We start from the raw sequence: 55,261 nt of genomic DNA, 5'->3' as shown, positions 1-55,261 counted from the left end.
AGGGCAGGACCTTGGCGCCCGGGTCCTCGGAGTGCAGGGCGTCGATCATCGAGTCGACCAGGTTGCCGGCGAACGGTACTTCCAGGGAGACATCGTTATGCACGTAGCTGACGTCAACGCCGCTGCCGGCCAACTCCCGGACGATCTCCAGGACATGATCCTGCTGGCCCGGGAGGGTCCGGCAGTCCACCAGCGCCTCGGCCGACTCGGGGATGACGTTGTGCTTGTAGCCGCCCCCCAGGAGCGTCGGATTGGACGTGTTCTGCAGGGTCGCACCGACGAAGCGTGCCACGGTGCCCAGTTCCTTCAGGAGCAGTTCCGGGTTGTCGGGGTCGAATTCGACGCCGGTCAGTTCCGTCACGCCGTCCAGGAACTGGCGCGTGGTGTCCGTTAGCTCGATGGGCCACCGGTACTCACCGATGCGCGTCACGGCGCCGGCGAGCCGGGTGATGGCGTTGTCGGTGTTGATCTGCGAGCCGTGGCCGGCCCGGCCGTGGGCCACGAGCCGCAGCCACGAGATGCCCTTTTCCGCCGTCTGGAGCAGGTAGGTCCGCTGACCGCCGATGGTGGTTGAAAAGCCGCCCACTTCCGAGATGGCCTCCGTGGCTCCCTCGAACAGCTCGGGCCGGTTCTTGACCGCGTACTGGGCGCCGTGCACGCCCCCGGCTTCCTCATCCGCAAAGAAGGCAAAGACAATGTCCCGCTTCGGCTTGCGTCCGGTGCGGGCGAAGTCCCTCAGTACGGAAAGGATCATGGCGTCCATGTCCTTCATGTCCACCGCGCCACGGCCCCAGATCAGTCCATCCTTGAGCTCGCCGCTGAACGGGTCCACGGACCACTGCTCGCGCAGGGCCGGCACCACATCCAGGTGGCCGTGGACCACGAGGGCGCTTGCCGAGGGGTCTTCGCCCGCCAGGCGCGTGACAACGCTGGCCCGGCCCGGCTCGGACTCGAAGATTTCGGCCTCCAGGCCCACTTCACTGATCAGGCCGGCGGTGTATTCCGCCGCCGCCCGTTCGCCGGGCCCCGAGCCATCCCCGTAGTTGGATGAATCGATGCGGATGAGCTCCTGGCAGATGGTGACGACTTCATCCTCTGGCCGAACGTGTGTCATTGATCACTCCTTGAAGCGGGAAAAACGCGGAATCATGCGGGTTCTGGCGGGTTTTGCCTGCCGGAACGCCCAGGTTCAGCCTACCCAGTCGACTCGATTCCATCTTTCCGGAAAGTTCGTGTTAGAGTTTTTCTCGCTGCTTCGGAGAGCAACGAACCGCTGAAAGGCGGGGAGAGTCCTTCGAAATACCACCTGCGCGGGTGGCGGAATGGCAGACGCGCTAGCTTGAGGTGCTAGTCCTCGAAAGGGGGTGGGGGTTCAAGTCCCCCTCCGCGCACAAGGGAAAACCCCGGGAATCCACTCGATTCCCGGGGTTTTTTGTTTCCCGATTAACTTCGCGGCCTCCCCTGCCCTTCCCTTTCCTTTGGGTCCCGCGATCTTCGGCCGGCGAAGTGGATCCCGGCGACGCGCTGATGCGGTCTGCGGACAACCGGACCGGGACGCCCGGCAAAGATGACCCGGAAAGACAGGTCCGTTACTGATTGTGACGGCACTGTCCGTGCTCTTTCCGAGCGGGCCGGACGGGCGTACAAAGGAACTGGAGGGCAACATTTGTAACCTCCGCCTCACCGCTCTCCGCGACGCCGGAGTGCGGGAGACGGGCTGACAAGGAGGTCCTGGGGTGTCCCATCGAGATCGTCCTGAACCGGAACAGCGCCCCGTCCCAGGGGCTCCCCCGGATGCCGGACAGCCAACACGCAACACGGCAACCCGCGGCCCGGCGCGGCGCGGGAAGTACGTCATGGCGGGGATCCTGCTTTCCGCGGCGATTCTTCTTCCGCTCTTGCCGCAGACATACTCCTTCAATGCCCCGGCACTGGGCGGCATGCCGTTCTTCTACTGGTACCAGCTGCTCTGGGTTCCCATTTCCGCGGCCTTGAGCGGTGTGGCGTACTGGCTCGTGAACACTGAAGACCTGCGCCGGCGCGCGGTGGCCCGCGAAGCCGGCACGGCAGGCTCGGGCGATGGCGTGGATGGAGGCGAACGGCCATGAACGGTCGCGAGATCAACTGGGTCGCCCTCATCATCGTGGTGCTGTTGTTCGTCGTTGTCGCCGTCATGGGCTTCATGGCGGCCCGGTGGCGCCGGACCGCCGAGACTGAGGGGCTGCACAGCCTCGACGAGTGGGGGCTGGGCGGACGCGGCTTCGGAACGTGGATCACCTGGTTCCTGCTGGGCGGCGACCTCTACACCGCCTACACCTTTGTTGCCGTGCCCGCCGCGATGTGGGCCACGGGTGCCGTCAGCGGCTTCTTCGCGGTGCCGTACACGATCGTGCTTTATCCGATCATTTTCATCATCATGAGCCGGCTCTGGTCCGTGTCGCACCGCCACGGCTATGTCACCTCCGCAGATTTTGTCGGTGGCCGCTACGGGAGCCGGTGGCTGTCCCTGGCCGTCGCCGTCACGGGCATTGTGGCAACCATGCCGTACATCGCCCTGCAGCTCGTGGGCATCAAGGCCGTCCTGACCGTGCTCGGGCTGGGCAGTTCGGAGAATGTCCTGCTGACGGACCTGCCGCTCATTCTGGCGTTCGTGGTGCTGGCCGCGTACACCTACACCTCAGGGTTGAGGGCGCCGGCGATGATCGCCGTCGTCAAGGATCTGCTCATCTATCTCGCGGTGATCGTCGCTGTCATTTACCTGCCGATCAAGTTCGGCGGGTGGGACGCGATCTTCGGAGCGGCCAAGACCAAGCTCGACACCGTGAACGAGGCGACGGGAAAGCCCACGGGCGTGTTCATCCCGGCCGCAGCGAACTACTCGGCCTACTGGACCCTCGCGCTGGGCTCGGCCATGGCGCTGTTCATGTATCCGCACTCCATCACCGGCGTGCTCGCGTCAAAGGCCCGCAACACGATCCGGCGCAACGCAGCGATTTTGCCGCTGTATTCCCTCATGCTTGGGTTCCTGGCGCTGCTGGGTTTCGTGGCCATCAAGGCGGGCACCAAGCCGATCGACCTGAACGGGTCCGTCAACCCGCAGCTCGTGGTCCCGCAGCTGTTCCTGGACCACTTTCCTGCGTGGTTCGCCGGTGTGGCACTGGCGGCCATCGCCATCGGGGCGCTGGTTCCGGCCGCGATCATGTCCATTGCCGCGGCGAACATGTTTACGCGAAACGTCTACCGGGACTTCTTCCGGCCGGACGTGGACCCCAAAACCGAGGCGAAGGTGTCCAAGATCGTCTCCCTGGTGGTGAAGGTCGGCGCGCTGATCTTCGTCATCGCCATGGACCAGTCCGCGGCCATCAACATGCAGCTGCTGGGCGGGATCTGGATTCTGCAGACCTTCCCGGCGGTGGTCGCAGGGCTCTACACCCGGTGGTTTGACCGGTGGGCGCTGCTGGCCGGATGGGCCGTGGGCATAGCCTTTGGCACTGCATCGGCGTACAACGTCATCAATCCCGTCACGCATGCCCACTTCGGCGGCTCCATTGCCCCGGTCCCGGGGACCGGCTTCACGGTGTACATTGCAGTGTCGGCGTTCGTGCTCAACATGATTGTCGCCGTCGTACTGACCCTGGTGCTGCGGGCACTGAAGGTGCCAGAGGGAGAGGACACGACTCGCCCGTCGGACTACGGCGCTGACGAAACCGACCCGAAGGTTGTGGAGATCGAGCGGACCCAGCGCTTCGTGGAACCCGGAGGGCAGTCGCCGGTCGCGTAAGCTCAACACCGCCACCGCCTGCGCCGAATGGCCGCCGCTGAAGAAGGTTACCCGAGGCATTGACGCGGTCCTTTGTGAGGACCATCATTCTGCTAGACGTTTGGGGGGCGCTATGGCAAACGCAATGGAGCCGCGCCGTGAGCACTTATACAGCTGATGCAACGTTTTTCCCGGTTTACCTCAGCACGGACCTGAACGTGAACCCGCATGCAGTGCCTCGTGAAACGCCAAAACCCGCTGAAGTGCCCGGCGGACACCGACATCGCCGCCGGCGCGGCCGTGTCCTTTCGGTGCCTATGAAGACAGCGCGGCCGACGTTGGCGGTGAACCAGTCATGATGGGCGCGGTTTTGGGCTGGGTCCTGCAGTTCCGGATCCTTGTCCTGGTAGTGGCTGCCGGCGTCCTCGGGTACGGCTTCACCGCGCTGCCCACCATGCCGGTTGACGCCTTCCCCGAATTCGCGCCGCCGCAGGTCGAAATCCAGACCGAAGCCCTGGGGCTCTCCGCCGCCGAAGTCGAACAGCTCGTCACGTCCCCCATGGAGGCAGACCTGCTGAACGGCGTGGCATGGGTGGACGCGATCCGTTCCAAGTCGCTTCCAGGCCTGTCCTCGATCCAGCTGGTCTTCCAGCCGGGTACGGACATGTTCCGGGCACGCCAGCTCGTCGCTGAGCGCCTGACCCAGGCGAGGGCGCTGCCCAACGTGTCGGCCGCACCTGTTCTCATGCAGCCGCTGTCATCCACCAGCCGGGTGATGATGGTCAGGCTGACCTCCAAGGACATGTCCCCCATCGACATGTCCGTGCTCGCGCGGTGGACGATGAAGCCCGCACTCCTCGCGGTTCCCGGTGTGGCCAACATTTCCATCTGGGGCCAGCGCGACCAGCAGCTGCAGGTGCTCGTGGACCCCAAGCAGCTCGAAGCCAAGGGCGTGACGCTGGACCAGGTCATCAGGACCACGGGAAACTCCGTGTGGGTATCCCCGTTGAGTTACCTCGAGGCCTCAACACCGGGCACGGGCGGCTTCCTGGAAACGGGACACCAGCGGCTTGGCGTCCAGCATGTCCTTCCCATCACCACTCCCGAGGATCTGGGCAAGGTCAGCCTTCAGGGCACGTCCAGCAAACTGCTCTTGGGGGACGTGGCCAAGGTCCAGACCGACCACCAGCCGCTGATCGGTGATGCGCAGCCGGGCCAGGACGCCGAGCTCCTGCTGGTCATTGAGAAGTTCCCGGAGACCAACACCGCTGACGTGACACGCGGGCTCGACGAAACCATGCGCGAGCTTCAGGCAGGGTTGCCCGGCGTAACAGTCGACACCACCGTGTACCGGCAGGAGTCGTTCGTGGAGCAGGAAACGGGTACGCTCGCCGTGGCCTTGCTCGTCACGCTGCTGCTGGTCGCAGCGGCGGTCGGCGTGGTCTTCCGGTCCTGGCGCAGTGCCCTCATCAGCCTGGTCAGCATTTCGCTGTCGCTCATTGCGGCCGCCCTGTTGCTGACCCTCCGCGGTGCAGGACTGAACACCATGGTCTTCACCGGCATGGTCCTTGCCCTCGCCGTCATCATCGGCGACGTCGTGGAAGACCTGAATTGCACCGCCCGGGCCTACCGTAGTGCACGGGAGACAGGCGCCGGGGATGCCAGGAGCGCCCTTGTTGCCGGGGCCCTGCGGCCAGTCCGCACGTCCCTGTTCTCCTCCCTGCTGATCATGGCGCTGAGCGTGCTGCCCTTGCTCTTTGTTCCGGGTGAGAACGGTGCAATGTTCGGCCCCCTGGTACTCAGCTACCTGCTCGCCCTCGCGGTTGCCATGGTCGTGGCGCTGACAGTGACCGCAGCCCTGGTGTTCTTCCTGCCTCCGGCTTCCACATCCCGCGGGCGTGAGGGGCAGGCCATGCAGCGACTCAGGATCCGGTACGGGCGGGCCCTGTCCGGCCGGCGGGGCAGACCGGTCGTGGTCTTCGCCGCGACGGCGGTCCTGGCGCTCGCAGCACTGGCGCTGGCCCCGCAGCTGGTGCCAGGCAGCCCTGTGGTGCCGGTCCTGGCGGACAACACGCTGGTGGTCCAGTGGAGTGCGGCGCCAGGCACCTCCGACCAGGAAATGGTCAGGATCACCAATACAGCTGCCGATGAACTGCGCGCGGTGTCCGGCGTTTCCAGCGTCGCCTCCGAGGTTGGCCGTGCCGTCACATCTGACCAGGTGGGAGACGTAAGTTCCGGCGAACTGTGGATGAGCGTGGCCAAGGATGCCTCGTACGCCAGCACCGTGGATGATGTGCAGAGAGTCGTGGCCGGGTTCCCGGGGCTGCGGGCAACAGTTTCGACCTACCCGCAACAGAAGATCGACCAGATCCGGGCTGCTGCCGATGCCGGCTTTGGCGTGCGGGTCTACGGCGTTGACATGGCCACCCTCCGCGCGAAGGCCGAGGAAGTGCGGCAGGTCCTTGCCCGCACGGCCGGGATAGTGAATCCCCGTGTCGAGGCCGCCGTCGAACAGCCAACCGTCCAGGTCAAGGTAGACCTGGAGAAAGCCCAGAAAGCAGGAGTCATCCCGGGCGAAGTCCGCCGTGCTGCGGCCGCCCTGCTGCAGGGCATCGAAGTGGGCAACGTCTACGAACAGCAGAAGGTCTTCTCCGTGGTCGTCAAGGGAGAGCCGTCCACCAGGAACAGCCTCACCAGTGTCCGCGAACTCCTCATCGACAGTCCCAAAGGCGGCCATGTGCGCCTTGGCGACGTGGCCGACGTCAGCATCGTTCCGAATGACGCCGTCATTCTGCATGACGACACGTCGCGGCGCGTGGATGTGAAGGCTGATATCCAGGGACGTGGGCTGGCCGAGGTGCAGCAGGACATCCAAAAAGGCCTGCAGCAGATCCAGTTCCCGGTGGCTTACCACGCTGAGGTCCTCACCCGGTACGCACAGCAGCAGTCGGCCTTCCAATGGCTGTGGCTGCTGACCGGCGTAGCTGCCTTCGGCATCCTGGTGCTGCTGCAAACAGCATTGGGCGGTTGGCGGATCGCGGCCGCCGTTTTCCTCGGGTTGCTCGCTTCTTTGTCGGGCGGCGTCCTCACCGCACTGGCGGACGGAGGAGCCAATTATCTGGCAGCGTTTGTCGCCTTCGCGGCAGTCCTCGGCATGGCAGTCCGGAACTGCCTGCTGCTCGCGGGCGAGGTCAGGAACCTCCGCGCGGCGGATCACGAAGCCGCGGGGCCCGCCCTCGTGATCCGGGCCGCACGCGACAGGCTGAAGCCCGCCCTCGGGTCCGCCGTGATCACTGCCATCGCCCTTCTGCCGCTGGTTCTCCTGGGCGGTGTGACAGGCACGGAGGTCATCCAGCCGGTTGCCATCATCATCTGGGGCGGCTTGCTGACAACCACTCTCTTCATCCTGTTCGTGCTCCCGGCAATCCTGATCCGCTTCGAACGCGGCCAGGCGGGATCACCAACAGCAACGACACAAGCCGAAGCTATTGAAGCCCCGATGGGCGTCTGAAAGCCGGGATGCATCATGACAACGACCTCGCCGCGGGTGCGCGGCCTGATGGTTCTTACCGTCCTGGGTCTTCTGACGCAGGCATTGCCGGCTTGCAGCCAGCTCGCAGCGGAGCCGGTAGCAGCAGGCGACGTCGCAGCGAGCCTTGAGGAGGTTCCAGGGAGCGACCTGAAGCGCATCACGCTGAATGAACACGCCGCCGAGAATATCGGTCTCCAGACCTCGACGACGTCCAGGGATCCCAAGAGCGGAAAACTCGTGGTCCCCTACCTGGCGGTCCTCTACGACAGCGAAGGAAGGACCTGGGTCTATACGATTGCCGCCCCGCGCGTCTACGTCCGCCAGCCCATCACGGTAGAGCGGATCGACGACACCACGGCGACACTGAGCGACGGTCCGGCGGCGGGCACGACCGTGGTCACCACAGGAGCCGAAGAGCTGTTCGGCGCTGAACTGGATGTAGCGAGCTGACATGCGCTGGATTGTCGGGATCAGCCTCAGGTTCAGGACGATAGTCGTCGCCCTGGCCTGCGTGGTCATGCTGCTGGGGTCCGTCCAGCTCAGCAAGGCATCCCTGGATGTCTTTCCGGAATTCGCGCCCCCGCAGGTCGAGATCCAGACTGCCTGCCTGGGCCTTACGGCCCAGGAAGTGGAGGAACTCGTCTCCGTGCCCATCGAGGCGTCCCTGTCCGGAATGCCCGGACTGGACGAGCTGAGGTCAAAGTCAGTGCCCCAGCTGTCCTCGATCATCCTGATCTTCAAACAGGGCACGGACCTGCTCAACGCGCGTCAGCAGGTATCCGAGCGCATGGCCGCCGTGACTGCGGCATTGCCCACCTGGGCTGCGCCCCCGGTGATGCTGCAGCCGCTGTCCTCCACCAGCCGCGTCATGAAGATCGGCATGACGTCCGCGAACCGGTCCATGATCGAGATGTCCATGCTGTCCTACTGGACCATCCGGGCCCGGCTGCTCCGGGTTCCCGGCGTGGCCAACGTCGCGATCTGGGGCGAGCGGCTCCAGATGCTGCAGGTCCAGGTCCAGCCTGAGAAGCTCAAAGCCAGGAACGTCTCCCTGAACCAGGTGATGGAGGTGACGGCCGGGGCTGTTGACGCGGGCCTGCTCCAGTACTCCCCCGGGAAATTCATTGGCACGGGCGGCTTTATCGACAGCCCGAACCAGCGGATGAGCATCCGGCACGTCCAGCCGATCACCAGCCCCGCAGATCTGGCCAAGGTGACGATCCGTGAAGACCACGGCACCGCCCTCCACCTGGGCGATGTGGCGCGCGTGGTCGAGGACCATCAGCCGCTGATCGGCGATGCAGTCATTAACAACGGCCACGGACTGATGCTCATTGTCGAGAAGCTCCCGTGGGGCAATACGCTCGAGGTGACCCGGGGCGTCGAGGAAGCCCTTCACGAACTTCAGCCGGGCCTGAGCGGCGTCACCTTCGACACCACCATCTTCCGCCCGGCGAGCTTTATCGAGGAGGCCATTTCCAACCTCAGCCTGGCCCTCCTCCTGGGCTGCCTGCTGGTGGTCATGATCCTGAGTGCGTTCCTCTTCCAATGGCGGACAGCACTCATCAGCCTGATCGCCATTCCGATGTCGCTCCTGACCGCCATCATGGTGCTGTACCTCACCGGCAGTTCGGTCAACACGATGATTCTGGCGGGGCTGGTCATCGCGGTGGGGGTCGTCGTTGACGACGCGATCATCGACGTCGAAAACATCATGCGCAGGTTGCGGCAGCACCGCAGCCGCGGCGGCGGTGAATCGACGGCGTCCGTCGTCCTGAAGGCCTCGCTGGAAATGCGAAGCCCCATCGTCTACGCCACGATCATCATCGTGGTGGCCGCCCTTCCCGTATTTTTCGTGAACGGGCTCACGGGAGTGTTCTTCAGGCCGCTTGCCGTCGCGTACACGCTCGCGGTGCTGGCCTCGATGCTCGTGGCGCTGACAGTGACGCCTGCCCTTGCCCTGGTCCTGTTGGCCCGGGCGAAGCTGGAGCAACTGGACCCGCCGTTGGTGCGGGTACTTAAGCGCTGGTACCACGCCATGCTGTCCAGCATCATGAACCGGCCGCGCTACGGCTACGCCGGCTTCGGGGCGCTCGCCGTCGTGGGTGCGTTGATTGCACCGCTGATGGGGCAGTCCCTGTTTCCCACGTTCAAGGAACGCGACTTCCTGATGCACTGGGTATCGGAACCCGGCACCTCGGCAGCCGAGGAATACCGCATAGCCCAACGGGGCTGCGCCGCGTTCCTCAAGGTGCCCGGCGTCCTGAACTGTGGAACGCACATTGGCCAGGCCTTCCAGGCGGACGAAATCGTCGGAGTCAATGCGGGTGAGCACTGGATCAGCATTGACCGCCATGCCAACTATGAGCAGACGGTGGCGGCAGTCCAGGAGGTCGTCGACGGGTACCCGGGCCTGCACCGCGACGTGCAGACGTACCTGAAGGAGAGGATCGAAGAGGTCCTGACGGGTGCCAGCGAACCTATCCTCGTGCGGATATACGGCGACGATCTGAACGTGCTGCGCGAACAGGCCCAGCGGGTCAAGCAACTCCTCACCGATGTTAATGGAACCGACGAGCCACACATTTCCCTGGAGGTCGACGTTCCCCAGATCACCGTCAAAGTGGATCTTGCGGCAGCGGAGAAGTACGGCCTTAAGCCCGGGGACGTACGGCGCGCCGCTGCGACCCTGATGGCGGGCGAAGAGGTGGGCGACGTCTTCCGCGACGGGCGGGCCTACGACGTCCAGGTGTGGAGCACGCCGGAGACGCGGACCAGCGTCACCACCGTCCAGAACCTGCCCATTGACACGCCCAGCGGGCAGCGGGTGCGCCTTGCCGACGTCGCCGCAGTCAGTGTCCAGCCCACCCCGAACCTCATCGACCGGACGAACGGGTCCCGCAGGGTCGAGGTCGGGTCCTTCATCGATCACGGGGCCGACCTTGGCCGCGTGGTTTCACAGGTGCAGGAACGGCTGGAGTCCCTGAAGCTGCCCGCCGGCTACAGCGTCCAGCTCCTCGGCGAATACACCGAGCGGCAGGCAGCCACGGAGCGCCTCACCATCTTCGCTGTCGCGGCGCTGATCCTGATCCTCGTGCTCCTGCAGGCGTCCTTCCGCAGTTGGCGGCTTGCCATCCTGGCCCTCCTGACCCTGCCCATCGCACTCGTGGGCGGAGTCCTGGCGGCGTATTTCACCGGCGGCGTCCTGTCGCTGGGTTCGCTCGTGGGGTTCCTGACGGTCATGGGCATCGCGGCCCGGAACGGCATCCTGCTCATCAGCCACTGCCAGCATCTGGAACGGGCGGAAGGGGTTCCGTTCAGCGGCTCACTCGTGCTGCGGGGCGCCGGCGAACGGCTCTCCCCGATCCTCATGACAACCCTTGCCACCGGGCTTGCCCTGGTGCCGTTGGTCGTCATGGGGGACGTGCCCGGCCATGAAATCGAATACCCGATGGCCGTGGTCATCCTTGGCGGCCTGCTGACCTCCACGCTGCTCAACCTGTTCATTGTGCCGTCCCTCTATCTGAGGTTCGGCCAGTCGAGGAAAGCCAGGAAGGCGGCGCAACCGGAGCCCGCAATCGCGTAGCAGACCTGCTGACGCCCGACCGCCGGGAGCATCATCCAAGCCGTGCACCGGCGGTCAGGTGCCGGTTGCGCGCTTCAATGAGTCCCCGGAGGTAGCGCGCCAGGAAGAGTTTCTCTGCCAGGCGTCCCAGGAGACCGAACGGCGCCGTGAACTCGATCCGGTCCACCATGACGGTTCCGGCCGGACCTGTGCTGAACTCGTGGACGTGGCGGAAGCGGCGGAACGGCCCCCGGACCTGTTCATCCACGAAGCAGTGCGGTGCCCGCATTTCGGTAATCCGGCTGGTCATCCGAACCGGCAGCCCGAAATGCCAGGCGCGCCATGTCACCTCCTCCCCGAGGGAGATGAGTCCGGAGGTGACACCTCCGACTGCTTCCTCCCGGGAGCGGGCCATCGAGTCCTTGTGCGCGTCGATGCTCCGGGACAGGTCGAACAGCTCGGTCATGCCCATGGTTGTCCGTGAGGTGCATTCGAAGGTGACGGCCATGCTCAGAGTATGCCAGCAGATCAGGCCGCGCCGGTGATAGGCGTAGGCTATCAGTGCCCCGGACAGCCCAACGCGCAGCGGCCGTGCAGGGCCTCGCCCGCGGTCGGGGTGGGGGAAAGCAGCGGAACGGGTGAAGGAGCCGGCGTGGACACGCGGAAGCTGAAGTATTTTCTGGCCGTCGTGGACCACGACGGATTCAACCGTGCCGCGGAGCACCTGCTCATCGCGCAGCCCTCCCTGTCCCAGACCATAGCGGGCCTGGAGAAGGACCTGGGCGTGCCGCTGTTCCACCGCATCGGCCGGCGCGCAGTCCTCAGCGAAGCCGGAAAGGAACTCGTAGGCCCGGCCCGCCTGGTGATGCGGGACCTGGATGCCGCACAGTCCGCCGTGCAGGCACTGCGCGGCCTCCGCAGCGGCCGGTTGGACATCATCACCATGCCCTCCCCCGGCATCGAGCCACTCACCTCGATGATCGCCGTGTATACCCGGCGGCATCCGGAGGTCCGCCTCAATGTCGGAGCCGCCTTCACGCCGGAGGAGGTCATCGAGTCGGTCCGCACGGGCAGCACCGAGATTGGCCTGGCCGGCTCGTCCACGCCCATCCGGGTGCCGGGGGTCAACGTCCTGGACCTCGAACGCCAGCCGCTGATCCTCATCGTCAATCCGCAGGCGGACACCTTCCCTGCGGGGAACACATTGCAGCGGGACGACCTGGACGGCCACCGGCTCATCGCCAGCCAGCGCGGATCACTGATGCGCTGGCTCGTGGACGACGCCCTGGCCCACGGCGTCAAAGTGGAGATCGTCGTCGAAGTCGCCCACCGGACCTCGATCCTGCCCCTGGTGCTGGCCGGCGTCGGGCACGCCGTCATGCCGTCCTCCTGGGCCCCCACCGCGCACAAGGCAGGACTCCGCACGGTTCAGATCGAGCCGGTTTCCCATCTGGACGTGGCCATCCTGAGCAGGAAGGAAGGCCTGACGCCGGCTGCGAGCGCATTCCTGAAGGTTGCAGAAAGCCACGCTGCCCGGGGGACGGGGCCCGCCGAAGGGCACTCATAGGCTGTGCCTATTTAGCGGATTGAATCTTGGTCTTGGACGCGATATATCCCTGTGGCCTCTACTTGAAGAGGAAGAAAACAGTGTGACCCCGATAACAGGAACGCACTGCCAACACACTCGACGAGGAGCCACCAAACATGAGCGCCACCCAGAAATTCAGCATCGCCGCCATCCCCGCAGACGGCGTCGGCAAAGAGGTCGTAGCTGCCGGCCGCCGCGTCCTGGACGCGCTGGCGCAGAACTCCAACGGCAAATTCGCCTTCGAATGGACCGAATTCCCGTGGGGCTGCGGATACTACGAGAAGACCGGCCAGATGATGGACCCCAAGGGCCTGGACGCCCTCAAGGACTTTGACGCCATCTACTTCGGCGCCGTCGGCTGGGAAAACGTGCCGGACCACGTGAGCCTGTGGGGCCTGCGCCTGAACATCACCCAGAACTTCGACCAGTGGGCCAACATCCGCCCGGTCAAGTTCCTCCCCGGCATCGAGTCCCCGCTCCGCAAGGCGGACAACACCGATCTCGATTGGATCGTGGTCCGGGAGAACAGCGAAGGCGAGTACGCCGGCCTCGGCGGCCGCAACCTCAGCGGCCGCGGCCCGGGTAACGAGGTGGCCCTGCAGACGGCGCTGTTCACCGAAAAGGGCTGCGAGCGCATCATGCGCTTTGCCTTCGACCTCGCCCGGACCCGCACCGTCAAGAAGGTCTCCTCGGTCACCAAGTCCAACGCCCAGCAGTACGGCATGGTCCTCTGGGACGAAGTCTTCAACCGTGTGGCCCTGGACTACCCGGACGTCCAGACCGAAAGCGTCCTGGTGGATGCCATGAGCGCTAAGTTCATCCTCAAGCCCGAGGACCTGTCCGTCGTCGTCGCGTCCAACCTCAACGCCGACATCCTTTCCGACCTCGGCTCCGCGCTGGCCGGCAGCCTTGGCCTGGCGGCGAGCGCAAACCTGAACCCGGAGCGCCGCTTCCCCTCGATGTTCGAGCCGGTGCACGGCTCGGCCCCGGACATCGCCGGCAAGGGCATCAGCAACCCGATCGGCGCGATTGCGAGCGCCGCGCTCATGCTGGACCACTTCGGCCTGCACGAGGAAGCCCGCCGCGTCGAGGCCGCCATCGAGGCAGCCACCGGCGCCGGCCACCTGACCCGCGACGTCGGCGGCGAATCCAACACCGACGACGTCACCGAGGCGATCATCAAGGCACTCACCCACTCGCTCGCCGCCGTCTGACCGGACGCCGCTTAAGCGGCACGCACTAAAACGGACGACGGCGGCCAGCCCGCCGCCCGCGGGGGTCCCGTCCCAGCGCTCGCAAGCTCGGGTCGGGGCCCCGCGGGACGCCGCTTACGCCGCTTAGCCCCCCCTTTCCCTATTAGCAACACTCCAGTCGCGTTCCACAACGAGGTAGGAATCATGGACCACACCACCACCGCCGGCCAGGCAGCCCCGGCCCGCAAAACACGTTGGTACAAGCAGCTGTATTTCTGGGTGCTGACAGCCATTGTCTTCGGCATCCTGCTCGGCTGGCTGGCGCCGGCCGCCGGCATCGCGATGGAGCCGATCGGCACCACGTTCGTCAATGCGATGAAGATGCTCATCGGCCCCATTGTGTTCCTCACCATCGTCGGGGGCATCGCCAGCGTGGCGGACCTGAAGAAGGTGGGGATGACCGGACTGAAGGCCCTCACGTACTTCCAGGTCGGCACCATCTGTGCCATGGCCTTCGGACTGGTGGCCATCAACATCTTCCGCCTGGGCGAGGGCGTGAACGCCGACGCCAGCAGCATCAAGACTTCCGAATCGGCGGCCAAGCTCATCGACGCCGGCCAGCACCAGGAGTGGTGGCAGTTCCTGACCCACATCATCCCCAACAGCGTGGTGGCACCCTTCGTCGAAGGGGACATCCTGCAGATCATCTTCATCGCCGTGGTGTTCGGCATCGCCCTGAACGCCATGGGCAAGGTGGGCGCCCCCGTGCTTGACGGCGTGCAGCGCCTGACAGGGGTCATGTTCAAGATCCTGAGCTTCATCATGAAGGCTGCCCCGGTGGGCGCGTTCGGTGCCATGGCCTATGCGGTGGGCAAGTTCGGTGTCTCGTCCCTCACCAGCATGGGCGGGCTGATCGCGCTGTTCTACGCCACCTCCATCCTCTTCGTTGTGGTTGTGCTCGGATCCGTCATGGCGTTCCTGAAGCTGAACATCTTCACGATGATCCGCCACCTCAAGGAGGAGTACATGCTCATCCTGGGCACCTCCACCGCGGAACCCGCGTTGCCGGGCCTGATGCGCAAGCTTGAGCATGCAGGCGTGAAGAAGGAGACCGTGGGTCTCGTAGTCCCCACCGGTTACAGCTTCAACCTGGACGGCGCCGCCATCTATCTCTCGCTCGCGGCCCTGTATATCGCCCAGGCCACCAACACGAACCTGACCATCGGGCAGCAGTTGGGCCTGCTCGCGGTCATGCTGCTGACATCCAAGGGTGCGGCGGGAGTTGCTGGCGGCGGCTTCATCGCGCTGACAGCCACCCTGACCACCATCGGCACCATCCCGGCCGCAGGCATCATGCTCATCTTCGGCATCGACAAGTTCATGTCCGAATGCCGCGCCCTGGTGAACTTCACGGGCAACGCCGTGGCCACCCTCTTCATCGCCTGGTGGGACCGCACCCTCGACGCCGACCGCGTCCGGCGCGTCTTCGCCGGGGAAACAGTGGAACCCCTGGCCGGCGAGGATCCCGCCCACGTGGAGGACGTGACCGATATCGACGACGACCTGTCCTCATACGGCCACCACGCCCCGAAGCACCACGCCGACCCTGCGAACGCCACCGACCGACGCCCCGCCTATTCGGAATCCGTCTGACATGAACAACACCACCGTCCCGAAGACCGTCCGGACCCTGATCGCGCCCGACAAATTCAAAGGCAGCCTCACCGCCGGTGAGGTCGCCGACGCCCTGGCAGCCGGCCTCCGCTCCGCAGATGTGTCCGGCGGAGCCGGGACGGTGCACTGCGAGCTCCTGCCACTGGCGGACGGAGGCGACGGCAGCGTCGACGCCGCCGTCGCCTCCGGCTTCAGCCGCCGCAGGGTCACCGTCTCCGGCCCCACCGGCCGGCCCGTCCAGGCGGACATAGCGTTCGACGGCGTCACGGCAGTTGTCGAGGTAGCCAACAGCTGTGGCCTGGCGCTACTTCCTCAGGGCCGGCTGGAACCGCTGGACGCCTCGAGCCGCGGGTTTGGCGAAGCTGTTCTATTCGCGCTCAGCCTGAACCCGGACCGGGTGGTCCTGGCCCTTGGCGGCAGTTCCAGCACCGACGGCGGCATGGGCATGCTCGCCGCCCTGGGCTACCGTTTCCTCGACGCTGCCGGGAAGGAGCTCCCCGGCAGCGGGCGGGACCTTGCGAAGATCGACACTGTCCGGCCAGCACGCTTCCCGGCATTTGCCGGAGTGGAACTGGTGGTCGCCAGCGATGTCCATAATCCCCTGACCGGCCCGGACGGCGCTCCCGCGGTGTTCGGGCCCCAGAAAGGGGCCGGTCCCCGGGAGATCGCGGACCTGGACAGCGGCCTGGAGAACCTCATCGCCGCGATGGAGGACGCCGGAGTGGCCAATGCGCGGGCGCTCGCAGGGCACGAGGGCGCGGGAAGCGCAGGCGGCCTCGGCTACGCCTGCCTGCTGCTGGGTGCAACACAGGTTTCCGGTGCCGACTACTTCCTGGACCTGCTGGACTTCGACACCCGCAAGGACGGCTGCGACGTGGTCATCACCGGAGAGGGCAGCATCGATGAACAGACCCTGGCCGGCAAACTTCCGGCCGCCGTCGCCCGGCGGTCGGGGTCCCGGCCCATCATCGCAGTGGCCGGGAGGTCCCTGCTCCCCAGGGAGCGCTGGTCCGAAATGGCGCTGACCGGGGTCTACGCACTGGCTGACTACACGGACCGGGACTCGTCCAGGGATCCCGTGCTGTCCGCCGCCCTGCTCCGCAAAATCGGGCGGGACATTGCAGCCGGCCTCCGGTAGCCAAAGCCGCAAAGAAAGGCCCCGAACCCGCGGGGCCTTTCTTTATGTGCTTACGCGTTCTCGCGGATACGATCCTTCTCAGCGGTTTCCTGCAGCCGGGCGAGGTAGGCCCACATCCTGCTTTCCTCTGCCTGGACCGTGGGTTCAGGGGTCTCGGCAGGCCTTGCTTCCGGGTGTCCCTCGGCTTCCCTGGCCGCTTCCTTCCTGTAATTCCGCCATCCTTCACACGATGAATAGCACATCACCGACCTCCTAACAGTAGGTGTACGTTAATCGTCCTCCCATAGCCGGTAGGTGTCGATTGCCGGCTCAGGCGAGCCGCTGACGGACGATGTCGCTCACGGCCTTGCCGTCGAAGCGGCCGGCCACCCGGGCGGTCACCGGCTTCATCACGGCACCCATGTGGCGCACCGACAGCTCCGTACCGTCCGCCCGCAAACCCCCGATGACCTCATCGACGATGCCCTCAACCTCGGCGGCCGAAAGGGCCTTAGGCAGATACTCCTCAATAACCTCCGCCTCGGCGATCTCTGTGGCTGCCCGCTCCGGCTCCCCCGCTTCCGTATAGATGCGGGCGGTGTCGCGCCGCTTTGCCGCCTCCTTCTGCAGCAGTGCTGTCACCTGCGCGTCGTCCAGCTCGACCGGTGTTTTGCCGGACTTTTCCCGGGTCTCGATCTCGCCCAGGACGCTGCGCACGGTACCCAGGGCCACCTTGTTGTGCTCCTTCAAATGTGCAACGACGTCGCCATGCAGGCGTTCCTTCAGCGTGGCCATGGTGCCCCTCTCTCGTGAACTGTGTACCTCCATCGTGGACCCGCGGGCCTTCTACCACCTAGGCCCGGCGTCAGCCCGGGATCGGTGTGCTGCCGCGTGTCCTTCTGCCCTAGAGCGGTGTTCGCACATATGTTCTATGTATGGATGAGGAACACCCCGGTGAACTTGAGGGGCAGATGTCAATCAATGAGCTCCTTGTCGCGATGGGCGAAGCCCCCGTGGTGGGCATGCTGGATCTGGTGGTTCCGGACGACGCTTCATCCCTGATGGAGGATCCGCCGCCGCTGCCGGGTCTCTGAACCGCGCCCCCAGGGCCATGCCCCTGTAGCCTTGATTCCTATGGTTTACCTGCAACTCCCCGGCCCGTCGCTGCCCGAACAATGGTGGGACCGGGTGGCTGCCGGATTCACCCAGACCGTTGTTCCCACGGTTTCCGTCACCGAACTCCTGGCCGTCGTGCTCATTGCGGCCGCACTGTCCGTTCCCCGCGCCACGTGGCGCTATTTCGGCCTGCTCGCCACGGTCACCCATGAACTGGGACACGCCTTTGCCGCCCTGACCAGCGGCCAGCGGCTGGGCGGCATCCGGCTCCAGCTGAACCACGGCGGCACCACCACGTCCTACACCCGGGGCCGTGCCGCCGCCGTGTGGTCGGGCTTCTGGGGCTACCCCGTTCCCGGCGTGACCGGCGCCGCGCTGGTTTGGGCTGGTTTCAGCGGCTGGGGTCCGGCCGCCATGTCTGCAGGACTGCTGGTCCTGCTGGCTTCGCTGATCTTCATCCGCAACGCCGCCGGTGTGCTCATCCTCCTGGGGGCGGTAGTGGCGGTGGCCGCACTGATCATCAACGTGCCCGCCGCGTTCACCGGCCACGTGGCCATCGTCCTGGGCGTGGCCCTCCTTGTCGCCGCAGTCCGGGACCTGCTCAAGCTCACTAACGTCCACCTCCGCCGCCGCGACCAACTGCGGTCCTCCGACGCCTACATCCTCTACCGCGCCACCGCCGTGCCGTCGGGCGTCTGGATCGCGCTGTTCTCGCTGGTGGTGGTGGCCTGCTGGGTGGTTGCCTGGCAGCCAATGTCGCGGGTCTTTGGGACGGCAACATAGTCTGGTGCCATGAGTGAGAAGACGGGCACAGTCGAAGCACACAGCAGGGGACGCCACGCCGGGGAACCGCGCAACACAGAACTCCACGCCGCGGAACCGCGCAGCAGGGAAACCGGCACCGAGCAACCGGGCGCTGATCAGCACGGCACTGAAACCAACAGCACCAAGGGCGCCTACGTCACCGGAGGCGAATTCAACCGCGACACCAACTACATCGAGGACCGCATCACCCGGGACGGCACGCCCGGGCCGAACGGTGAACCTGGCTGGCCGGTGGAACCCGGTCGCTACCGCCTGATAGCCGCGCGGGCATGCCCGTGGGCCAACCGCACGGTTATCGTCCGCCGGCTCCTGGGACTCGAGGACGTCATCAGCCTCGGCCAGCCCGGCCCCACCCACGATGCCCGGTCCTGGACCTTTGACCTGGATCCGGAAGGCAAGGACCCTGTGCTGGGCATCGAGCGGCTGCAGGACGCCTACTTCAGCCGGTTCCCCGATTACCCCCGAGGCATCACGGTTCCCGCCCTGGTGGACGCTGCCAGCGGTGCCGTGGTCACCAACAACTATCCCCAGATCACGCTCGACTTCTCCACGGAATGGACTGAGTTCCATCGGCCGGGCGCGCCGCAGCTGTACCCGGAGCACCTGCGCGGGGAAATCGACATCGTTAACAAGCGCGTCTTCACCGAGGTCAACAACGGCGTCTACAGGTGCGGCTTCGCCGGGTCGCAGGAGGCCTACGACTCCGCCCACACCCGGCTGTGGACCGCTATGGACTGGCTCGAGGAACGCCTCGCCGGCCAACGGTACCTGGTGGGCGACTCCATCACCGAAGCGGACGTCCGGCTCTTCACCACGCTCGCGCGCTTCGATGCCGTCTACCACGGCCACTTCAAGTGCAACCGGAACAAGCTCAGCGAAATGCCGGCGCTGTGGGCCTATGCCCGGGACCTGTTCCAGACGCCCGGCTTCGGCGACACCATTGACTTCGTCCAGATCAAGCAGCACTACTACATCGTTCACGAGGACATCAACCCCACGCAGATCGTCCCAGCCGGCCCGGAGCTGTCCGGCTGGCTCACCGCCCACGGGCGCGAGTCCCTGGGTGGCAGCCCCTTCGGCGAGGGCACTCCGCCAGGTCCGGTGAGGTCCGGCGAGGAAGTGGTCGCCGGGCACGGGGCCGCCTGACAGCACGGCGTCCACTGCGATGAACACCCGAAAACAACAGCCACAGAAAGACCGGGATCCACTGCTTCACAGGATCTGGCGGTCATGGTCCGCGATGATGGCCCGCGGCCTCGCCGCCCCGCGCCTCCAGCTCGCCGCCAAGGCGGGACTGGCGGCGGGCATCGCATTCTGGGTTGCGCCGTTGATGCCCGGTGCTGCCGCCCATTACGCGTACTACGCTCCACTCGGCGCGCTGGTGGCCATGTACGAGAACGTGTCGGGTTCGATGCGCCAGGGGTTTCAGACACTGGTGGGCCTGGGGGCCGGCATAGGCCTGGCTTTCCTGCTCTTCAGCTTTGGTGCCACACCGCTCTCAGTGGCGCTGGTCATGGCCCTCGGCGTGCTGCTGGCAGGGATGCCGCGCCTGGGCGCCGGCCGGGACTGGATTCCGACGGCGGCCCTGCTGGTGCTGCTGGTGGGCCGGCAGAACCCGGACGATTTCTCGTTCGGCTACCTGCTGCAGATGGGCGTGGGGGTCGTCGTAGGGGTCGCTGTCAACCTGCTGGTGTTTCCGCCGCTGCACTTCAACGCGGCCGCTCTAAGCCTGGCGGAGCTGCGGCTCTCGCTCGCCCGCCAACTGCAGGACATGGGAGCGGCCCTGCACGAAAAATGGCCGCCGGAACACGAGGACTGGTCGCGGCGGTCCGAGGAGCTGGCCCGGTCGGCCCGGTCGGTCCGGGCGGCCGTGCAGAAGGCCGACGCGAGCCGGGCAGCCAACCCGCGGCGCCGCCTCCATCCGCGGGACGTGGACAAGGACTACCGCACAGTGCGCGAACTGGAGCAGATCACCTTCCACATCCAGGACATGACCGAGGTCCTGGCCGACGTGATCTGGAACGAGGACATGCCGTTCACCATCCCCCTCCCTTACAGCGAACCCCTGGCGGAGGCGCTGGCCGCCGTGGGCGAGGTACTCCGCTCGGCGGAGGAGGACGACGCCGACCGGCAGGCCGGGCTCTACCATGCGGCCCGCTCCGCGGTCGCCTCCCTCGAGGACCGCACCGCCTCGGAAGGCAACGGCCAGGGCACGCCGAGCGCGGCAGGATCAATCCTGCTCAGCCTGCACCGCATCCTCCGCGTCGCCGACCCCACGGATAAGTAACAGGAAGGGCCGCGTTACAGCGCCGCCGTGTATTTATAGAGCCGACACTGTGCCGCTGAAGTGCTTCCGGCCGGACCGCGGACTCCAGGCCACATAGTCGGACCGCAGCCAGCCGCCCTCCCTGGACTCCGCCGTCGAAATGTCCAGCGCCACGCGTGCGGGAAGGAACACCGGAGCCTCGAACACCGTCTCCCAGTGGAAGGCGTCGCCCTTGACGGAGCCCACGTCTGCCAGCGCCCTCGACGCGAGGTACATGCCGTGGGCGATGGACCGGCGCAGGCCCAGGGCTTTGGCGGACAGCACGCTCAGGTGGATCGGGTTGAAGTCCCCGGAGACGGCGGCGTAAGCGCGGCCGGTGTCCACCCCAAGGTGCCAGAGCGCCGTGGGATCCGGTGCCGAGAAGCCCTGGGGCGTGGCCGCCGCCGACGCCTTGTCGATGCCCGGCAGGAACGCCCCCTTGGCAAGATACGTGGACACACCGCACCAGGACACTGTGTCTTCACCTGATGCCCGGACCTCCACCGCGATATCCACCTGGGTTCCGGACCGGTGTGCCCGGAGGGTCTCGGCCCGTGCCACGATGTCCAGCGGTTCAGTGAAGCTGACCGGTCTCCGGTACTCAATCACGTTGCGCAGATGGATCATGCCCAGCAGAGGCAGCGGAAAGTCGTCGCGGTTCATGACGCTCATTGCCACCGGGAACGCCAGCGCATGGATGAACCCGGCCGGCAGCACGTCACTGGCGGTTTCTCCCAGCAGGTGCTGGTACGCCGTAAGGGTTTCGACGTCGGGACGGACGTCCCGGACTTCGTGGCTGACGGCGGGAAGCACGGCGGTGGTGTGCGAGCCCAGGATCCGGCGCCGGGCCGCAATGGCTGCCGCGTTCACATAGAGCTTGGAGAGCGACGGCATCTCCCCCAGGATGAGGGGCTGGCCGCCCGTCATGCCCCCACCAGGTTTTGTCCGCATACCCTCAGCACCTCTCCGGAAATGCCGCCGGCGGAATCGCCCGCGAGGAAGGAAATGGCCTCGGCAACGTCACCGGGCTGCCCGCCCTGCTGCAGGGAATTCAGGCGCCGGGCAATCTCCCGGGTGGCGAAGGGAATCCGCGCCGTCATCTCTGTCTCAATGAACCCGGGCGCCACGGCATTGATTGAACCGCCGTACTCCGCCAGCAGGGGCGCGGTGGCCCGGACCATGCCCATGACGCCGCCCTTTGAGGCCGCGTAGTTGGTCTGGCCCCTGTTGCCGGCTATGCCGCTCGTGGAGGCCACCGAGACGATGCGGGGTGAGGAGCGGAAGTGCTCGGAGGCGAGAAGCGCCTCATTGATGCGCAGCTGGGCCGCGATGTTTACGTCAATCACCGACCCCCACTTCGACTGGTCCATGTTGACCAGCAACTTGTCCCGGGTGATACCGGCATTGTGCACCACGATGTCGAGCCGCCCGTGGCGGTGCACGGCGTGGTCGATGATGCGTTGGCCGGCTTCGTCCCGCGTGATGTCCAGCTGCAGCGCGGTGCCGCGGATGCCGTTGGCCACCTCCGCCAGGTGTTCCCCCGCAGCGGGAACGTCCACCGCCACGACGGTGGCGCCGTCACGGTGCAGGGTCCGGGCAATGGCCGCGCCGATGCCCCGGGCCGCGCCGGTCACAACGGCGACTTTTCCTGCAAGCGGTGCGTCGGCGTCGTCGGGCAGGCGGCCTTCCCCGGAACTGACACGGACGAACTGGCCGTCCACGAATGCTGACCGGCCGGAGAGGAAGAAGCGCAGGGCTCCCAGCGCCGAGGGGGCGGTGGGGCTGACGTCCTCTGCCAGGACGATGCCGTTGCCGGTGGCGCCGGCGCGCAGTTCCTTGGCCAGGGACCGCAGCAGCCCGTCCACGCCCTGCCGTGCGGCGGCCGTGGCGGGTGTTCCGCCGGGCACGCGAGAGACAGTCACCACCCGTCCGCCGGGGGCGAGGTCGCGGATTGACGGCGCCGCCGCCAGGACCGGCCGCTCCAGGTCGCCGGGGGCTTCGATCGCGTCGAGGACCAGCACGATGCCGCCCAGCTTTTCCTTGGGGACAGCGTGGCGGCGGACGTCCAGGCCCCACGAAAGCAGCGCAGCCGCGATCCCGTCGGCACCGGATCCGGCGCCTCCAACCAGGACCGGGCCTTCGACCAGAGGCTGGCCCTGCCGGTAGCGCCGCAGCTCGGTCGGCTGCGGCAGGCCGAGCTTCCGGGCCACATCCCGTCCGAGGCCATGGCTGACCAGCCTTGCATAGGTGTCAGTCATGGAGGTCCCCCGTGGTGGTTCCTTCCGTGTACGCCTGGAGCAGCGCCACGACGCCCTGGCCGCCGGCGGCGCAGACGGACACGAGTCCCAGGGCTGGGCGCCCTCCCGCGCTGCCCTTTTCGTGGAGCATCTTGGCGAGCGTTGCCACAATGCGTCCGCCCGTGGCAGCGAACGGGTGCCCGGCAGCCAGGGAAGATCCGTTGACGTTCAGCCTGGACCGGTCGACCTTGCCAAAGGCGCCGTCCAGGCCGAGGCGCTCGCGGCCGAACTTTTCGTCCTCCCAGGCGGCGAGCGTGCTCAGCACCGTTCCGGCGAAGGCTTCATGGATCTCGAAGAAGTCGATGTCATCCAGGGTCAGCCCGTTGCGTGCCAGCAGGCGCGGGACGGCAAACACCGGCGCCATGAGCAGCCCGTCCTTGCCGTGGACGAAATCCACGGCGGCGGCCTCGCCGTCCAGGACTGTGGCGAGCTTGGGCAGGTCGTGCGCGTCGGCCCACTCCTCCGAGGCCAGCAGCACCGTGGAGGCGCCGTCCGTCAGGGGTGTGGAGTTGCCCGCCGTCATGGTGGCTTCCGAGCCGAGGCTCCTGCCGAACACGGGCTTCAGGGACGCCAGCTTCTCCAGGCTCGTGTCCGGCCTGAGGTTGGAGTCCCGGGTGAGCCCGCGGTACGGCGTGAGGAGATCGTCGAAGAAGCCGGCGTCGTAGGCCGCCGCGAGGTTCCGGTGGCTGCCGAGGGCGAGCTCGTCCTGGGCCTCGCGGGAGATGTTCCACTGTGCCGTGGTCAGGGCCTGGTGTTCCCCCATCGACAGGCCGGTCCTGGGCTCGCCGGTGTTGGGCGCGTCCGGGGCGAGGTCCTTGGGGCGCAGCCGGGCGAGGATCTGCAACCGCTGCGGGAGCGTCTTGGCGCGGCTGAGGTCCAGCAGCACCTCGCGGAGGCCTTCACTGACGGCAATCGGTGCATCCGAGGCGGAGTCCACGCCGCCGGCGATGGCGGATTCCAGCTGGCCGAGTTTGATCTTGTTGGCCAGGCCGAGCACTGTTTCCAGGCCCGTGGCGCAGGCCTGCTGCAGGTCATACGCAGGCGTTTCCGGTGACAGCGCCGAGCCAAGGACCGCCTCGCGCGTCAGGTTGAAGTCCCGGGAATGCTTCAGGACGGCGCCCGCGGCCACCTCGCCGATGCGCTCCTCCTGCAGCCCGAAGCGGGCGATCAGCCCATCCAGCGCTGCGGTGAGCATGTCCTGGTTGGACGACTTGGTGTAGGCGCCGCCGGTCCGGGCGAACGGGATCCTGTTGCCGCCGACCACCACGGCTTTCCGCACGGCTTGGGGCTGTCCATCCACGGGCATGAGCTATCTCCTTCGATCCGGCTGGTTATCGATACCCAGCGTACCTGATACGCTGGGTATCGTGAACTCGATTCCCCCTGCCGTGTCCCCGGACTCCTCCCCGGAACCCGTGGACGGCCGTGCCTCGCGCTGGCAGGAGCACCGGGAAGAGCGCCGGCGCGAACTCATCAAAGCGGCCCGGCGGGCAGTGCACTCCCTCGGCAGCGACGCGTCCATGGAGGACATCGCCGCGGCGGCCGGAACGTCGAAGTCGGTGTTCTACCGCTACTTCGGCGACAAGGCCGGCCTGCAGCAGGCCGTGGGGGAAGTGGTGCTGCGACAGATGCAGCAGCGCATCAAAGAGGCGGCGCAGAGTGCGCAGACGCCCCGGGAGGGCCTGTTCGCCATGGTCTCGGCGTATCTCCAGATGGCTGAAACCAGCCCCAACGTCTACACGTTCGTGACCCGGTACTCCGCTGCGGAGTCCGACGGCGGTCCCACCTCGATCACGACGGCAGGAGCGCTTGGCCACTTCTTTGACGCCATCGCGGACATGATTGCCACCCCCATGCGGAGCCATCTCGGCGAGGGCAAGGAGTCGGTCATCGGCTACTGGCCCAACGCCGCCATCGGCCTGGTGCGCAACGCCGGTGAGCAGTGGCTGGCCAGTCCGGACTCGCCCGCCAAGCCGGACCAGGAAATCATGGCGCGGCAAATCACCGACTGGCTGTGCGTCGGCATTGCACCGGAACTGACGGACGTTCAATAGCGCCGGGACCGGCCGGAACCAACGAGGGATCAGAACCAACAACGGAACAGAACCAACAACGGAACAGAATCAACGAAGGGAACGACATGACTGACGTAGCGGACCGCCCGGCGGGCACCACCACACCTTCAGCAGCCCCGCCGGCAGCCCCGTTGCCCGCCGTCGACGTCGCGGCCCTGGGTGAGCTGCTCCTGGGAAAGTGGGCCGGCGTCCGCCGGCAAGCGCGTGACCTGGCAGGGCGCGGAGAGCTCCACAAAACGGAGGGGCTGACGCACACGGAACACCGGGCGCGCACCTTCGGGCAGCTGAAGCACCTGGTGGACAGCGGCGCCGTCCACCGCGCCTTCCCTGCCAGATTCGGCGGGTCGGACGACCACGGCGGCAACATCGCCGGCTTCGAGGAACTGGTCACCGCAGACCCGTCCCTGCAGATCAAGGCCGGTGTGCAGTGGGGCCTGTTCGGCTCTGCCGTGATGCACCTCGGCACGGAAGAACACCACGAGAAGTGGCTGCCGGGCATCATGAACCTCGACATCCCGGGCTGCTTCGCGATGACCGAAACCGGACACGGCTCCGACGTCGCCAGCATCGCCACCACGGCAACCTACGATCCTGGCGCGCAGGAGTTCGTAATCCACACCCCGTTCCGCGCCGCGTGGAAGGACTACATCGGCAATGCCGCCATCGACGGCCTCGGCGCCGTGGTGTTCGCCCAGCTGGTGACACGCGGGGTCAACCACGGAGTGCATGCGTTCTACGTGGACCTGCGCGACCCTGCCACCAAGGCGTTCCTGCCGGGGATAGGCGGCGAGGACGACGGCGTGAAGGGCGGCCTCAACGGCATCGACAACGGCAGGCTGCACTTCGACCACGTCCGCATCCCCCGCACCAACCTGCTCAACCGCTACGGCAATGTCGATACCGACGGAACTTACACCTCGCCCATCGCCAGTCCCGGTCGCCGCTTCTTCACCATGCTGGGCACGCTGGTGCAGGGCCGTGTGAGCCTGGACGGCGCCGCCGTCGCCGCCTCGAAGCTCGCCTTGAAGACGGCCATCACCTACTCGACCGAACGCCGGCAGTTCAACGCCTCGTCCCCCATCGAGGAGGAGGTGCTGCTGGACTATCAGCGGCACCAGCGCCGGCTCTTCACCCGGCTGGCAACCACGTACGCGGCGGGCTTTGCCCACGAGCAGCTGCTGGAAAAGCTGGACGACGTCTTCTCCGGCGCCCACGATTCCGACGAGGACCGCCAGGACCTGGAAACCCTGGCTGCGGCGCTGAAACCGCTGAGCACCTGGCATGCACTGGATACCCTGCAGGAATGCCGCGAGGCCTGCGGCGGTGCGGGGTTCCTGATCGAAAACCGCTTCGCCTCGCTGCGCGCCGACCTCGATGTCTATGTCACCTTCGAAGGTGACAACACCGTGCTGCTGCAGCTGGTGGCCAAGCGGCTGCTGGCCGATTACGCCAAGGAATTCCGCAGCGCCACGTTCGGCGTGCTGGCACGGTATGTGGTCAACCAGGCCGCAGGGACCGCCGTCCACCGCACCGGCCTGCGCCAGGTGGCGCAGTTCATGGCCGACAACGGCTCAGTCCAGAAGGCCGCGATTGCCCTTCGCGACGAGGAAAGCCAGCGCGCACTGCTCACCGACCGCGTTCAGACGATGGTTGCCGACGCCGCCTCCGCCCTCAGGGGCGCCAGCCGGCTGCCGCAGCGCGAAGCGTCCGCCCTGTTCAACCAGCACCAGGACGAGCTCATCGACGCCGCCCGGGCGCACGCCGAACTCCTGCAGTGGGAGGCCTTCACCGAGGCGCTGGGCAAGGTCACCGACCCGGGCACCAAGGCCGTGCTGACCTGGCTCCGGGACCTGTTCGGGCTGTCCCTGATCGAGAACAGCCTCTCGTGGTACCTGATGAACGGACGGCTCTCGATGCAGCGGGCACGGACTGTGGGAGGCTACATCAACCGGCTCCTGGTCAAGCTGCGTCCGCATGCGGTGGACCTTGTGGACGCCTTCGGCTACGGTCCGGCCCACCTGCGCGCCGCCATCGCCACCGGCGCCGAAAAGATCCGGCAGGACGAGGCTCGCGCGCACTACCGGGTGCAGCGGGCCAGCGGAACGGCTCCCGTACCCGAGAAGTCGCTCGCGCCGCAGCGCTAGAAAACACAAAGACCGACGGCGGGGCCCTCCCAAGGAGGGTCCCGCCGTCGGGCGTTTTGTTACGTGACGCTAGCTGAGGACGGAACGGTAGACGTCGAGTGTGGTCTGGGTGATCGACTCCCAGGAGAAGTGTTCCTCGGCGCGCTTGCGGCCGGCCTGGCCCATCGCGCGGGCACGCTCGGGGTCCGACACAACCTCGGTGAGGGCCGCGGCAAACTCGCTGACGAACTTCTCCGGATCCAGCGGAGTGCCGGTTCCGTCCGTCACCTGTTCGAGTTCCACGAGCAGGCCGGTCTCGCCATGGCTGACCACCTCGGGGATGCCGCCGGTTGCGCTGGCCACGACGGCGGCGCCGCATGCCATCGCTTCGAGGTTCACGATGCCGAGCGGCTCGTAGATGGAGGGGCAGGCGAAAGCGGTGGCGTGGCTCAGGACCTGGATCAGCTCATTGCGGGGAAGCATGCGCTCGATCAGCACAACGCCGCTGCGCTGGCTCTGCAGCTCCTCGATCAGCCGGGCGGTCTCGGCTGCGAGTTCCGGCGTGTCCGCCGCACCCAGGCAGAGGACCAGCTGCACGTCCGCCGGGAGCTTGGCGGCGGCCCGGAGCAGGTACGGGACGCCCTTCTGCCGGGTGTTGCGCCCAACAAACACCACGCTCGGGCGGGAGGGGTCGATCCCCAGGGTGCGGATGACGTCGTCGTTCTCGTCGCGGTTCCACAGGCTCACGTCGATCCCGTTGTGCACCACCTTGACCTTGGCGGGGTCGACCTCCGGATAGCTGCGAAGGATGTCCTGGCGCATGCCCTCGGACACAGCGATGATGGCCGCGGCTGCTTCATAGGCGGTCTTCTCCACCCACGAGGACAGGGCGTAGCCGCCACCCAGCTGCTCCGCCTTCCAGGGGCGCAGCGGCTCCAGGCTGTGGGCGCTGAGGACGTGCGGGATGCCGTGCAGCAAGGACGCCAGGTGGCCCGCCATGTTGGCGTACCACGTGTGCGAATGCACCAGGTCCGCGCCCGCAACGTCGGGGACGATGCGCAGGTCCACGCCGAGGGTCTGTACGGCGGCGTTGGCGGCCCCGAGGTCCTCCGGCACCGAGTAGGAGGTCACTGACGCGCCATGGTAGTCGGCATCCCGGGGCGCACCAAAGGCACGCACCTGGAGGTCGACATGCTTGGCCAGGACCCGGCTCAGCTCGGCAACGTGGACACCCGCGCCGCCATAGATTTCCGGCGGGAATTCTTTAGTCACAATGTCTATTCGCACGTTACCCAAGGTAGTCGTTACGGTGGAACTGTTCTAGTGTGAAGAAAGTCCGGACAAACCGGATTTTTTGGGGAGATACGAAGGCGTACAGGAGCGATCATGCCGTCAACAAAGAAAGTCCTCGCCATTGTCCTCGCAGGAGGCGAGGGCAACCGACTGATGCCGCTGACGGCAGACAGGGCCAAACCTGCCGTGCCCTTTGCCGGCAGTTACCGGCTTATCGATTTCGCGCTGTCCAACCTCGTCAACTCCCGCTACCTGCAGATCGTGGTGCTGACGCAGTACAAGTCCCACAGCCTTGACCGCCACATTTCCGAGACCTGGCGCATGTCAACCCAGCTCGGCAACTACGTCGCTTCCGTTCCGGCCCAGCAGCGCGTGGGCAAGAGCTGGTTCCTGGGCAGCGCCAACGCGATCTACCAGTCCTTGAACCTGATCCACGATGCCAACCCCGACATCGTCGTCGTGGTGGGCGCCGACCACGTGTACCGCATGGACTTCTCCCAGATGGTCGAACAGCACGTCAAGAGCGGCGCCAAGGCCACCGTCGCCGCCGTCCGCCAGCCGCTGAACATGGCCAACCAGTTCGGCGTCATCGAGGTGGATTCCGAAGACCCCCAGAAGATCGCGGCGTTCGTGGAGAAGCCCGCCTCCACCCCGGGTCTCGCAGCGGACCCGACCCAGTTCCTGGCCTCCATGGGCAACTACGTCTTCGACGCCGACGCCCTGGTGGACGCGCTCCACGTGGACGCCGAACGCCTCGATACCAAGCACGACATGGGCGGGGACATCATCCCCTACTTCGTCAACCAGGGGCAGGCAGGCGTCTATGACTTCACCCTCAACGACATCCCCGGCTCCACCGAGCGGGACCGGACGTACTGGCGCGACGTAGGTACCATCGACTCCTTCTACGAGGCGCACACGGACCTGATCTCGCCGCTGCCGGTGTTCAACCTGTACAACTCCGAATGGCCCATTTACACCCGCCAGAGCATCTCCCCGCCTGCCAAGTTCGTCCGCGGTGACAACAACACGGTGGGAACCGCACTGGATTCCATCGTGGCCAGCGGCGTGGTCATCTCCGGCGGCATCGTGGAGGGCTCGGTGCTCTCCAACGACGTCTACGTCGGTTCGGGCAGCCGGGTCATCGACTCGGTGCTCATGGACAAGGTCCACATCGGCAAAGGCGCCGTGGTGCGCCGGGCCATCATTGACAAGAACGTCAAGGTTCCCGCAGGTGCCGCCATCGGCCTGGACCCGGAGCTGGACCGCGCCCGAGGTTTCAAGGTGACGGACTCCGGCATCACAGTGCTTTCCAAGTTCCAGCCCGTTCCCGAGCCGGACGAGGCAGAACGCGCGCTGTCCGCCGCCAACCTGCACCTCGTGCCGGACGCCATCAAGGCCGCCACCGAGCACCTGCCCGAGGTCCGCAGCTCTGTGGAGCAGGTGGGCAAGGTCCAGGCGGCTGCCGTCGGCGCTGACTCCCCGTCGCAGCAGTCCGTCCGTTCCTGACCCCACAGTTCCTGGAGGGTTCCGGTAATTTCCGGAGGCAGGCCTGACGCTCCACAGGCTGTAAAATCAGACCAATGAGCTCCGCCGATCTGACGCCTGAAGAGATTCAGGCCTGCCTCAAGGTTTTGAACACCATCCACGTCTACGACGAGGAACACCCCGACTACGTCTCGGTGCGCCGCGCCACCGGCAAAATGTTCAAGGCCGTCAAGCGGCACCGCCGCGTCACCAAGCGCGACCTGATCGCCGAAGCGGACCGCGCCGTGCTGGCCCAGACTGCCACTGCCGCGCCCGACCGGATCGACGACGAGACGCGCGGCAACAAACTCGCACCATCCGCCACGGGCAAGATTGCCGGCCACCTCATCAGGTCCCGGCCCTGCTACATCTGCAAGCAGCACTACACACAGGTGGACGCCTTCTACCACCAGCTGTGCCCCGAGTGCGCGGCCTTCAGCCACTCCAAGCGCGATGCCCGCACCGACCTCACCGGCCGGCGCGCCCTCCTCACCGGCGGCCGGGCCAAGATCGGCATGTACATCGCCCTGCGGCTGCTGCGCGACGGCGCGCACACCACCATCACCACGCGTTTCCCCAAGGACGCCGCGCGCCGCTTCGCCGCCATGGAGGACAGCGGGGAATGGCTGCACCGCCTGAAGATCGTTGGCATTGACCTCCGCGACCCGTCGCAGGTCATGGCCCTCACCGATGACCTCAACGCCGCCGGGCCGCTGGACATCATCATCAACAACGCCGCCCAGACGGTCCGCCGTTCCGGCAACGCCTACAAGCCGTTGGTGGACGCCGAGGATGAGCCGCTCCCTGCAGCCCTGGAGGCCGCCAACGGAGGCCCGGAGCTGGTCACTTTTGGCCACGCCCACGACAAGCACCCGCTCGCCATTGCCAGCAGTGTCACCGAACACCCGGTCCTGGCCGGCGATGCCGTGACGTCCCTGGCCCTGTCCACCGGCTCGGCGTCGCTGGAGCGGATCGCGGCCGGCACAGCCATCGACGCCGGCGGCCTGGTCCCGGACCTCGCCACCATCAACAGCTGGACCCAGGTGGTGGACGAGGTGGACCCGCTGGAGATGCTCGAGGTGCAGCTGTGCAACGTCACTGCGCCCTTCCTGCTGGTCAGCCGGCTACGCGACGCCATGAAGCGCTCCACCGCACGGCGCAAGTACATCGTCAACGTCACCGCCATGGAGGGCCAGTTCTCGCGGGCCTACAAGGGTCCCGGGCACCCGCACACCAACATGGCCAAGGCGGCGCTGAACATGATGACCCGGACCAGCGCCCAGGAAATGCTGGAGACCGACGGGATCCTCATGACCGCCGTCGACACCGGCTGGATTACCGACGAACGGCCGCACTACACCAAGGTCCGGCTGATGGAGGAAGGCTTCCACGCGCCCCTGGACCTGGTGGACGGCGCGGCCCGGGTCTACGACCCCATCGTCAGGGGCGAAGAGGGTGAAGACCGGTACGGGGTGTTCCTGAAGGACTACAAGCCCAGCCCCTGGTGACCCCTGCCTGGGCCGCGCCGGTCCTCGCGTGGTGCCTCGCGGCTGCCGTTGCGGTTTCGTAGCATGGGTTCATGAACAGTGCACCCGAGGACAGCAGGCTCACCTTCGACCAGTGCTGGGACCTGCTCGCCGCTGCAGTGGTTGGCCGGCTCGCAATTGTGGTGGACGGGCATCCGGAGATATTTCCCGTCAATTTCGTCACCGAACGCCGCAGCATCGTGTTCCGTACGGCCAGTGGGACCAAGTACTGGGAAACGGCCAGGGAATCCGCCGCCGCTTTCGAGATCGACGGCTACGATGCGGACAGCCAGGAAGCCTGGAGCGTCATGGCACGCGGCACCACCGCAGTCGTGGACAGCGATACGGAGCAGGCTGCGGCGGACGCGCTGGGGCTGGAGCCCTGGGAACCCGGCGAGAAGTCCCACTACGTCCGCCTGTCACCCCAGGTGCTGACCGGCCGCCGCTTCCGGGTTGCTGCTCCGCACATCTGGAGCACCCGGCTCGAGGACCAGCGCAGGGCATCGTTCGAGTAGCGGGCCGTCCTGACCGCGGGCTCCCCTGACCTGGCCCGGCAGACCGGCTCATCGTGCGCTCTGGCAGCCCGGAACCTGCCGGCGTAGGCTCTGGTCCATGACCAACGTGCAGCCCACCGACGCTTCCCAACACTCCGTCGAGCACCTCGATTCCGGCCAGTGTTGGGGCCTGCTCCGGCAGGTCTCCGTGGGCCGGCTGGCCGTCTGGGTCGATGACCATCCGGACATGTTTCCGCTGAACTACACGGTTGACCACGGCACCCTGGTGTTCCGCACCGCCGAAGGCACCAAACTGGGCGGCGCCCTCGGGGAGGCGCCCGTGGCACTGGAAGCCGACGGCGTGGATGCCGATACCGGAATGGCCTGGAGCGTGGTGGTCAAGGGCAGGGCGGCAGCCCTCAAGGGCACCGAGGAGATCCTGGATTCCGCGTCCCTGTTCCTGTTCCCGTGGCAGGCAGGGCAGAAGGACCACTTCGTCCGGATCACGCCGGACACGGTCACCGGCAGGCGGTTCAAGGTCACCCCGCCGGTGACGTGGTGGACCCAGCTCAGCGGCGCAGTGAAGTCCTCGCCGGAGTGACGGCCGGTGGCGGCTGTAGCCCGGGAGTACAGCTGGAGCCGCGCGGTACAGCTACGCCAGGCGGGTAATCTCCACGCTGACGCTCAGGTTGGATCCCCCGCCGCCGGACAGGATACCCTTCAGTGGCGGCACGTCGCGGTAGTCGCGGCCGCGGGCCACCGTCACATGGAAGTCGCCGGCCGGCTTGTGGTTGGTCGGATCCCAGCTGCGCCATTCCCCATCCCACCATTCCAGCCACGCGTGGGACTGGCCGGCCACCGTCTCGCCGATGTCCGCCGTCGACCTTGGGTGCAGGTAACCGGACACGTACCGGGCCGGGATGCCGCAGCTGCGCAGGGAACCAATGGCGAGGTGGGCCAGGTCCTGGCACACGCCCTGGCGCTGGGTCCAGGCCTCCTCCGCGTTGGTGGTCACGCCGGTGGTGCCCTTCATGTAGGTCATTTCGCCGCGCAGCCAAGCGAAGATGGCCATCGCCGCCTCGTGCGGGTTCTTGCCCTCGACCACGCCGGGGAGAAGGCCAAGGACTTCCTCCCCCGGGCCGGTCAGCTGGGACTGCGGCACCCAGTCGCTGAACTGGTTGAGTGTCTCCGGCGAGGCGAGGTCGTCCCAGCCCACAATGTCGGTCTCGGAGGGAACGCGTACGGCACGGTGGACCTCCACCGTGGTGGTGGAGAGCACTTCCAGGCTCTCGTGCGGCATTTGCATGTCGAACGCGGTGACCCTGGTGCCCCAGTAGTCGCGGTAGCTGCTGACGGCCGCCTGCGACGGCGTGACCTTCATGGAGGACTCCAGCACCACCTGCTGGGGGTCCGTCAGCGGCGTCATGCGGGCCTCGTTGTAGGAGAGCGTCACGCGCCGCTTGTACTTGTAGCCGGTCCTGTGGACGATGCTCAGCCGGGTCATGAAACTTCTCCCACCCAGGCCAGTTCATCCGCCTGATTGAAGTACTTACGGGAAATGGCGTCCGACGCCTGGGCAACGGCCTTCTGGACGCGCTCCATGTGCTCCGGAAGCTCGGACATGAGGTCGTCCGTGCGGTGGAACTCCAGGAAGGTGCGCGCCTGGCCCACGATCCGGCGGGCATCGTTGATGAAGCCCACGCGCTGCGCCGTCGGATCCAGCTTGGCAAGGCAATCGTCGGCGTCGCGCAGCGCGTAGACGATGGAGCGCGGAAACAGCCGGTCCAGCAGGAGGAACTCTGCCGCGTGCTGGTCGCCGAACGCCGCCCGGCGGGTGCGCAGGAAGGACTCATAGGCGCCCGCGCAGCGGAGCATGTTCACCCAGGACATGCCTGCGGAGAGGACATCCCGGGTGGAAAGCATCCGGGCGGTCATGTCGGCCCGCTCCAGCGAACGCCCCAGTGCCAGGAAGAGCCAGCTGTCGTCGTGGCTGACGGTGGTGTCGGCCAGGCCGCTGACCATGGCTGTGCGCTCGAGCACCCAGTGACAGAAGCGGTAGGTGCCCACCACGTCCTTGCGGTGCTGGTTCAGCCCGTAATAGGTGGTGTTCAGGCTTTCCCAGAGGCCGGAGGAGACCGTCTCGCGGGCGCGCCGGGCGTTTTCGCGGGCAGCACCGAGCGACCCCGCAATGGACGTGGCGCTGTGCTTGTCATAGGCGAGGGCGTGGAGCAGTTCCTCCAGCCCGAAGTCCTCGCTCTGCGGGCGCGCACCCATGACGCCCAGCAGTTCACGGGCAACGCTGCGCCGCTCCTCCGTGGGCAGATGGTTCAGGCGCTCCAGGTGGACGTCAAGGATGCGGGCCGTGCCGTCGGCCCGCTCAACGTAGCGGCCGATCCAAAACAGGGACTCGGCAATTCGGCTAAGCATTCTCGGTTACCTCCTGCGGATCAGAAATCTGCTGCTGCTGCTGCTGTTCCGACTGCCGGTCGCGCCAGTTGCTCTCGACCGGCCACACGGAGACCCGCTCGCGGACGGTGACGGACTGCCGTGGCACCCGCTCCACCGGCACCTGCGGCGAACCGGCCAGCACCCAGGTGTCCTTCGACCCGCCGCCCTGGCTCGAATTCACGATCAGCGACCCTTCCTTCAGGGCAACGCGGGTGAGCCCGCCGGGCAGCACCCAGACGTCGTCGCCGTCGTTGACCGCGAACGGCCGGAGGTCAACGTGCCGGGGACCGAACTTGTCCCCGCTGAGCGTGGGCACGGTGGAGAGCTGCAGCACCGGCTGCGCGATCCAGCCGCGCGGATCGGCAATGATGCGCTTGCGCAGCGCGTCGAGCTCCTCCTTGGACGCGTCCGGGCCGATCACCAGGCCCTTGCCGCCGGAGCCGTCCACAGGCTTGACCACGAGTTCGTCCAGCCGGTCCAGGACGTGCTCACGGGCGTCCTTCTCCTCCAGCCGGAAGGTGTCCACGTTGGCGATCACCGGTTCCTCGCCAAGGTAGTAACGGATCAGGTCCGGAACGTAGCTGTAGACGAGCTTGTCGTCCGCCACACCGTTGCCCACCGCGTTCGCGATGGTGACGCCGCCGGCGCGGGCGGCATTGACCAGCCCAGGGCAGCCGAGCATGGAGTCGGAACGGAACTGCAGGGGGTCGAGGAAGTCGTCGTCGATGCGCTTGTAGATGACGTCCACGCGCTGCTCGCCCGCGGTGGTGCGCATATACACGCGGTTCCCGCGGCAGATGAGGTCGCGGCCTTCCACGAGCTCCACGCCCATCAGGCCTGCCAGCAGGGTGTGCTCGAAGTAGGCGCTGTTGAAGACGCCGGGGGTCAGCACCACCACGGTGGGGTCGTCCACGCCCGACGGCGCCGTCTTGCGCAGGGCGGACAGCAGCCGCCGCGGGTATTCCTCCACCGGCCGGATGGGCTGCTGGCCGAACGCCTCGGGCAGGCCCTTTGCCATGGCCCGGCGGTTCTCCAGCACGTAGCTCACGCCGGACGGCACACGGACGTTGTCCTCCAGGACCCGGAACGTTCCCGCGGCGTCCCGGACCACGTCGATGCCGGAGATGTGCACCCGCACGCCGCCGGCAGGTTCGAAGCCGTGCACGGCGCGGTGGAAATGCGCGCTGGTGGTGATCAGCTGGCGCGGGATCACGCCGTCGGACACCACGGTCATCTTGTCGTAGACGTCGTTCAGGAACGCCTCCAGGGCGCGCACCCGCTGCGCGACGCCGCGCTCCAGCACGTCCCACTCGCTGGCGGGAATGACGCGCGGGACGATGTCCAGCGGAAACGGCCGCTCCTCCCCCGCGAAGTCGAAGGTCACGCCGCGGTCCAGGAACGTCCTCGCCATCGAGTCCGCCCGCGCGCTGACATCTGCCAGGGACAGCTGCCGCAGGGCGCCCGCAACCTGGCCATACGACTGGCGCGCCTTTTGCCCGGCGGCAAACATCTCGTCGTAGGCGCCGGTGCGGCCGGCAGCCTCGGAGTAATCCTGGAATAGGTCAGACATGGTCATTAGCCAACCACCTTTTTGTTGCGAATTCATTTCCCGTCCCGCCCTGGCGTGTTGGCGGGACTTCCGGTTGGTCTTTGGCGTCACGGTCCGGCAAGGTTGGGAGGTGCCAGACTTCCGACTCCCGCCGCCGCTGCTGCAGTTACGCGGGATGACGCATCAGAACCTTACCCGGATTCTGCCCGGCCTGCTGACCGCGGTGGTGGCGCTGGCCTTCGCGTTCGCAATCCATGGCACTGTTCCGGCGCTTCCGGCCATGACGCTGGCCGTGGTGCTGGGCCTGCTGGCGGCCAATTTGCCCGTTACGGCGGTGTGGACGGCCGGCCGGGCGCGGCCGGGGCTGGACTTTGCCGGCAAGCACCTGATGCGCGGCGGCATCGTGCTGTTGGGGCTGAAGGTGAGCCTCTCGGACGTGCTGGGACTGGGCTGGCTGGCCCTCCTGCTCATCGCGGGCGTGGTGGTGGCCAGCTTCGCAGGAACCTATGGAATTTCCCGTCTGTTCCGGCTCCCCGCCGACACTGCGCTGCTGATCGCCACCGGGTTCTCCATTTGCGGCGCCTCGGCGATCGGCGCGATGGCCGCCGTGCGGCGGATCAGCCACCGGAACACCGTGCTGCCCGTAGCGCTGGTGACGCTGTGCGGAACGCTGGCCATCGGCGTGCTCCCGCTGCTGGTTCACCCCCTGCACTTAAGCGCCGAGGCCTTCGGCGCGTGGACCGGCGCGTCCGTCCACGACGTCGGACAGGTGGTGGCCACAGCGCAAACCGCGGGTCCGGCGGCACTGTCCCTCGCCGTCGTCGTCAAGCTCACCCGCGTGATCCTGCTGGCTCCCCTAGTGGCCATCGCCGGGGCAGAGCAGCGGATCCGGCACCGCCGCCAGGCAGGGGGCCGTGCCGGCCGAGCCGAGGGCAGGCCCCCGGTGGTCCCGCTGTTCGTCGTCGGATTCATCGCGATGGTGGCGCTCCGCTCCAGCGGCTGGCTCTCCGCGGGCTGGCTGGAGGCAGCGGCGGGCCTGCAGGACGTGCTGCTGGGCGCTGCCCTCTTCGGCCTCGGGTCGGCGGTGCGCATCCGCACCCTGCTGCACACCGGGGCGCGGGCCCTGCTCGCGGCCCTCGCAGCATGGCTGCTGATCGCGGTCCTCGGCCTGGCAGCCGCGCTCCTCATGGTCCCATAGCTTCCCGCCGGCACCAGCCCGCGCTCAGTACCAGCCCGCATGATTCAATAGCTGGGTGCCGAATCAGAATCTCCAGCGCAGCGAAGCGGCAGAGCGTTCCGCCCTGATCACCACCCACAGCTACGACATCGCGCTCGACGTCCGCAGCGCACCGGATCCGGACACTGCCGGATACACCAGCCGGAGCACCGTTGCGTTCTCGGCGTCGCAGCCCGGGGCGTCCACCTTCCTGGACTTCATCGCCGCGGACGTGCACAGCGTGGTCCTGAACGGCGTGCAGCTGGCGGTTTCGGATGTGGTGGACGGGGCACGGATCCGGCTGGCCAACCTGCAGGCGGAGAACCGGGTGACGGTGACCGGAACCGCCCTGTACAGCAGCTCGGGCGAAGGCATGCACCGGTTCTTCGACCCGGCCGACGGGCAGTGCTACCTCTACACCCAGTACGAACCCGCTGACGCCCGCCGGGTGTTCGCGAACTTCGAACAGCCCGACCTCAAGGCCCGGTTCACCTTCTCCGTCACTGCACCGGCAGGCTGGGAGGTGGCCTCCAACGGCGCCGAGGCGGCGCGCCTGCCGCTGGCGGACGACGCCGGGGCGTCCCGCTGGGATTTCCAGCCCACCCTGCCCATGTCCACCTACATCACTTCCGTGCTGGCCGGCCCCTACTTCAAGGCCGAGGACCACTGGAGCAGGACGGGCGACGGCGGGACGCGCCTTGATGTTCCGCTGGCCCTTTACTGCCGGGCTTCCATGGCGCCCTCGTTCGACGCCGCCGAACTGTTCAGCCTCACCAAGCAGGGCCTGGAATTCTTCAACGGGCTCTTCGACTACCCGTATCCCTGGGGCAAGTACAGCCAGGCATTCGTGCCCGAATACAACCTCGGGGCCATGGAGAACCCCGGCCTGGTCACCTTCAGCGAGAACTACGTGTTCACCTCGCGGGCCGCCGACTCCCAGTACCAGGGCCGCGCCAACACCCTGCTGCACGAGATGGCCCACATGTGGTTCGGGGACCTCGTCACCATGCGGTGGTGGGACGACCTGTGGCTGAAGGAATCCTTCGCGGACTACATGGGCACCCTCGGCGTGGACCGCGCCACGGACTGGGACACCGCGTGGGTCAACTTCGCGAACAGGCGCAAGGCCTGGGCGTATGTCCAGGACCAGCTGCCCACCACCCACCCGATCGTCGCCGACATCCCGGACCTCGAGGCGGCCAAGCAGAACTTCGACGGCATCACCTACGCCAAGGGCGCCTCAGTCCTGAAACAGCTCGTGGCCTACGTGGGCTTCGATGCCTTCATCGCCGGTTCGCGGCAGTACTTCCGGGACCACGAGTACGGCAACACGACGCTGGCGGACCTGCTCGGCGCCCTCAGCGCGGCGTCCGGCCGCGACCTCGCGGAATGGGCCAGGCAGTGGCTCCAGACCTCGGGCATCTCCACGCTCCATGCGGAGGTGGAGCTTGCGGAGGCTGGCGGGACCGTGCTCAAGCGCGTCACCCTGCTGCAGGATGCCGCCGATCCGGTTACCGGCCGGCAGGAGCCGCGCCCGCACCGGCTGCGCATTGGCCTGTACAACTTTGACGCCGCCGGGATGCTGGTCCGGACTGACTCTATGGAGACGGACCTGACCGGGGAGACCACGGACATCGGCGCCCTGTCAGGGAAAGCCCGGCCGGCCCTGCTCCTGGTCAATGACGAGGACCTGAGCTACGCCAAGGTCCGGCTCGACCCCGTCTCCGAGGCCACCGTCCGTTCCTCGCTGGACCGGATCAGCGATCCGATGGCCCGCGCGCTGTGCTGGTCCGCGCTGTGGGACTCAGCCCGGGATGGTATTGCACCGGCTTCGCAGTACGTGGACGCCGTCCTCCGGGTTGCCTCAGCCGAATCGGGAATCGGTGTCCTGCTGAACATCCTGGGCAACGCCACCGTGGCCCTTGAACAGTATGTGCCGGCCGGGGAACGCGAAGCCCTTCGGAAGTCCTTTGCCGAGGGCGCGGCACGGGAGCTGCACGCGGCCGAACCCGGCTCCGACCAGCAGCTCGCCTGGGCCAGGACACTCGCCACGGTGACCCGGACCGAGGGCAGCATGGCCGGACTCGTGCGCGGCCTGCTGGACGGCAGCGAGCGGGTGCCGGGGCTGGCCGTGGACGCTGAACTCCGCTGGAGCCTGTGGCACGCGCTGGCCGCGCGGGGCCAGGCAACGGAGCAGGAGCTCGACGCCGAACTGGCCAGGGACACCACAGCCTCCGGGCGGGCCGGCCACGCCATGGCGCTGGCCGCGCGGCCCGAGGCGGCGGTCAAGGCCGCGGCCTGGGACGCCGCAGTCCGCGGGAGGGAACTGTCCAACGAGCTGCTCAGCGCCACCATCGCCGGGTTCAACACGGCGTCAGAGGAGCTGCTGGACCCGTTTGTGGAGCCCTACTTCGAGTGCCTGGAAACTGTGTGGGCGGAGCGGAGCATCGAAATCGCCAGCCGGATTGTGCGCGGGCTCTACCCGGCGGTCCGGGACCTGGGCCCGGCCGGAACTCCCGAGGACCATCAGGTGGTGGCGCGCACCGACCGCTGGCTCTCCGAGCACCCGGACGCGCCGCGTGCCCTGCGAAGGATCATCATCGAACAACGGAGCCACCTGGTCCGGTCGCTGACGGCACAGGCACTGTCTGTCTCAGGGCACCCGGTGCAGCCAGGCCTCCGCGCCGAACTTTGATGCGACGCGTTCCCGGGCTGTCTCCAGTTCCCGGGCCGTGATCTCCGACGGCGTGGCCCCGTAGCGCTCCGCGAAGACCTCCATCATGGCTGCCACGATTTCGGCGCGGGCCAGGCCGGTCTGGCGGCGCAGCGGGTCCACGCGTTTCTTGGCGCTGGTGGTTCCCTTGTCGGAGAGCTTTTCCTTGCCGATCCTGAGTACTTCCACCATCTTGTCGGCGTCGATGTCGTAGCTCATGGTCACGTGGTGCAGCATGCCTCCGTTGGCCAGCCGCTTCTGGGCCGCCCCGCCGATTTTGCCCTGGCTGGTGGCGATGTCGTTGAGCGGGACGTAGAAGGCGTCGATGCCGAGCTTCTTCAGCGCCGCCATGACCCATGCGTCCAGGAAGGCGTAGGAGTCGGCGAAGCTGATGCCGTCCACGAGGGTCTGGGGCAGGTAAAGCGAGTAGGTAATGCAGTTGCCCGCCTCCATGAACATCGCTCCCCCGCCGCTGATGCGGCGGACCACCGTGATGCCGTGCCGGGACACGCCGTCGGGATGCACCTCATTGCGGTAGGACTGGAAGCTGCCGATCACCACCGACGGTTCCTCCCAGTCCCAGAAGCGGATGGTGGGGTGGCGGCGGCCGGCGCCGACCTCCTCGGTGAGCACCTCGTCCAGCGCCACGTTCAGGTGCGTGGGCAGCACGGTGGGCGCGATGATGTTCCAGTGGTGGTCCGTCCATGCCGTGGCCTTGGCCAGCGCCCTGCGCACGGCGACGGCCACGGCGTCGGCCGAGAAGCCGAACAGGACGGCGTCCTCCGGCAGGGAGGCCCCAACGGCGGCGGCGATGTCGGCCGCCGTCGAACTTTCCGGCAGTCCCCTAAGTGCTGCGTTGATGGCCAGCAGGGCCTCATCGGGTTCGAGGAAGAAGTCCCCGCTCACGGAGACATCCGCCAGGGCACCGTCCTCGACGTCGAGGTCCACCACCACGAGCTTGCCGCCCGGGACCTTGTACTCGCCGTGCAGCCCCCGGGCTGCCCCCTCGATTGCAGAACTTGGCGTGGCAGTCATGCCTTCCATCCTGCCCCACAAACGCGAAAAGCCCGCGCCGTTGCCGGTGCGGGCTTTCCAAAGAACCTTGGGGAGAAGTGAATTACTTCTTGCCGCCGAAGCCCTTGAAGCGAGCGTTGAAGCGCTCGACGCGGCCTGCGGAGTCCATGATGCGCTGCTTGCCCGTGTAGAACGGGTGGGACTCGGAGGAGATTTCGACGTCGATGACCGGGTAGGTGTTGCCGTCTTCCCACTCGATGGTCTTCGAGGAAGACACGGTGGAGCGGGTCAGGAACTTCGTGCCGGAGGCCAGGTCGTTGAAAACAACAGCTTCGTACTTCGGGTGGATATCAGACTTCATAATGGGACCTTTTGTTCACGCAGCTGGATTTTGCCAGTTGCCAGGTATGAATGGGATGGCTTTCATCCGTGCTTGGGCCGTTCGGAAGGACAGCGAAAAACACAGTGGAACCAGCTATCAATCATAGCGGATAGTGGCGGAAACCAACGAACCCGCCGCACCCACCTGGTCAGGCCCGCGGCCGCAGCTCCCAGAATGCGACGGCTGACGCCGCCGCCACGTTGAGTGAGTCCACGCCGGCGCGCATCGGGATCTTCACCGCGAGGTCGACGGCGGCCAGCGTCCCGGCGCTCATGCCGGCACCTTCCGTGCCCAGCACCAGGGCGAGCCGCTCCGGGTTGCTTGCGGCCAGCTGGTCCAGGTCCACGGCGTCGTCGGTGAGTTCCATGGCGGCTACGGTGAAGCCCTGCTCCTTGAGGAGTGTCAGGTCCTGCGGCCAGCTGTCCAGCCTTGCCCACGGCACCTGGAACACGGTGCCCATGCTGACACGGACGCTGCGGCGGTACAGCGGATCGCCGCAGCGGGGCGAGACCAGGACGGCATCGACGTCCAGCGCCGCTGCCGAGCGGAAGATCGCGCCCACGTTGGTGTGGTCCACGATGTCCTCGAGGACCGCCACGCGCCGGGCTCCCGCCAGCAGTTCCGGCAGCGGGACCGGCGCCGGGCGGTGCATGGCGGCCATGGCTCCGCGGTGGAGGTGGAAGCCGGTGATTTCCTCCAGGAGGCCGGCGCTGCCGATGTACGCGGGAACGTCGGGGTACTGCTCGAAGATGTCCGTCAGGTCCTCAACCCACTTCTCGGCCAGGAAGAAGGACCGGGGCTGGTGTCCGGCGGCGAGGGCGCGCCGGAGGACGCGGGAGGATTCGGCGATGTACATGCCCTCGGCGGGTTCGCGGAGCTTCCGCAGGTGCACGTCCGTCAGCTGGGTGTAGTCGGCGACGCGCGGATCCGCGGCGGACTCAAGGTAATGGAAAGTCACCGGGCAGTCTTTCTGGTCATCCTTTAAGCAGGTTGGCAACCATGAAGCCGAGCGCCACCAGGCCGAGGGCAAAGATCACGCCGCGCAGAACCGGCGGAGAGAGCCGGCGTCCCACCTTGGAGCCAACAAGTCCGCCGATGAGCGAGCTGACCGCGATGATGGCCACCACTGTCCAGTTGATGCGGTCGAAGGCGAACAGCAGGTAGGAGGCGGCTGCGATCAGGTTGACGCCCAGCACCAGGATATTCTTCATGGCGTTGGCGTTCTGGATGGTGCCGGTCATGAAGACGCCGAGGATGCCCACCAGCAGGATGCCCTGGGCAGCGACGAAGTAGCCGCCGTACACCCCGGCCAGGTAAACCAGCACCACCAGCAGGATGCCGTGGTGCCTGTCCCGCAGCGCGTGCTCGGGGTTTTCCTCGCGGTTCCGCACCCACCGCTGGAGCCGGGGCTGGAACACCACCATCAGCAGGGCCAGGACAATAAGCGCCGGCGCTGCATAGTGGAAAACCTTCTCCGGCAGGTGGAGCAGGAGCCAGGCCCCGCTGATGCCGCCCAGCAGGGACGCGGGCAGCAGCCGCAGCAGCTGGCGGCCGCGGCCCTTCAGCTCGCGGCGGTAACCCCAAGCACCCGCCGCGCCACCTGCGACGAGACCCATGGCATTGCTCATGGAGGCCGTCACCGGTGCGATGCCCAGGGCGATCAGCACCGGAAAGGTGACGAGGGTTCCGGATCCGACAACGCTGTTGATGGTGCCGGCCCAGAGGCCGGCGAAGAACACAAGTATGCCGCTGAAAAACTCCACGCTGTGCCGGCCGCTCCGCTAGCGGCGGGCGGTTGCCGTGTAACGGCCGGCGTTCACCGAGACGTCCAGGGGCAGGCCGAACGTCTCGCTCAGGTTGCCCGAGGTGAGGACTTCGTCGACCGGGCCGGCAGCCACCACTTCGCCGTCGCGCATGAGCATGGCGTGGGTGAAGCCCGGCGGGACCTCTTCGAGGTGGTGCGTAACCAGCACGATCGCCGGGGCGTCCTCGTCCAGGGCCAGCTGGCTGAGCCGGTGCACGAGGTCCTCGCGGCCGCCAAGGTCCAGGCCGGCGGCGGGCTCGTCCAGCAGCAGGAGTTCGGGGTCGGTCATGAGGGCCCTGGCGATCTGCACGCGCTTGCGCTCACCCTCGGAGAGGGTGGAGAACTTGCGGTTCAGGAGCGGGCCCATCCCCCAGTCGTTCAGCAGGGCGAAGGCGCGGCGCTCGTCATCCTTTTCGTAGCCTTCGCGCCAGCGGCCGGTCACCCCGTAGGCGGCAGTGACCACGACGTTGAGCACCGTCTCGTACTCGGGGATCTGGTTGGCCAGGGCGGCCGAGGAGAGGCCGATCCGTGGCCGCAGTTCGAAAACGTCAACCTTGCCCAGACTTTCGTCCAGGATCCCGGCCATGCCACTGGTGGGGTGGAGCCGTGCCGCGGCAATCTGCAGAAGAGTGGTCTTGCCGGCGCCGTTGGGGCCGAGGATGACCCACCGCTCGCCTTCCCTGACCTGCCAGTCCACCTTGCTCAGGAGCGTTTTGGCTCCACGCACAACGCTGACGGCGGCCATTTCAAGAACATCACTCATAGAAGTAGACACTAGGACAAAACACGGTGCGACTGATAACCGGTAACGCCCGTCGACGGCGGCGCGTTCCTCTTTATGACATTATATGCGTATGAACGCAGATAAGCAGTCTTGCAGACTCGACGTCGACAGCCAGTACGTGGAGCTCGCGGTGGAGATCTTCGCCATGCTGGCAGACGCCACGAGGGTGCGGATCATCCTGGCCCTGCGCGACGGTGAGATGGCGGTGGGGGCTTTGGCTGAGGCGGTTGGTAAGTCGCCGGCGGCCGTGTCACAGCACTTGGCCAAAATGCGGCTGGCCCGCATGGTTTCCACCCGCCAGGACGGCACCAGGGTCCTGTACCGGCTCGAGAACGAGCATGCACGCCAGCTTGTCGCGGATGCGATCTTCCAGGCCGAGCATGCGCTCGGCGGACAGCCGGCCCACCACCGCATGAAGGGAACGGCATCATGAGTGACCGGACGCAGACCACCGGGCTGCCGGCAGGCGGAAACACCCCCGGCCGCGACGGGCACGGCCAGCCGCACGATGAGCATGATCATGGGCACGGCCATGATCACCGTGACCATGATCACGGCCACGAAGGCCACGACCACGGTCATGGGCATGAGCATTCTCACGATCACGGACATACGCATCACAAGGGGCTGAAGGGCTGGTTTTACGAACTGTTTGTCCCACACACCCATGACGCGGCCGACTCGGTCGACGACGCCCTGGAAGCAAGTTCACAGGGCATCCGGGCAGTGAAGGTCAGCCTGTTCATGCTGCTCGGGACGACCGTCCTGCAGTTCCTGGTGGTCCTGGTGAGCGGTTCGGTCGCCCTGCTGGCGGACACCATTCACAACTTCTCCGACGCCTTGACCGCCGTTCCCCTGTGGGTGGCGTTCATCCTGGGACGCCGTGCGGCCACCCGCCGCTACACCTACGGCTTCGGCAGGGCCGAGGACATGGCAGGGCTGTTCATTGTCGCCGTGGTGGCATTGTCGGCGGTGGTGGCAGCCTGGCAGTCGGTGGACCGGCTCATCCACCCGCAGGCCCTCCAGAATCTGGGCTGGGTCGTGGCCGCAGGGCTGATTGGCTTTGCCGGAAATGAGGCCGTGGCGATCTACCGTATCCGGATCGGCCGCCGGATCGGATCGGCTGCACTGGTGGCCGACGGTGTTCATGCGCGGATGGACGGTTTCACGTCCCTGGCCGTGGTTCTTGGCGCCGGCGGCGTCATGCTCGGATTCCCCCTGGCGGACCCGATTGTTGGCCTCCTGATCTCGGTGGCCATCATCATCCTGCTCTGGGGCACGGTCCGCAGCATCGGACGCAGGCTGATGGATGGGATCGAACCCGAACTCGTGGACCGTGCCCGCCGCGCCCTTGAACGCACTCCTGGTGTGACGGACGTAGGGCGCGTGCAGCTGCGGTGGGTGGGCCACCGCCTTAAGGGCGCGGCCACCATCGCCCTCGACGGGAACACCAGCCTTGTCCTGGCCGACCAGACCATGCACGAGGCCAGGCACCGGCTGCGGCACGCCCTGCCCAAGCTCGACGAGATGGTGCTGGCGCCTACTGCTGCCAGTACCCGCGATGCTGCAAGTAGCCGCAAGCCCTAGCTTGAGCGCGCCCTAGCTTGGGCGAGCGCGGCCGCGGTAGCGCCGGACGGCGTCGGCGTTGCCGCACCGGGCCGAGCAGTACGTCCGGTTTCCGCCGCGGCTGGTGTCGGCGAAGACCCGGCTGCAGTCCCGCCAGGCGCAGACCCCCAGCCGTTCGCCGGCTGCCTCGGTCATGAAGATGGCCAGGCCGCCGGCGGTGACCGCACGTACCCTTTCCACCAGCGTTTCGCTGGCGTCCGCAAAATGAAGGTGCGGGAGCATGTCGTCGTGGGTGGTCAGGAAGACGCGCCGCACACCCGCCGCCAGCAGGTCGTTGACCGCTGCGCAGCGGGCCTCCTGGTCCTCCGCGGCGAAGACCGACTGCAGCCGCACGGCCCACTCCCGCAGCTCGGCCCGGTATTCGGGGGTGATCCTGGGCGAGCGGAACATGTGGCTTGTCAGAAGTTCCTGCAGCACGTCACTGTCCCAGGAGCCGTCGCCCAGCATGTTGACGAAGGCTTCCGCCAGCCGCACGCCGTGCATGTTGTCATGGTTGAACTGCATAAACCCATGACATCACAGTTGTCTTGTGGAGATCTTCACAACGAGCATCTGTCCGAGGGGACCACAGAACTTGACCAGTACCGCCGAAGCAACCCGTTCCACCCAGCGCCGAATCGTGCGCACTTTGTCCGTCGCGCAGATTTTCTCCGGACTGGGCAACGGCTCAACCCTCGTCCTGGGCTCCATCCTGGCGGTTGACCTGTCCGGCTCCGAAGCGTGGGCCGGGTCCGTGAACACCGCCCTCACCCTGGGCACCGCGTTCACAGCGATTCCGCTGTCCCGGCTTGCCCTTCAGCGGGGACGCCGCGTGGCCCTTACCACCGGGCTGGCCGCGGCGATCGCCGGCACCTTCCTGATGGTCACGGCCGTGACCACGGAACTGTTTGTGCTCCTGCTCGGCGGGGCCTTCCTGGTGGGCCTGGCCTCGGCGGTGAACCTGCAGGCCCGCTTTGCCGCCACCGACCTGGCCGAGCCGGCCCGCCGGGGGCGGGACCTGTCCTTGGTGGTCTGGGCGATCACCATCGGCGCTGTCGCCGGGCCCAACATGGTGGCCCCGGGTGCCGTCCTGGCAGGCTGGCTGTACATTCCCCCGGCTGCGGGGCCCTTCCTGATTTCGGCGCTGGGAATGGTGGTTGGCGCTGGCATCGTGGCGCTGGCCCTGCGCCCGGACCCACTCCTCGCGCGGCGCGCGCTCGACGGCGGGAACCCACTGCCCGGCGCGCAGCGCTCTGGCACGTGGCGGGAGGGGCTGCGGATCGTACGGCAGCACCCCAGCGCGCGCGGGGCGGTGATCGCGGTCATCGCGGCCCACGCCGTGATGGTCGCCGTGATGTCCATGACGCCGCTGCACATGCAGCACCACGCCGGACACACTGCGGGAAACGCCGACACCATCGCGCTCATCGGCCTGACTATCTCCCTGCACATCGCGGGGATGTACGCCCTCTCGCCGCTGATGGGTGTCCTTACCGACCGCCTCGGGCCGCGCACTGCCGCCCTTGCCGGGCTGCTTACTCTGCTCGCTGCGGTGGCACTGACCGGGCTGGCGTCGCAGAACATGGGCTCGGTTACTGTCGGGCTTATCCTGCTTGGGCTGGGCTGGTCGGCCACCACGGTTGCCGGTTCAACACTGCTCGTCGCCACGCTCACACCCGCTGAACGCGTGCCCGTCCAAGGCTTTTCGGACGCCACCATGTCCCTGGCCGGTGCGGTGGGAAGCGCGCTGGCAGGGCCGGTGATGGGCCTGACGGGCTACTCCGGCATCAGCGCCTTTGCAGCGGCAGTAGTAGCCGCGGCAGGGGTGGCATTGCTACGCCTGCGTTTCCGGAGCTGACGGATCGGCAACCGCCGAACTGCGCGGGGCCCTGCTTTCGGGCCCCTTGCGCCGAGGCCTTGCGGGGGCGTGCCGGGCTGCGTCCGTGAACACCGCTACGGCTGCTACCGCGAGTGCCACGCCGCAGGAGGCCACGACGTCGGTGAGCCAGTGGTAGCCCAGATACAGCCGGCTTATGCCAACCACCGCCGTAAGTGCAAAGGCCGCGCAGAACCCAAGCACCGCCGTCGTACGCGTTCCGGACCGTGACAGGACGAGGTAGGCGAGCACGACGGCAAACACGCCGATCCCCACCGTGTGACCCGAGGGGAATGAGAGCGCGTCGTCCGGGCCGAGCAGGAAGTCTGAAGTTGGCGGACGCGACCGGCTGACGAACTGTTTGATGAGCATTGTCAGCACCACCGCCAGCACCATCGCCCCCATGAGCACTGCGGGGCGCCACAGCTCGCGTTTCCAGGCTGCCCACACCAGGGCGAACGCCGCGCCGACGAAACTCAGCACTTCCGGCGCAGTCACGGCAGACAGCGCTGCCAGCAGCGCGGTGGCAGCAGGATTGCGCGAATCCACCAGCAAGCTGTGCACGGGACCGTCCATTGCCGCCAGCCCCGAGTCGGACTGGACGGCCGCGAACATGAGCCAGAAAACCGCGTCACCAGCCACAAGGAGAGCCCCGGCCCAGCAGAAAAGTACCTGCTGGGACGCCCTCAGCAAGGGCGTCGGGCGCAGGCGGGCAGTCAGGGCAGAGATCATCGGGCCATTCTGCCCCACCGGTCTCCGGGCTGGCCGGACGTTTGCTGGGAGCCGGCTGTAAGCGGTCCCGGGCAACGGATTCGGGAGGCGCCGCTGCGCTCGATAAGATTGCAGGCATGACTTCGAACGTGACTGCGGTCAGCTATGGCCTGAAACTGTCCCCCTCGGAACCGGAAATCCTGCGGTCCCTGCTGGCGGACTCCGGCGCCACCTTCGGGGAAGCCTCCAGCGCAGGCGACGGACGATTTGAGGTCTGCACCGTGGACTTCTCCGTGCCTTCGGCGTCCTCCGCAGACATCGCCGGCCTGCGGCACGCGATTGCCGCCGCGAAGGAGAACGCGGACCGGGCCGGAGTGGATACCGCCGTCGTGCCCGCCGAGCTGCGGAACGCGGAGCGCAAGCTGCTCATCATGGACGTCGATTCCACCCTCATCCAGCAGGAGGTCATCGAACTCCTTGCCGCCTACGCCGGCAAGCGCGACGAAGTCGCCGCCGTCACGGAGGCTGCGATGCGCGGCGAACTCGACTTCGCGCAAAGCCTGCACGCCCGCGTGGCCGTCCTCGCGGGACTGCCTGCCGACGTCGTCGATTCCGTCCGCGCGGAAGTGAAGTTGAGCGAGGGAGCCGCCGAACTGGTCGCGGCGTTCAAGGCCGCAGGCCATGCCGTGGCGGTGGTGTCCGGCGGTTTCAACCAGATCCTGCGCCCGATCGCCGAGGACCTTGGTATGGACTACTGGATCGCCAACGAGCTGGAAATCGTGGACGGCGTCCTGACCGGCAAGGTTCTCGGCGCCGTGATCGACCGTGCAGCCAAGGAAAAGTACCTTCGCGAATGGGCCGCCGCCGAGGGCATCGCACTGGAGCACACCATCGCGGTGGGCGACGGAGCCAACGACCTCGACATGCTCGGCGCCGCGGGCATCGGCGTGGCCTTCAATGCCAAGCCCGCCGTCCGAGCCGTGGCTGACGCCGCCGTCAACATGCCGTACCTCGACGCGGTCCGGCACATCGCCGGCGTCTAAAAGTTATCTGAAGGCACCGCTATCTGAAGGCACCGCGTCTGAATAGCCGGAACACGCCCGGCCGGAACACGCCCGGCCGGAGCAGGCCGGGCAGGAGCTAGAAGTCCGACGGCGGCGTGAACTGGCTCGCTGTAAAGACAGCGCCGCCGGGATCCCGGATCAGCGCGGTGCGCGTCCACATGGTGTCGTCCTGTCCCAGGACGTGGCCGCCGAGGCGTTCTGCCTCCCGGACCGCCTCGTCCCGGTCAGCGACGGTGAAGGTGACATGCCAGTGCGGCCGTTCGCCCGGCTGAGCAGGGGCAAGCCAACCAATTGCGTCCGCAAAACCTGTAGGGACGGCGTCCCCCGATTGCCTGGCCCTGATATTGGGGTCGACGGTGGCCTCCAGATGGTCGCCATATCCCGGGCGGCGGATCATGGTGCCGAAATCGAGGCGGTCGAACTGCCAGCCGAAGGCCCTGGCGTAGAAATCGGCAGCCGCATTCGTGTCCGCCGTGTGGAGGTCGCTGAAGTTCCAGCCGCCGGGCAGGTTGACGGCCTGGGCGCCCGGCCGCTCCCGGGGCTTCCAGATGCGGAACTCCACTCCCTCGGGGTCGGCCAGCACAGCCCGAACGCCGCCCGCTCCGGTATCGGCAGGAGCAGATTTCAGCGCTGCACCGGCGGAGAGCAGGTGGCGCACCGCGGTGTCTGCATCCTCCACCGCGATATACGTGTTCCATGCGGGCACGCCATGGATTCCGGTCCCCATTCCGGTGATGGCGCCCGTTTCCTGGCCGCCGAGCCGGGCGACTACGTAACTGCCGGCATCCCCGGGCGGTGCCGCACCGGCGTCGAACTCCCAGCCGAGCAATCCGCCGTAAAACCTCATGGCAGCTTCCACGTCGGGCTGTTGGGTGTCCACCCAGCACGGCACGCCGGCCGGGTAGGTCCGCGTCGGTACTGCTGCATCCTCTGCCATGGCTACGACCCTAAGCGTCCCGGGCCGCCCGGACAACGGCCTGGTCCGCCCAACTTGGGTTCCGGTGCAGGTGCCGGGCGCAGGAAAGGTTGTTGGGTACAGCGAAGGCCCGGCGCTGGTGCGCCGGGCCTTCGTGTAAGCGGCTTCGTATTAGGGATCCGCGGCAAGACCACGGACCGCTGCGTCGGTGACTACTCGGCGTTCTTGCCGAAGTAGTCCGCGCCGCCGGCGTATTCCGTGTGGCCGGACTCGACGTCGGCGGTGGCCATGCTGGCAACCACAGCGGCGAATTCCTCCACGGAATACAGCTTGCCGGCCTCGGCGCGGCGTGCCTCGATGGCGCCCGGGTTGGAGCGGTCAAGCAGGGTGGCGGTCACGGTGCCCTCGATCATGTCGCCGGAGACGACCACCAGGGAGATGCCCTTCTCGGCGAGGTTCGGGAGCAGTTCGCGCAGGGCGTCCTCGCCGGCGCGCTTGCTGCGGGCGACGGGCTCGTACTCGGGCATGGTGGGGACCGAGTTGATGAAGTGTGCCTGGTGGCTGGTCACGAACACCACGCGGGAGCCGTGCTTCATGAGGGGCACGGCGGCGTTGAGCATGTTGACCTGGGCGTCGCGGTTGAGCTTGAGGGCGTAGCCCTCCTCCATGCCCGTTTCCATGCCGCCGGAGGCGTTGAGGACCAGGACGTCGAGTGAACCGAAGTTTTCCATGGCGGCGCTGGCCAGAGCCTGCACGCCTTCGAGCGTGGTCAGGTCGGCTCCGACGGCGACGGCACGGCCGCCGTCGGCCTCGATGCCGGACACCACCTTGTTGGCGCGCGGCGCCTTCTGGCGGTAGTTAACGACGACGGCGGCGCCCTCGCCGGCGAGGATCTTGGCAACTTCGGCGCCGATGCCGCGCGAAGAACCGGTGACGATGGCTGTCTTGTTGTCCAGCTGTCCCATGTGGGCTCCCTTGTCTAAAAACTTGTCTAAAAGCTTGTCTAAGTTTTGTTCGAAACGTCTAATAACTGATGGCCTGCAGTCCATCATGCCAGCGGGCACGCGGGTTTCCTTTGTCGAAACGCGACAAAGAAGCCGGCGGCCCGCCGTCGTGAAAGCAGGCCGGGATGTTCCGGGAGCCTAGTGACCCATGCCCAGGCCGCCGTCGACCGGAATGACGGCGCCGGAGATGTAGGCAGCCTCGTCGCTCGAGATCCAGCGCACCACGTTGGCCACCTCGGAGGCGTCAGCGAAGCGTCCGGCCGGGATGCTGGCCAGGTAATCCTTCTGCGTGGCCTCCGGCAGTTCGGCCGTCATGTCGGTGTTGATGAAGCCGGGCGCCACCACGTTCGCCGTGATTCCGCGCGAGCCGAGTTCGCGGGTCAGGGAACGGGCGATGCCCACGAGGCCTGCCTTCGAAGCGGAATAGTTGATCTGGCCCGGTGCGCCGTACAGGCCGGAGACGGAGGAGATGAGCACCACGCGACCCTTGCGCAGCCGGATCATGCCCTTCGAGGCGCGCTTGATGACGCGGAAGGCGCCGGTCAGGTTGGTGTCGATGACGGACGTGAAGTCGTCCTCGCTCATGCGCAGCAGCAACGTGTCCTTGGTGATGCCGGCGTTGGCAATCAGCACCTCGACGGGGCCGTGGGCCGCCTCGACCTCGGCGAACGCAGCGTCAATGGAGGCTTCGTCGGTCACGTCGGCCTTGACGCCCAGGACACCCTCCGGCAGCTTGGATTCGCTGCGGTAGGTCACGGCCACTTTGTCCCCGTTGGCCACGAATGCCTCCGCGATGGCCAGGCCGATGCCGCGGTTTCCGCCGGTGATAAGGACGCTGCGGGCCGTGGTTGCTGCTTCAGACATGTGTGCTCCGAATTTCCGCGGAGCATGGCTCCGCTGTGGTGGCTGGTTTTTGAACTGCCTCCGATCTTATCGTCCGATTGGGAGCCGCCTTCGGATGGTGAGAGAATTGGGGTAGCCATTGGAGCGTGATGAGACAGTCGTGATACCTGAACCCCAACCCGGACAGCAGACGCCCGGGAAGCGTGACTCCCCCGCCGGCCATCCGGAAGTAATCAGCATCACGGACGCCGCGGCAGCGCATTCCGAAGACATGCGGGAGCGCATGATCAAGTACGCCCTCGCCATGGGCATCCGCATGGTGTGCCTGATCCTGATTTTCGTGGTGGACGGCTGGTTCAAACTGGTTGCGGTGGCGGGCGCGGTTTTCCTGCCGTGGGTCGCGGTGGTGATCGCCAACGGTTCGGACAAGGCGGAGATCCACAGCGATGCGCTGCTGGACTACACGCCGTACGCTGAGCTCGGAGCGGGCGACGATTCCGGGACCGCGGCAAGCGACGGCACCGCGGCTGAACCAACGGTGCTCCAGGGCGAGCTCATTGCTGATGATGAAGAAGACGACGACGGCCGGGGACAGAAAGCTTCATGAACATTTTCAACCTGGGCGGCGGCAGCGGCGACCTTGCCGCGCCGGCTTCCGCGGCCACCTGCTCCCGCAAAGCCTGCCGGGCCGATGCGTCCTGGCAGCTCCTTTGGAACAATCCTAAGATTCACACGCCTGAGCGCCGCAAGGTGTGGCTGGCGTGCGACGACCATAAGGCGTGGCTGGAGGACTACCTGCAGACGCGCGGGCTCTGGAAGGAAACCGTGCCGCTCGAGGCGGCGGAACTGGGCGGGAACAGCTGAATGTACAAGTTCCTGTTTTCCAGCAAGTGGCTGGGTTACCTTTTGCTGGCCGCCATCTTTGCCACCGGCTGCGTGTTCCTGGGCCGCTGGCAGATGGACCGCCGGGCGGAGACTCTGGCGGAGATCCAGCGGGTCACGTCCAACTATTCGGCCACTCCCATCACGTTTGCCCAGGCCCGCCATGAGTTTGACGAGCTGAACCCGTCGCGGGAATGGACCCAGGTCAGGCTCCAGGGGACTTACGACGTCGACGGGCTGCGGATTGTCCGCAACCGGCCCCTTAACGGGCAGCCCGGGTACGAGGTGGTGATTCCGTTCAAGCTCGTGTCGGGCGAGACCGTGGTGATCGACCGCGGCTGGCTGCCGATCGGTAACAAGACTCCAGGCCGGCCGGACTCCATTCCGGCACCGCCGTCAGGGCAGATCACGGCAGTGGTGCGGCTCAAGCACAGCGAACCCACGCTGCAGCGCGGCGCGCCCGAGGGCCAGCTGGCCTCCATTGACCTGCCCACTTATGCGGCCGAGCTTGGCTATCCCCTCCTGACCGGCGCCTACGGGCAGCTCGCGTCTGAGACTCCGCCGGTGGCGGACATGCCGCAGCCGTTCCCCATGCCCTCGGTGGATGAGGGTACGCACCTTTCCTATTCGCTCCAGTGGTTCGCCTTTGGAATCCTGATGTTCGTGGCCTTTGGTTATGCGGCCCGGCAGCAGGCCCGCAACGCTGCCATGGATGCCGAGGACGCCGAGGCGGCGGGCGGCGAACTTCCCCACACTGCCGCGGGAGCCCGCCGTCGTCCGCCGGCACCACGGAAGCGCAAGAGGCCGACGGCCGAAGAAGAGGAAGACGCGATCCTGGATGCCCAGGGGTTCTGACGACAGGAGCACGGACATGCTTGCCGACCCGGTGGCCAACGTGCGCCGCGCCCTGACCGCCGCCGGCGCCCGCGACACAGTGACGGTTCTTCCCGGTGCGGTCCCGACGGCGGCTGCCGCGGCCGACGCGCTTGGCTGCGACGTCGCAGCGATCACGAACAGCCTGGTATTCGAAGTGGACGGCGCTCCCCTGCTGATCCTCGCCAGCGGCGCCGCGAAAGTCGACGTCCGGCTGGTCGCCTCCCAGCTGGGCACGGGAAGGATCCGCCGCGCGGCGCCGGACTTCGTGCTGCACCACACGGGCCAGGAAGTGGGCGGCGTGGCTCCCGTTGGGCACCCGGCCAAGATCCGCACGCTGCTGGACGCCTCGCTTGAAGACCACGCAACGCTCTGGGCCGGAGCCGGTGACCACCACTCGATGTTCTCGATCAGCTACGGCGAGCTGCAGCGCATCACGGACGCACACGTATTGCAGGTGCGGTAGGGGCGGGTTCAGTCCTGTTGCATGACCTGGGTTCAGACGTGCCTTGTTTTCAGGAGGGCACGGTTTTCAGGCGTGCAGGCGTGGCCGGTAGATGAGCTCCTGCGTGTGGCCGTCGAGCGTCCGGCTTTCGATCAGCTCGAGGTCGAAGTCGGCGGCACCGTGGAAGACCGGCTCCTCCCCTGTCTGGCCGGTGATCACAGGGAAGAGCGTCACTTGGACGCGGTCTACCAGGCCGGCGGCCATCAGTGCCCGGTTCATCGAGAGGCTGCCGTGGGAGCGCAGCGGCACGTCTGACTCTTCCTTGAGCCGGGCAACCACGTCCACTGCGTCGCCGCTCACGAGAGTCGCATCCGGCCAGTTGAGCGGTTCTTGGAGCGTTCGCGACACCACCGTTGCCGGCAGGCTGGTCATCCGTGTGACCCACGGGTCGCGGACCTCTGACTCGTTGCTGCTCGTGGCCAGCATCCGCGCGAACGCCCGGTACGTGTTGGCTCCAAAGACCATTCGCTGCTCCTCACCGTACAAGGCCAGTCGGCGCTCGAGCAGTTCAGGGCCTTGCTTGCCCCAGTAACCGCCCCAGTTTCCGCTGTGGGAGCCGAAGCCGTCGAGGCTGGAAAAGACGTCGAAGGTGTAGGTAACGGCCATGTTGCTCTCCTTGAGTCGGGTGATCGCGTTTGGAAGTGCAGATGTCACGGCGGGAAGAGCCTAGCGAGGGAAGCGGAGCCTGGCCAGCACGGTTTGTTAGTCCAACTGCGCCGTCCAGAAGCATCGCCGCCCTGGGATTGGCAACTGTCAGCCGCCAGCGCCGATGACCCACAGGTCGCAGTCCATTGGCGGGAGGGCGCGCTCGTTATTGCAACGCCGGTGAGTGCATCCGCTGGTGTCCGGCCCCATTGCGGGTCAGAGGGCGAGCTTTTTTGCGCCTGGCTCTGCGGTTCGTGACGGTGTCGCGGCCCGCGTCTGGGCCTGCCCTCGGCTGGCCCCGGAATTTCCCGTCGTCCACCAGTCATTCGCGGTGGGGTCGTGAGCGGAAGTATTGGTTGCGGCGGGGTTTTCGGTGGGGGTCGAGTTCTGGTGGGGGTTTGAACCAGGGGACTTCGT

52 protein-coding genes and 1 tRNA gene (1 of these 53 cut by a window edge) are annotated in these 55,261 nt (G+C 66.9%); 31 read left to right on the top strand and 22 right to left on the bottom strand.

Going from position 1 to position 55,261, the window contains the following annotated elements; all coding sequences use genetic code 11:
• Positions 1 to 1,114, bottom strand: the 5' portion of a protein-coding gene (locus ACFRAH_RS15695) for a M20/M25/M40 family metallo-hydrolase (RefSeq protein WP_377991832.1). Its footprint begins 191 nt before the window's first position; only the first 1,114 of its 1,305 coding nucleotides appear in the window; the start codon lies at positions 1,112 to 1,114; its stop codon lies beyond the left edge, outside the window.
• A 194-nt stretch (positions 1,115 to 1,308) separates the two neighbouring features.
• Between ACFRAH_RS15695 and ACFRAH_RS15690 the strand changes: the two genes are divergently transcribed.
• The 6 genes from ACFRAH_RS15690 (at position 1,309) to ACFRAH_RS15665 (ending at position 10,878) form a co-directional block, all read left to right on the top strand.
• Positions 1,309 to 1,391: transfer RNA gene (locus ACFRAH_RS15690), tRNA-Leu, on the top strand.
• Between the two features lie 345 nt (positions 1,392 to 1,736).
• Positions 1,737 to 2,108 carry a DUF3311 domain-containing protein gene (locus tag ACFRAH_RS15685; RefSeq protein ID WP_377991831.1) on the top strand — a complete coding sequence of 124 codons (372 nt, stop codon included), beginning with the start codon at positions 1,737 to 1,739 and terminating at the stop codon, positions 2,106 to 2,108.
• Positions 2,105 to 3,781 carry a monocarboxylate uptake permease MctP gene (mctP, locus tag ACFRAH_RS15680; RefSeq protein WP_377991830.1) on the top strand — a complete coding sequence of 559 codons (1,677 nt, stop codon included), beginning with the start codon at positions 2,105 to 2,107 and terminating at the stop codon, positions 3,779 to 3,781. The genes ACFRAH_RS15685 and mctP overlap by 4 nt, the downstream gene beginning before the upstream one ends.
• A gap of 334 nt (positions 3,782 to 4,115) precedes the next feature.
• Positions 4,116 to 7,271: an efflux RND transporter permease subunit gene (locus ACFRAH_RS15675; RefSeq protein ID WP_377991829.1), complete on the top strand. Its 3,156-nt coding sequence runs from the start codon at positions 4,116 to 4,118 to the stop codon at positions 7,269 to 7,271.
• 15 nt (positions 7,272 to 7,286) lie between these two features.
• Positions 7,287 to 7,742 (top strand): hypothetical protein, encoded by a 456-nt coding sequence (locus ACFRAH_RS15670; RefSeq protein WP_377991828.1) that lies wholly within the window; start codon positions 7,287 to 7,289, stop codon positions 7,740 to 7,742.
• A gap of 1 nt (position 7,743) precedes the next feature.
• Positions 7,744 to 10,878: an efflux RND transporter permease subunit gene (locus ACFRAH_RS15665; RefSeq protein ID WP_377991827.1), complete on the top strand. Its 3,135-nt coding sequence runs from the start codon at positions 7,744 to 7,746 to the stop codon at positions 10,876 to 10,878.
• Between the two features lie 31 nt (positions 10,879 to 10,909).
• Here ACFRAH_RS15665 and ACFRAH_RS15660 read toward each other — a convergent pair whose 3' ends face one another.
• Positions 10,910 to 11,365: a cyclase gene (locus ACFRAH_RS15660; protein ID WP_377991826.1), complete on the bottom strand. Its 456-nt coding sequence runs from the start codon at positions 11,363 to 11,365 to the stop codon at positions 10,910 to 10,912.
• A 144-nt stretch (positions 11,366 to 11,509) separates the two neighbouring features.
• Here ACFRAH_RS15660 and ACFRAH_RS15655 point away from each other — a divergent pair, with 144 nt between their 5' ends.
• From ACFRAH_RS15655 to ACFRAH_RS15640, 4 genes are all read left to right on the top strand, one after another.
• Entirely contained in the window at positions 11,510 to 12,424 is a 915-nt protein-coding gene (locus tag ACFRAH_RS15655) for a LysR family transcriptional regulator (protein WP_377991825.1), read from the top strand.
• A gap of 137 nt (positions 12,425 to 12,561) precedes the next feature.
• Positions 12,562 to 13,659 carry a tartrate dehydrogenase gene (locus tag ACFRAH_RS15650; protein ID WP_377991824.1) on the top strand — a complete coding sequence of 366 codons (1,098 nt, stop codon included), beginning with the start codon at positions 12,562 to 12,564 and terminating at the stop codon, positions 13,657 to 13,659.
• A gap of 183 nt (positions 13,660 to 13,842) precedes the next feature.
• Positions 13,843 to 15,291, top strand: a complete 1,449-nt coding sequence (dctA, locus tag ACFRAH_RS15645) for a C4-dicarboxylate transporter DctA (protein WP_377991823.1) — start codon at positions 13,843 to 13,845, stop codon at positions 15,289 to 15,291.
• 1 nt (position 15,292) lies between these two features.
• The gene (locus tag ACFRAH_RS15640) at positions 15,293 to 16,450 is read left to right on the top strand and encodes a glycerate kinase (protein ID WP_377991822.1); all 1,158 of its coding nucleotides are present in this window, start codon (positions 15,293 to 15,295) and stop codon (positions 16,448 to 16,450) included.
• A gap of 50 nt (positions 16,451 to 16,500) precedes the next feature.
• On the opposite strand, the gene ACFRAH_RS15635 is transcribed toward ACFRAH_RS15640, so the two are convergent.
• Together ACFRAH_RS15635 and ACFRAH_RS15630 are read right to left on the bottom strand one after the other, a co-directional pair.
• Complete coding sequence (locus ACFRAH_RS15635) at positions 16,501 to 16,692, bottom strand: hypothetical protein (protein WP_377991821.1); 192 nt, start codon at positions 16,690 to 16,692, stop codon at positions 16,501 to 16,503.
• Between the two features lie 67 nt (positions 16,693 to 16,759).
• A complete protein-coding gene (locus ACFRAH_RS15630) occupies positions 16,760 to 17,224 on the bottom strand; it encodes a GatB/YqeY domain-containing protein (protein WP_377991820.1) in 465 nt (154 codons plus the stop codon).
• A gap of 140 nt (positions 17,225 to 17,364) precedes the next feature.
• Between ACFRAH_RS15630 and ACFRAH_RS15625 the strand changes: the two genes are divergently transcribed.
• From ACFRAH_RS15625 to ACFRAH_RS15610, 4 genes are all read left to right on the top strand, one after another.
• Positions 17,365 to 17,523 carry a hypothetical protein gene (locus ACFRAH_RS15625; RefSeq protein WP_377991819.1) on the top strand — a complete coding sequence of 53 codons (159 nt, stop codon included), beginning with the start codon at positions 17,365 to 17,367 and terminating at the stop codon, positions 17,521 to 17,523.
• Between the two features lie 40 nt (positions 17,524 to 17,563).
• Positions 17,564 to 18,328 (top strand): M50 family metallopeptidase, encoded by a 765-nt coding sequence (locus ACFRAH_RS15620; protein WP_377991818.1) that lies wholly within the window; start codon positions 17,564 to 17,566, stop codon positions 18,326 to 18,328.
• Positions 18,329 to 18,337: 9 nt separating this feature from the next.
• Entirely contained in the window at positions 18,338 to 19,516 is a 1,179-nt protein-coding gene (locus tag ACFRAH_RS15615; protein WP_377991817.1) for a glutathione S-transferase family protein, read from the top strand.
• Between the two features lie 94 nt (positions 19,517 to 19,610).
• A complete protein-coding gene (locus ACFRAH_RS15610; protein ID WP_377991816.1) occupies positions 19,611 to 20,657 on the top strand; it encodes an aromatic acid exporter family protein in 1,047 nt (348 codons plus the stop codon).
• Positions 20,658 to 20,690: 33 nt separating this feature from the next.
• On the opposite strand, the gene ACFRAH_RS15605 is transcribed toward ACFRAH_RS15610, so the two are convergent.
• Genes ACFRAH_RS15605 through ACFRAH_RS15595 form a run of 3 tightly spaced genes read right to left on the bottom strand, consistent with a single transcriptional unit; the run spans position 20,691 to position 24,278 of the window.
• On the bottom strand, positions 20,691 to 21,602 hold the full coding sequence (locus tag ACFRAH_RS15605; protein WP_377991815.1) for a MaoC family dehydratase: 912 nt from the start codon (positions 21,600 to 21,602) through the stop codon (positions 20,691 to 20,693).
• Positions 21,599 to 22,933, bottom strand: a complete 1,335-nt coding sequence (locus tag ACFRAH_RS15600) for a 3-oxoacyl-ACP reductase (protein ID WP_377991814.1) — start codon at positions 22,931 to 22,933, stop codon at positions 21,599 to 21,601. Before ACFRAH_RS15600 ends, ACFRAH_RS15605 begins: the two co-directional genes overlap by 4 nt.
• A complete protein-coding gene (locus tag ACFRAH_RS15595) occupies positions 22,926 to 24,278 on the bottom strand; it encodes an acetyl-CoA C-acetyltransferase (protein WP_377991813.1) in 1,353 nt (450 codons plus the stop codon). Before ACFRAH_RS15595 ends, ACFRAH_RS15600 begins: the two co-directional genes overlap by 8 nt.
• 109 nt (positions 24,279 to 24,387) lie before the next feature.
• Here ACFRAH_RS15595 and ACFRAH_RS15590 point away from each other — a divergent pair, with 109 nt between their 5' ends.
• Positions 24,388 to 25,026 (top strand): TetR family transcriptional regulator, encoded by a 639-nt coding sequence (locus ACFRAH_RS15590; protein WP_377991889.1) that lies wholly within the window; start codon positions 24,388 to 24,390, stop codon positions 25,024 to 25,026.
• An 86-nt stretch (positions 25,027 to 25,112) separates the two neighbouring features.
• Positions 25,113 to 27,191, top strand: coding sequence for an acyl-CoA dehydrogenase (locus ACFRAH_RS15585; protein WP_377991812.1), 2,079 nt, complete (start codon positions 25,113 to 25,115; stop codon positions 27,189 to 27,191).
• 69 nt (positions 27,192 to 27,260) lie between these two features.
• On the opposite strand, the gene glgA is transcribed toward ACFRAH_RS15585, so the two are convergent.
• A complete protein-coding gene (gene glgA, locus ACFRAH_RS15580) occupies positions 27,261 to 28,457 on the bottom strand; it encodes a glycogen synthase (protein ID WP_377991811.1) in 1,197 nt (398 codons plus the stop codon).
• A gap of 99 nt (positions 28,458 to 28,556) precedes the next feature.
• On the opposite strand from glgA, the gene glgC reads away from it, so the two are divergent.
• The 4 genes from glgC (at position 28,557) to ACFRAH_RS15560 (ending at position 32,611) form a co-directional block, all read left to right on the top strand.
• Positions 28,557 to 29,972 (top strand): glucose-1-phosphate adenylyltransferase, encoded by a 1,416-nt coding sequence (gene glgC, locus ACFRAH_RS15575; RefSeq protein WP_377991810.1) that lies wholly within the window; start codon positions 28,557 to 28,559, stop codon positions 29,970 to 29,972.
• Positions 29,973 to 30,046: 74 nt separating this feature from the next.
• On the top strand, positions 30,047 to 31,498 hold the full coding sequence (locus ACFRAH_RS15570) for an SDR family NAD(P)-dependent oxidoreductase (protein ID WP_377991809.1): 1,452 nt from the start codon (positions 30,047 to 30,049) through the stop codon (positions 31,496 to 31,498).
• Positions 31,499 to 31,569: 71 nt separating this feature from the next.
• A complete protein-coding gene (locus ACFRAH_RS15565; protein WP_377991808.1) occupies positions 31,570 to 32,031 on the top strand; it encodes a pyridoxamine 5'-phosphate oxidase family protein in 462 nt (153 codons plus the stop codon).
• Positions 32,032 to 32,128: 97 nt separating this feature from the next.
• Positions 32,129 to 32,611: a pyridoxamine 5'-phosphate oxidase family protein gene (locus tag ACFRAH_RS15560; protein ID WP_377991807.1), complete on the top strand. Its 483-nt coding sequence runs from the start codon at positions 32,129 to 32,131 to the stop codon at positions 32,609 to 32,611.
• A 51-nt stretch (positions 32,612 to 32,662) separates the two neighbouring features.
• Here the strand turns inward: ACFRAH_RS15560 and ACFRAH_RS15555 are convergent, their stop codons facing one another.
• The 3 genes from ACFRAH_RS15555 to ACFRAH_RS15545 are packed head-to-tail and all read right to left on the bottom strand — an operon-like array spanning position 32,663 to position 36,028.
• The gene (locus ACFRAH_RS15555) at positions 32,663 to 33,514 is read right to left on the bottom strand and encodes a transglutaminase N-terminal domain-containing protein (protein WP_377991806.1); all 852 of its coding nucleotides are present in this window, start codon (positions 33,512 to 33,514) and stop codon (positions 32,663 to 32,665) included.
• Complete coding sequence (locus tag ACFRAH_RS15550) at positions 33,511 to 34,437, bottom strand: alpha-E domain-containing protein (RefSeq protein ID WP_076803004.1); 927 nt, start codon at positions 34,435 to 34,437, stop codon at positions 33,511 to 33,513. Before ACFRAH_RS15550 ends, ACFRAH_RS15555 begins: the two co-directional genes overlap by 4 nt.
• A complete protein-coding gene (locus tag ACFRAH_RS15545) occupies positions 34,430 to 36,028 on the bottom strand; it encodes a circularly permuted type 2 ATP-grasp protein (protein ID WP_377991805.1) in 1,599 nt (532 codons plus the stop codon). Before ACFRAH_RS15545 ends, ACFRAH_RS15550 begins: the two co-directional genes overlap by 8 nt.
• 154 nt (positions 36,029 to 36,182) lie before the next feature.
• On the opposite strand from ACFRAH_RS15545, the gene ACFRAH_RS15540 reads away from it, so the two are divergent.
• Positions 36,183 to 37,205: a YeiH family protein gene (locus ACFRAH_RS15540; RefSeq protein WP_377991804.1), complete on the top strand. Its 1,023-nt coding sequence runs from the start codon at positions 36,183 to 36,185 to the stop codon at positions 37,203 to 37,205.
• Positions 37,206 to 37,260: 55 nt separating this feature from the next.
• The gene (gene pepN / locus ACFRAH_RS15535; RefSeq protein WP_377991803.1) at positions 37,261 to 39,918 is read left to right on the top strand and encodes an aminopeptidase N; all 2,658 of its coding nucleotides are present in this window, start codon (positions 37,261 to 37,263) and stop codon (positions 39,916 to 39,918) included.
• Here pepN and ACFRAH_RS15530 read toward each other — a convergent pair.
• The 5 genes from ACFRAH_RS15530 to ACFRAH_RS15510 form a co-directional block, all read right to left on the bottom strand.
• The gene (locus ACFRAH_RS15530) at positions 39,877 to 40,971 is read right to left on the bottom strand and encodes a biotin/lipoate A/B protein ligase family protein (RefSeq protein WP_377991802.1); all 1,095 of its coding nucleotides are present in this window, start codon (positions 40,969 to 40,971) and stop codon (positions 39,877 to 39,879) included. The two genes, pepN and ACFRAH_RS15530, sit on opposite strands and share 42 nt — an antisense overlap.
• An 82-nt stretch (positions 40,972 to 41,053) precedes the next feature.
• A complete protein-coding gene (locus tag ACFRAH_RS15525; protein WP_003802336.1) occupies positions 41,054 to 41,311 on the bottom strand; it encodes a type B 50S ribosomal protein L31 in 258 nt (85 codons plus the stop codon).
• A gap of 169 nt (positions 41,312 to 41,480) precedes the next feature.
• Positions 41,481 to 42,290 (bottom strand): TrmH family RNA methyltransferase, encoded by an 810-nt coding sequence (locus ACFRAH_RS15520; protein WP_377991801.1) that lies wholly within the window; start codon positions 42,288 to 42,290, stop codon positions 41,481 to 41,483.
• A gap of 16 nt (positions 42,291 to 42,306) precedes the next feature.
• A complete protein-coding gene (locus ACFRAH_RS15515; RefSeq protein ID WP_377991800.1) occupies positions 42,307 to 43,095 on the bottom strand; it encodes a sulfite exporter TauE/SafE family protein in 789 nt (262 codons plus the stop codon).
• Between the two features lie 18 nt (positions 43,096 to 43,113).
• Positions 43,114 to 43,899 carry an ABC transporter ATP-binding protein gene (locus ACFRAH_RS15510; RefSeq protein ID WP_377991799.1) on the bottom strand — a complete coding sequence of 262 codons (786 nt, stop codon included), beginning with the start codon at positions 43,897 to 43,899 and terminating at the stop codon, positions 43,114 to 43,116.
• A gap of 91 nt (positions 43,900 to 43,990) precedes the next feature.
• On the opposite strand from ACFRAH_RS15510, the gene ACFRAH_RS15505 reads away from it, so the two are divergent.
• Together ACFRAH_RS15505 and ACFRAH_RS15500 are read left to right on the top strand one after the other, a co-directional pair.
• Positions 43,991 to 44,353 carry an ArsR/SmtB family transcription factor gene (locus ACFRAH_RS15505; protein WP_377991798.1) on the top strand — a complete coding sequence of 121 codons (363 nt, stop codon included), beginning with the start codon at positions 43,991 to 43,993 and terminating at the stop codon, positions 44,351 to 44,353.
• Entirely contained in the window at positions 44,350 to 45,507 is a 1,158-nt protein-coding gene (locus ACFRAH_RS15500) for a cation diffusion facilitator family transporter (RefSeq protein WP_377991797.1), read from the top strand. The genes ACFRAH_RS15505 and ACFRAH_RS15500 overlap by 4 nt, the downstream gene beginning before the upstream one ends.
• A 12-nt stretch (positions 45,508 to 45,519) precedes the next feature.
• Here the strand turns inward: ACFRAH_RS15500 and ACFRAH_RS15495 are convergent, their stop codons facing one another.
• Positions 45,520 to 46,050, bottom strand: a complete 531-nt coding sequence (locus ACFRAH_RS15495; RefSeq protein ID WP_377991796.1) for a CGNR zinc finger domain-containing protein — start codon at positions 46,048 to 46,050, stop codon at positions 45,520 to 45,522.
• 115 nt (positions 46,051 to 46,165) lie between these two features.
• Here ACFRAH_RS15495 and ACFRAH_RS15490 point away from each other — a divergent pair, with 115 nt between their 5' ends.
• The gene (locus ACFRAH_RS15490) at positions 46,166 to 47,383 is read left to right on the top strand and encodes an MFS transporter (protein ID WP_377991795.1); all 1,218 of its coding nucleotides are present in this window, start codon (positions 46,166 to 46,168) and stop codon (positions 47,381 to 47,383) included.
• Here ACFRAH_RS15490 and ACFRAH_RS15485 read toward each other — a convergent pair.
• The gene (locus ACFRAH_RS15485; RefSeq protein ID WP_377991794.1) at positions 47,360 to 48,133 is read right to left on the bottom strand and encodes a phosphatase PAP2 family protein; all 774 of its coding nucleotides are present in this window, start codon (positions 48,131 to 48,133) and stop codon (positions 47,360 to 47,362) included. The genes ACFRAH_RS15490 and ACFRAH_RS15485 overlap by 24 nt on opposite strands.
• 116 nt (positions 48,134 to 48,249) lie before the next feature.
• Here ACFRAH_RS15485 and serB point away from each other — a divergent pair, with 116 nt between their 5' ends.
• Positions 48,250 to 49,155: a phosphoserine phosphatase SerB gene (gene serB, locus ACFRAH_RS15480; protein WP_377991793.1), complete on the top strand. Its 906-nt coding sequence runs from the start codon at positions 48,250 to 48,252 to the stop codon at positions 49,153 to 49,155.
• Positions 49,156 to 49,252: 97 nt separating this feature from the next.
• Here serB and ACFRAH_RS15475 read toward each other — a convergent pair whose 3' ends face one another.
• Positions 49,253 to 50,113 (bottom strand): VOC family protein, encoded by an 861-nt coding sequence (locus ACFRAH_RS15475; RefSeq protein WP_377991792.1) that lies wholly within the window; start codon positions 50,111 to 50,113, stop codon positions 49,253 to 49,255.
• Here ACFRAH_RS15475 and ACFRAH_RS15470 point away from each other — a divergent pair.
• Positions 50,112 to 50,252, top strand: coding sequence for a hypothetical protein (locus ACFRAH_RS15470; protein WP_377991791.1), 141 nt, complete (start codon positions 50,112 to 50,114; stop codon positions 50,250 to 50,252). The two genes, ACFRAH_RS15475 and ACFRAH_RS15470, sit on opposite strands and share 2 nt — an antisense overlap.
• A 52-nt stretch (positions 50,253 to 50,304) precedes the next feature.
• Here ACFRAH_RS15470 and ACFRAH_RS15465 read toward each other — a convergent pair whose 3' ends face one another.
• On the bottom strand, positions 50,305 to 51,057 hold the full coding sequence (locus tag ACFRAH_RS15465) for an SDR family oxidoreductase (RefSeq protein WP_377991790.1): 753 nt from the start codon (positions 51,055 to 51,057) through the stop codon (positions 50,305 to 50,307).
• A 177-nt stretch (positions 51,058 to 51,234) separates the two neighbouring features.
• Positions 51,235 to 51,960 (bottom strand): 3-oxoacyl-ACP reductase FabG, encoded by a 726-nt coding sequence (gene fabG, locus ACFRAH_RS15460; RefSeq protein WP_377991789.1) that lies wholly within the window; start codon positions 51,958 to 51,960, stop codon positions 51,235 to 51,237.
• A 118-nt stretch (positions 51,961 to 52,078) separates the two neighbouring features.
• Here fabG and ACFRAH_RS15455 point away from each other — a divergent pair, with 118 nt between their 5' ends.
• From ACFRAH_RS15455 to ACFRAH_RS15440, 4 genes are read left to right on the top strand one after another with little or no spacing between them, the layout of a single operon-like run.
• Positions 52,079 to 52,546, top strand: coding sequence for a DUF3099 domain-containing protein (locus tag ACFRAH_RS15455; protein WP_377991788.1), 468 nt, complete (start codon positions 52,079 to 52,081; stop codon positions 52,544 to 52,546).
• Positions 52,543 to 52,803, top strand: a complete 261-nt coding sequence (locus tag ACFRAH_RS15450) for a hypothetical protein (RefSeq protein WP_377991787.1) — start codon at positions 52,543 to 52,545, stop codon at positions 52,801 to 52,803. The genes ACFRAH_RS15455 and ACFRAH_RS15450 overlap by 4 nt, the downstream gene beginning before the upstream one ends.
• On the top strand, positions 52,804 to 53,676 hold the full coding sequence (locus ACFRAH_RS15445; RefSeq protein ID WP_377991786.1) for an SURF1 family protein: 873 nt from the start codon (positions 52,804 to 52,806) through the stop codon (positions 53,674 to 53,676).
• Positions 53,677 to 53,692: 16 nt separating this feature from the next.
• Positions 53,693 to 54,160 carry a YbaK/EbsC family protein gene (locus ACFRAH_RS15440; RefSeq protein ID WP_377991785.1) on the top strand — a complete coding sequence of 156 codons (468 nt, stop codon included), beginning with the start codon at positions 53,693 to 53,695 and terminating at the stop codon, positions 54,158 to 54,160.
• Between the two features lie 66 nt (positions 54,161 to 54,226).
• Here the strand turns inward: ACFRAH_RS15440 and ACFRAH_RS15435 are convergent, their stop codons facing one another.
• Positions 54,227 to 54,805, bottom strand: a complete 579-nt coding sequence (locus ACFRAH_RS15435; protein WP_377991784.1) for a dihydrofolate reductase family protein — start codon at positions 54,803 to 54,805, stop codon at positions 54,227 to 54,229.
• Positions 54,806 to 55,261: the final 456 nt, after the last annotated feature.

The organism is Arthrobacter sp. NPDC056727 (assembly GCF_042790555.1).
Taxonomy (GTDB): domain Bacteria; phylum Actinomycetota; class Actinomycetes; order Actinomycetales; family Micrococcaceae; genus Arthrobacter.
This window is presented reverse-complemented; position numbering and strand designations above follow the sequence as displayed.

Coding starts and splice junctions, on each gene's coding strand:
- mctP (WP_377991830.1), top strand. CDS start 2,105: ATGAACGGTCGCGAGATCAACTGGGTCGCCCTCATCATCGTGGTGCTG.
- ACFRAH_RS15675 (WP_377991829.1), top strand. CDS start 4,116: ATGATGGGCGCGGTTTTGGGCTGGGTCCTGCAGTTCCGGATCCTTGTC.
- ACFRAH_RS15670 (WP_377991828.1), top strand. CDS start 7,287: ATGACAACGACCTCGCCGCGGGTGCGCGGCCTGATGGTTCTTACCGTC.
- ACFRAH_RS15665 (WP_377991827.1), top strand. CDS start 7,744: ATGCGCTGGATTGTCGGGATCAGCCTCAGGTTCAGGACGATAGTCGTC.
- ACFRAH_RS15660 (WP_377991826.1), bottom strand. CDS start 11,365: ATGGCCGTCACCTTCGAATGCACCTCACGGACAACCATGGGCATGACC.
- ACFRAH_RS15650 (WP_377991824.1), top strand. CDS start 12,562: ATGAGCGCCACCCAGAAATTCAGCATCGCCGCCATCCCCGCAGACGGC.
- dctA (WP_377991823.1), top strand. CDS start 13,843: ATGGACCACACCACCACCGCCGGCCAGGCAGCCCCGGCCCGCAAAACA.
- ACFRAH_RS15640 (WP_377991822.1), top strand. CDS start 15,293: ATGAACAACACCACCGTCCCGAAGACCGTCCGGACCCTGATCGCGCCC.
- ACFRAH_RS15635 (WP_377991821.1), bottom strand. CDS start 16,692: ATGTGCTATTCATCGTGTGAAGGATGGCGGAATTACAGGAAGGAAGCG.
- ACFRAH_RS15630 (WP_377991820.1), bottom strand. CDS start 17,224: ATGGCCACGCTGAAGGAACGCCTGCATGGCGACGTCGTTGCACATTTG.
- ACFRAH_RS15625 (WP_377991819.1), top strand. CDS start 17,365: ATGGATGAGGAACACCCCGGTGAACTTGAGGGGCAGATGTCAATCAAT.
- ACFRAH_RS15620 (WP_377991818.1), top strand. CDS start 17,564: ATGGTTTACCTGCAACTCCCCGGCCCGTCGCTGCCCGAACAATGGTGG.
- ACFRAH_RS15615 (WP_377991817.1), top strand. CDS start 18,338: ATGAGTGAGAAGACGGGCACAGTCGAAGCACACAGCAGGGGACGCCAC.
- ACFRAH_RS15610 (WP_377991816.1), top strand. CDS start 19,611: ATGATGGCCCGCGGCCTCGCCGCCCCGCGCCTCCAGCTCGCCGCCAAG.
- ACFRAH_RS15605 (WP_377991815.1), bottom strand. CDS start 21,602: ATGACGGGCGGCCAGCCCCTCATCCTGGGGGAGATGCCGTCGCTCTCC.
- ACFRAH_RS15600 (WP_377991814.1), bottom strand. CDS start 22,933: ATGACTGACACCTATGCAAGGCTGGTCAGCCATGGCCTCGGACGGGAT.
- ACFRAH_RS15595 (WP_377991813.1), bottom strand. CDS start 24,278: ATGCCCGTGGATGGACAGCCCCAAGCCGTGCGGAAAGCCGTGGTGGTC.
- ACFRAH_RS15585 (WP_377991812.1), top strand. CDS start 25,113: ATGACTGACGTAGCGGACCGCCCGGCGGGCACCACCACACCTTCAGCA.
- glgC (WP_377991810.1), top strand. CDS start 28,557: ATGCCGTCAACAAAGAAAGTCCTCGCCATTGTCCTCGCAGGAGGCGAG.
- ACFRAH_RS15570 (WP_377991809.1), top strand. CDS start 30,047: ATGAGCTCCGCCGATCTGACGCCTGAAGAGATTCAGGCCTGCCTCAAG.
- ACFRAH_RS15565 (WP_377991808.1), top strand. CDS start 31,570: ATGAACAGTGCACCCGAGGACAGCAGGCTCACCTTCGACCAGTGCTGG.
- ACFRAH_RS15560 (WP_377991807.1), top strand. CDS start 32,129: ATGACCAACGTGCAGCCCACCGACGCTTCCCAACACTCCGTCGAGCAC.
- ACFRAH_RS15555 (WP_377991806.1), bottom strand. CDS start 33,514: ATGACCCGGCTGAGCATCGTCCACAGGACCGGCTACAAGTACAAGCGG.
- ACFRAH_RS15550 (WP_076803004.1), bottom strand. CDS start 34,437: ATGCTTAGCCGAATTGCCGAGTCCCTGTTTTGGATCGGCCGCTACGTT.
- ACFRAH_RS15545 (WP_377991805.1), bottom strand. CDS start 36,028: ATGTCTGACCTATTCCAGGATTACTCCGAGGCTGCCGGCCGCACCGGC.
- ACFRAH_RS15540 (WP_377991804.1), top strand. CDS start 36,183: ATGACGCATCAGAACCTTACCCGGATTCTGCCCGGCCTGCTGACCGCG.
- ACFRAH_RS15530 (WP_377991802.1), bottom strand. CDS start 40,971: ATGACTGCCACGCCAAGTTCTGCAATCGAGGGGGCAGCCCGGGGGCTG.
- ACFRAH_RS15525 (WP_003802336.1), bottom strand. CDS start 41,311: ATGAAGTCTGATATCCACCCGAAGTACGAAGCTGTTGTTTTCAACGAC.
- ACFRAH_RS15510 (WP_377991799.1), bottom strand. CDS start 43,899: ATGAGTGATGTTCTTGAAATGGCCGCCGTCAGCGTTGTGCGTGGAGCC.
- ACFRAH_RS15505 (WP_377991798.1), top strand. CDS start 43,991: ATGAACGCAGATAAGCAGTCTTGCAGACTCGACGTCGACAGCCAGTAC.
- ACFRAH_RS15500 (WP_377991797.1), top strand. CDS start 44,350: ATGAGTGACCGGACGCAGACCACCGGGCTGCCGGCAGGCGGAAACACC.
- ACFRAH_RS15495 (WP_377991796.1), bottom strand. CDS start 46,050: ATGCAGTTCAACCATGACAACATGCACGGCGTGCGGCTGGCGGAAGCC.
- ACFRAH_RS15485 (WP_377991794.1), bottom strand. CDS start 48,133: ATGATCTCTGCCCTGACTGCCCGCCTGCGCCCGACGCCCTTGCTGAGG.
- serB (WP_377991793.1), top strand. CDS start 48,250: ATGACTTCGAACGTGACTGCGGTCAGCTATGGCCTGAAACTGTCCCCC.
- ACFRAH_RS15470 (WP_377991791.1), top strand. CDS start 50,112: ATGGCTACGACCCTAAGCGTCCCGGGCCGCCCGGACAACGGCCTGGTC.
- ACFRAH_RS15475 (WP_377991792.1), bottom strand. CDS start 50,113: ATGGCAGAGGATGCAGCAGTACCGACGCGGACCTACCCGGCCGGCGTG.
- ACFRAH_RS15465 (WP_377991790.1), bottom strand. CDS start 51,057: ATGGGACAGCTGGACAACAAGACAGCCATCGTCACCGGTTCTTCGCGC.
- fabG (WP_377991789.1), bottom strand. CDS start 51,960: ATGTCTGAAGCAGCAACCACGGCCCGCAGCGTCCTTATCACCGGCGGA.
- ACFRAH_RS15450 (WP_377991787.1), top strand. CDS start 52,543: ATGAACATTTTCAACCTGGGCGGCGGCAGCGGCGACCTTGCCGCGCCG.
- ACFRAH_RS15445 (WP_377991786.1), top strand. CDS start 52,804: ATGTACAAGTTCCTGTTTTCCAGCAAGTGGCTGGGTTACCTTTTGCTG.
- ACFRAH_RS15440 (WP_377991785.1), top strand. CDS start 53,693: ATGCTTGCCGACCCGGTGGCCAACGTGCGCCGCGCCCTGACCGCCGCC.
- ACFRAH_RS15435 (WP_377991784.1), bottom strand. CDS start 54,805: ATGGCCGTTACCTACACCTTCGACGTCTTTTCCAGCCTCGACGGCTTC.